The 57,671-nt window shown below is 66.0% G+C and carries 47 protein-coding genes and 1 pseudogene (2 of these 48 running past the window's edge); 10 read left to right on the top strand and 38 right to left on the bottom strand.

Going from position 1 to position 57,671, the window contains the following annotated elements; all coding sequences use genetic code 11:
• The 5 genes in view from B7P44_RS34310 to B7P44_RS34330 are tightly spaced (at most 38 nt apart) and all read right to left on the bottom strand, a layout consistent with a single transcriptional unit that may run on beyond the window.
• On the bottom strand, nt 1–943 hold the 5' portion of the coding sequence (locus B7P44_RS34310; protein ID WP_084910713.1) for an amidohydrolase family protein. 44 nt of this gene lie to the left of the window's left edge; only the first 943 of its 987 coding nucleotides appear in the window; its start codon is at nt 941–943; its stop codon lies beyond the left edge, outside the window.
• 38 nt (nt 944–981) lie between these two features.
• A complete protein-coding gene (locus B7P44_RS34315) occupies nt 982–2,007 on the bottom strand; it encodes an acyl-CoA desaturase (protein ID WP_084910461.1) in 1,026 nt (341 codons plus the stop codon).
• On the bottom strand, nt 2,004–2,939 hold the full coding sequence (locus tag B7P44_RS34320) for a class I SAM-dependent methyltransferase (protein WP_084910462.1): 936 nt from the start codon (nt 2,937–2,939) through the stop codon (nt 2,004–2,006). Before B7P44_RS34320 ends, B7P44_RS34315 begins: the two co-directional genes overlap by 4 nt.
• A gap of 12 nt (nt 2,940–2,951) precedes the next feature.
• A complete protein-coding gene (locus B7P44_RS34325; protein WP_084910463.1) occupies nt 2,952–3,236 on the bottom strand; it encodes an acyl carrier protein in 285 nt (94 codons plus the stop codon).
• Between the two features lie 25 nt (nt 3,237–3,261).
• Entirely contained in the window at nt 3,262–4,296 is a 1,035-nt protein-coding gene (locus tag B7P44_RS34330; RefSeq protein ID WP_084910464.1) for an acyl-CoA desaturase, read from the bottom strand.
• Between the two features lie 329 nt (nt 4,297–4,625).
• Between B7P44_RS34330 and B7P44_RS34335 the strand changes: the two genes are divergently transcribed.
• On the top strand, nt 4,626–6,029 hold the full coding sequence (locus B7P44_RS34335; RefSeq protein WP_084910465.1) for a GGDEF domain-containing protein: 1,404 nt from the start codon (nt 4,626–4,628) through the stop codon (nt 6,027–6,029).
• Nucleotides 6,030–6,048: 19 nt separating this feature from the next.
• On the opposite strand, the gene uvrA is transcribed toward B7P44_RS34335, so the two are convergent.
• The 4 genes from uvrA to B7P44_RS34355 form a co-directional block, all read right to left on the bottom strand.
• Nucleotides 6,049–11,934, bottom strand: coding sequence for an excinuclease ABC subunit UvrA (uvrA, locus tag B7P44_RS34340; RefSeq protein WP_084910466.1), 5,886 nt, complete (start codon nt 11,932–11,934; stop codon nt 6,049–6,051).
• A gap of 492 nt (nt 11,935–12,426) precedes the next feature.
• Nucleotides 12,427–13,224 (bottom strand): SDR family oxidoreductase, encoded by a 798-nt coding sequence (locus B7P44_RS34345; protein WP_084910467.1) that lies wholly within the window; start codon nt 13,222–13,224, stop codon nt 12,427–12,429.
• A gap of 64 nt (nt 13,225–13,288) precedes the next feature.
• Entirely contained in the window at nt 13,289–14,296 is a 1,008-nt protein-coding gene (locus tag B7P44_RS34350) for a Rieske 2Fe-2S domain-containing protein (RefSeq protein ID WP_084910468.1), read from the bottom strand.
• Nucleotides 14,293–17,697, bottom strand: a complete 3,405-nt coding sequence (locus tag B7P44_RS34355; protein WP_084910469.1) for an aminotransferase class I/II-fold pyridoxal phosphate-dependent enzyme — start codon at nt 17,695–17,697, stop codon at nt 14,293–14,295. The genes B7P44_RS34350 and B7P44_RS34355 overlap by 4 nt, the downstream gene beginning before the upstream one ends.
• 588 nt (nt 17,698–18,285) lie before the next feature.
• On the opposite strand from B7P44_RS34355, the pseudogene B7P44_RS36970 reads away from it, so the two are divergent.
• Nucleotides 18,286–18,414 (top strand): annotated as a pseudogene (locus tag B7P44_RS36970) (type II toxin-antitoxin system RelE/ParE family toxin); the annotation flags it as partial.
• Nucleotides 18,415–18,510: 96 nt separating this feature from the next.
• Here B7P44_RS36970 and lpdA read toward each other — a convergent pair.
• The 5 genes from lpdA to B7P44_RS34385 all read right to left on the bottom strand — a co-directional run bounded on the left by lpdA (nt 18,511) and on the right by B7P44_RS34385 (nt 25,018).
• The gene (lpdA, locus tag B7P44_RS34365; protein ID WP_084910471.1) at nt 18,511–19,902 is read right to left on the bottom strand and encodes a dihydrolipoyl dehydrogenase; all 1,392 of its coding nucleotides are present in this window, start codon (nt 19,900–19,902) and stop codon (nt 18,511–18,513) included.
• 5 nt (nt 19,903–19,907) lie between these two features.
• On the bottom strand, nt 19,908–21,212 hold the full coding sequence (locus tag B7P44_RS34370) for a dihydrolipoamide acetyltransferase family protein (RefSeq protein ID WP_084910472.1): 1,305 nt from the start codon (nt 21,210–21,212) through the stop codon (nt 19,908–19,910).
• A gap of 1 nt (nt 21,213) precedes the next feature.
• Nucleotides 21,214–22,257 carry an alpha-ketoacid dehydrogenase subunit beta gene (locus B7P44_RS34375; RefSeq protein ID WP_084910473.1) on the bottom strand — a complete coding sequence of 348 codons (1,044 nt, stop codon included), beginning with the start codon at nt 22,255–22,257 and terminating at the stop codon, nt 21,214–21,216.
• 2 nt (nt 22,258–22,259) lie between these two features.
• A complete protein-coding gene (locus tag B7P44_RS34380; RefSeq protein ID WP_084910474.1) occupies nt 22,260–23,492 on the bottom strand; it encodes a 3-methyl-2-oxobutanoate dehydrogenase (2-methylpropanoyl-transferring) subunit alpha in 1,233 nt (410 codons plus the stop codon).
• Between the two features lie 377 nt (nt 23,493–23,869).
• Entirely contained in the window at nt 23,870–25,018 is a 1,149-nt protein-coding gene (locus B7P44_RS34385) for a porin (RefSeq protein ID WP_084910475.1), read from the bottom strand.
• A gap of 284 nt (nt 25,019–25,302) precedes the next feature.
• Between B7P44_RS34385 and B7P44_RS34390 the strand changes: the two genes are divergently transcribed.
• Nucleotides 25,303–27,240 carry an SMP-30/gluconolactonase/LRE family protein gene (locus B7P44_RS34390; protein ID WP_084910476.1) on the top strand — a complete coding sequence of 646 codons (1,938 nt, stop codon included), beginning with the start codon at nt 25,303–25,305 and terminating at the stop codon, nt 27,238–27,240.
• A gap of 251 nt (nt 27,241–27,491) precedes the next feature.
• Here B7P44_RS34390 and B7P44_RS34395 read toward each other — a convergent pair whose 3' ends face one another.
• Nucleotides 27,492–28,178: a tectonin domain-containing protein gene (locus tag B7P44_RS34395; RefSeq protein WP_133118002.1), complete on the bottom strand. Its 687-nt coding sequence runs from the start codon at nt 28,176–28,178 to the stop codon at nt 27,492–27,494.
• A 288-nt stretch (nt 28,179–28,466) separates the two neighbouring features.
• Here B7P44_RS34395 and B7P44_RS34400 point away from each other — a divergent pair, with 288 nt between their 5' ends.
• On the top strand, nt 28,467–29,702 hold the full coding sequence (locus tag B7P44_RS34400) for a peptidoglycan DD-metalloendopeptidase family protein (protein WP_084910478.1): 1,236 nt from the start codon (nt 28,467–28,469) through the stop codon (nt 29,700–29,702).
• A gap of 70 nt (nt 29,703–29,772) precedes the next feature.
• On the opposite strand, the gene B7P44_RS34405 is transcribed toward B7P44_RS34400, so the two are convergent.
• The 8 genes from B7P44_RS34405 to hyfB all read right to left on the bottom strand — a co-directional run bounded on the left by B7P44_RS34405 (nt 29,773) and on the right by hyfB (nt 37,565).
• Entirely contained in the window at nt 29,773–29,985 is a 213-nt protein-coding gene (locus B7P44_RS34405; RefSeq protein ID WP_084910479.1) for a twin transmembrane helix small protein, read from the bottom strand.
• A gap of 2 nt (nt 29,986–29,987) precedes the next feature.
• The gene (locus tag B7P44_RS34410; protein WP_084910480.1) at nt 29,988–30,332 is read right to left on the bottom strand and encodes a hypothetical protein; all 345 of its coding nucleotides are present in this window, start codon (nt 30,330–30,332) and stop codon (nt 29,988–29,990) included.
• 88 nt (nt 30,333–30,420) lie between these two features.
• Nucleotides 30,421–30,936, bottom strand: coding sequence for an NADH-quinone oxidoreductase subunit B family protein (locus tag B7P44_RS34415; protein WP_084910481.1), 516 nt, complete (start codon nt 30,934–30,936; stop codon nt 30,421–30,423).
• Entirely contained in the window at nt 30,936–32,495 is a 1,560-nt protein-coding gene (locus tag B7P44_RS34420) for a hydrogenase large subunit (protein WP_084910482.1), read from the bottom strand. Before B7P44_RS34420 ends, B7P44_RS34415 begins: the two co-directional genes overlap by 1 nt.
• A gap of 3 nt (nt 32,496–32,498) precedes the next feature.
• Entirely contained in the window at nt 32,499–33,962 is a 1,464-nt protein-coding gene (locus B7P44_RS34425) for a hydrogenase 4 subunit F (protein WP_084910483.1), read from the bottom strand.
• Nucleotides 33,955–34,614, bottom strand: coding sequence for a formate hydrogenlyase (locus tag B7P44_RS34430; protein WP_084910484.1), 660 nt, complete (start codon nt 34,612–34,614; stop codon nt 33,955–33,957). Before B7P44_RS34430 ends, B7P44_RS34425 begins: the two co-directional genes overlap by 8 nt.
• Nucleotides 34,615–35,565, bottom strand: a complete 951-nt coding sequence (locus tag B7P44_RS34435; protein WP_084910485.1) for a respiratory chain complex I subunit 1 family protein — start codon at nt 35,563–35,565, stop codon at nt 34,615–34,617.
• Nucleotides 35,559–37,565: a hydrogenase 4 subunit B gene (gene hyfB / locus B7P44_RS34440; RefSeq protein WP_084910486.1), complete on the bottom strand. Its 2,007-nt coding sequence runs from the start codon at nt 37,563–37,565 to the stop codon at nt 35,559–35,561. Before hyfB ends, B7P44_RS34435 begins: the two co-directional genes overlap by 7 nt.
• Nucleotides 37,566–37,814: 249 nt before the next feature.
• On the opposite strand from hyfB, the gene B7P44_RS34445 reads away from it, so the two are divergent.
• Both B7P44_RS34445 and B7P44_RS34450 read left to right on the top strand, forming a co-directional pair.
• Nucleotides 37,815–38,582 carry a YoaK family protein gene (locus B7P44_RS34445; protein ID WP_084910487.1) on the top strand — a complete coding sequence of 256 codons (768 nt, stop codon included), beginning with the start codon at nt 37,815–37,817 and terminating at the stop codon, nt 38,580–38,582.
• Nucleotides 38,583–38,708: 126 nt separating this feature from the next.
• Nucleotides 38,709–38,894 carry a ribbon-helix-helix protein gene (locus tag B7P44_RS34450; protein WP_010097212.1) on the top strand — a complete coding sequence of 62 codons (186 nt, stop codon included), beginning with the start codon at nt 38,709–38,711 and terminating at the stop codon, nt 38,892–38,894.
• A gap of 25 nt (nt 38,895–38,919) precedes the next feature.
• On the opposite strand, the gene B7P44_RS34455 is transcribed toward B7P44_RS34450, so the two are convergent.
• Nucleotides 38,920–39,762: a spermine/spermidine synthase domain-containing protein gene (locus tag B7P44_RS34455; protein WP_084910488.1), complete on the bottom strand. Its 843-nt coding sequence runs from the start codon at nt 39,760–39,762 to the stop codon at nt 38,920–38,922.
• 57 nt (nt 39,763–39,819) lie between these two features.
• Complete coding sequence (locus B7P44_RS34460; RefSeq protein WP_084910489.1) at nt 39,820–40,164, bottom strand: zinc ribbon domain-containing protein YjdM; 345 nt, start codon at nt 40,162–40,164, stop codon at nt 39,820–39,822.
• 193 nt (nt 40,165–40,357) lie between these two features.
• Here B7P44_RS34460 and B7P44_RS34465 point away from each other — a divergent pair, with 193 nt between their 5' ends.
• From B7P44_RS34465 to B7P44_RS34480, 4 genes are read left to right on the top strand one after another with little or no spacing between them, the layout of a single operon-like run.
• Entirely contained in the window at nt 40,358–40,804 is a 447-nt protein-coding gene (locus tag B7P44_RS34465) for a hypothetical protein (RefSeq protein ID WP_084910490.1), read from the top strand.
• A gap of 32 nt (nt 40,805–40,836) precedes the next feature.
• Nucleotides 40,837–41,100 (top strand): HPr family phosphocarrier protein, encoded by a 264-nt coding sequence (locus tag B7P44_RS34470; RefSeq protein ID WP_084910491.1) that lies wholly within the window; start codon nt 40,837–40,839, stop codon nt 41,098–41,100.
• Between the two features lie 5 nt (nt 41,101–41,105).
• Nucleotides 41,106–41,921, top strand: a complete 816-nt coding sequence (locus B7P44_RS34475) for a fused MFS/spermidine synthase (RefSeq protein WP_084910492.1) — start codon at nt 41,106–41,108, stop codon at nt 41,919–41,921.
• Between the two features lie 54 nt (nt 41,922–41,975).
• Complete coding sequence (locus tag B7P44_RS34480; protein WP_084910494.1) at nt 41,976–42,197, top strand: hypothetical protein; 222 nt, start codon at nt 41,976–41,978, stop codon at nt 42,195–42,197.
• A 19-nt stretch (nt 42,198–42,216) separates the two neighbouring features.
• On the opposite strand, the gene B7P44_RS34485 is transcribed toward B7P44_RS34480, so the two are convergent.
• The 13 genes from B7P44_RS34485 to B7P44_RS34545 form a co-directional block, all read right to left on the bottom strand.
• Nucleotides 42,217–43,377 (bottom strand): VWA domain-containing protein, encoded by a 1,161-nt coding sequence (locus B7P44_RS34485; protein ID WP_084910496.1) that lies wholly within the window; start codon nt 43,375–43,377, stop codon nt 42,217–42,219.
• Between the two features lies 1 nt (nt 43,378).
• A complete protein-coding gene (locus tag B7P44_RS34490; RefSeq protein WP_084910498.1) occupies nt 43,379–45,649 on the bottom strand; it encodes a DUF5682 family protein in 2,271 nt (756 codons plus the stop codon).
• The gene (locus B7P44_RS34495; protein ID WP_084910500.1) at nt 45,649–46,740 is read right to left on the bottom strand and encodes an ATP-binding protein; all 1,092 of its coding nucleotides are present in this window, start codon (nt 46,738–46,740) and stop codon (nt 45,649–45,651) included. Before B7P44_RS34495 ends, B7P44_RS34490 begins: the two co-directional genes overlap by 1 nt.
• Nucleotides 46,737–48,308, bottom strand: coding sequence for a DUF5691 domain-containing protein (locus B7P44_RS34500; protein ID WP_084910502.1), 1,572 nt, complete (start codon nt 48,306–48,308; stop codon nt 46,737–46,739). Before B7P44_RS34500 ends, B7P44_RS34495 begins: the two co-directional genes overlap by 4 nt.
• On the bottom strand, nt 48,308–49,633 hold the full coding sequence (locus tag B7P44_RS34505; RefSeq protein ID WP_084910504.1) for an SWIM zinc finger family protein: 1,326 nt from the start codon (nt 49,631–49,633) through the stop codon (nt 48,308–48,310). The genes B7P44_RS34500 and B7P44_RS34505 overlap by 1 nt, the downstream gene beginning before the upstream one ends.
• A 186-nt stretch (nt 49,634–49,819) precedes the next feature.
• Nucleotides 49,820–50,305 carry a GNAT family N-acetyltransferase gene (locus B7P44_RS34510; protein ID WP_407924055.1) on the bottom strand — a complete coding sequence of 162 codons (486 nt, stop codon included), beginning with the start codon at nt 50,303–50,305 and terminating at the stop codon, nt 49,820–49,822.
• Nucleotides 50,306–50,346: 41 nt separating this feature from the next.
• Nucleotides 50,347–50,940, bottom strand: coding sequence for a helix-turn-helix domain-containing protein (locus B7P44_RS34515; protein WP_084910508.1), 594 nt, complete (start codon nt 50,938–50,940; stop codon nt 50,347–50,349).
• Between the two features lie 221 nt (nt 50,941–51,161).
• Nucleotides 51,162–52,472 (bottom strand): DUF6895 family protein, encoded by a 1,311-nt coding sequence (locus tag B7P44_RS34520; RefSeq protein WP_084910510.1) that lies wholly within the window; start codon nt 52,470–52,472, stop codon nt 51,162–51,164.
• Nucleotides 52,473–52,516: 44 nt separating this feature from the next.
• Entirely contained in the window at nt 52,517–52,750 is a 234-nt protein-coding gene (locus B7P44_RS34525) for a hypothetical protein (RefSeq protein WP_084910512.1), read from the bottom strand.
• 378 nt (nt 52,751–53,128) lie between these two features.
• Entirely contained in the window at nt 53,129–53,512 is a 384-nt protein-coding gene (locus B7P44_RS34530; protein ID WP_084910513.1) for a PAAR-like domain-containing protein, read from the bottom strand.
• Between the two features lie 12 nt (nt 53,513–53,524).
• Nucleotides 53,525–54,193 (bottom strand): DUF3540 domain-containing protein, encoded by a 669-nt coding sequence (locus tag B7P44_RS34535; protein WP_084910515.1) that lies wholly within the window; start codon nt 54,191–54,193, stop codon nt 53,525–53,527.
• A gap of 40 nt (nt 54,194–54,233) precedes the next feature.
• Nucleotides 54,234–55,316: a pentapeptide repeat-containing protein gene (locus tag B7P44_RS34540; protein WP_084910517.1), complete on the bottom strand. Its 1,083-nt coding sequence runs from the start codon at nt 55,314–55,316 to the stop codon at nt 54,234–54,236.
• Nucleotides 55,313–57,671 carry the 3' portion of a DUF2169 family type VI secretion system accessory protein gene (locus B7P44_RS34545; protein WP_084910519.1) on the bottom strand. Its footprint extends 104 nt past the window's final position, so 2,359 of the gene's 2,463 nt are visible here — the last part of the coding sequence; its start codon lies beyond the right edge, outside the window; its stop codon occupies nt 55,313–55,315. Before B7P44_RS34545 ends, B7P44_RS34540 begins: the two co-directional genes overlap by 4 nt.

The following is a 57,671-nucleotide window of genomic DNA, read 5'->3' on the forward strand; positions in this document are numbered from 1 at the left end:
CTGACGCACCGGCGGGCGCGTCGCCGTCGAACAGCGCACGAGCGTTTTCCCACAGCACCTTGTGAAGCACGCCCTCGGGCAGGTAACGCTTGAGCTGCTCGATTTCAAAATCCCATTCATACGGGATCAGCGGAAAGTCGCTGCCGTACAGAAAGCGGCCGGGACGATCGCATATCTGCGGCACCAGCTGTTCGAGCGCGGGCTTCCACGGCGCGGGCAGATGCGGATGCGCGCCGCGCGGATAGCGCGTCTCCCGCAACGGCCGCACATCGGGCACGACCTCGCCCGTCGCGACACGATGGCCGCCTATCGCCATCGCGGTATCGAAGTGCAGGTTCGGAAATTCGTCGAGCAGGTCGACGTATTCCTGAACTTCGTCATAGCCGATGTGCGGAACGATGACCTTCAGATGCGGCGTATGCCGCATCGCACGCCGGAAACGCTCGACATTGCAGAGGCGGCGGATTCCGTCCAGCTGCGTGTTGTTTTTCGCGACGGCGCCCGAATGCAGGTTCAGCACCTTGCCCCGATCGGCGACCACTTCGAAAATCGGCGCGAGCGCGTCGTCATCCGGCGCCATCTGCAGCAAATGGCAATGAATCTTGAGGCCGGCGAAGTTCAATTCGTCCAGGAGACGGACCGTTTCGCGCGCGCAATCGCGGTCGAGCGGATGCACGGTGCCGAACGGCACCAGGAACGCCGGATGGCGCGACGCCAGTTGCGCGACGAAGTCGTTGAGGAATGGCGCAATGCCCGGCTGCCCCGCATAGCAGATGCCGGCGGCGCGCGCGACGCCGCGCGCTTTCAGGAAGGCGATCGATTGCTCGGCGAGCAGTTCATGGCGAATCTTCCATGCATCGCGCTCGTAGCTCTTCCAGACGAGTTTCGACACGACGTCGGGCAGCACATGCACGCGCGCATCGAAGATCTTGGGCGTCGTCATCGCAAGGTCCGGTTGATTGCCGTCGCAGGGAATGCGCGTCATGCATCGCGATGATGCGCGTCCGCGAGCCGTTGGCGGATCGCGTCCCGATCGGGATGCTGAACGTCCCACACCAGCCCCAGCCGCTCGAGCAGCGCGATCAGCGAGCCGGTCACGTCGATCTGCCATCGCTGGAAGCGCGTGCTCGCGTACTGCGGAAAGGCGTGGTGGTTGTTGTGCCAGCCGGCCCCGAGCGTCAGGATCGCGAGCCACCACGCGTTGCGGCTCTGGTCGCGGCCGGGAAACGGCCGGCGGCCGCCGAGCGAATGGCCGACGGAATTGACCGCCCAGATCGCGTTCGTCGCGAGGAAGATCCGCACGCTGCCGCCCCACAGGAGGCCCAGCAGCGCGCCCTGCCACGACAGGGCGAGCAGCCCGCCGATCGCGGCCGGCAGCAGCAGGCCCAGCAGCAGCCAGACGTCGTAAGCGAGATGAATGCGCAACAGCGTCGGATCGCGGTACATGTCGCTCGCGTATCGATTCCAGCCCTTGGGGCGCGCGGACGACGGATCGAACAGCCAGCCGACATGGCCGTGCAGGATCCCTTTCGCGCGACCGGCGAAGCCGTGTCCGCCCGTCTGCGGCGTATGCGGATCGCCGGGGCCGTCGGCGTTCGCATGATGCAGCCGGTGAATCGCCACCCACCACATCAGCGGTCCCATGTAGGCGAGCGAGCCGAGAATCGCGAGCGCGACCTTCATCGACGGCGCGGCCTTGAACGTGCGATGCGCGAAGTAGCGATGCAGCGCAAGCTCCATGCCGAGGATGTTGAGCACGTAGAAGATCACGAGCATCGCGATGTCCTGCGCGCGCGGAGCCAGGCCGAATCCGCCCCACAGCGCGAGTGCGGCGACGGTGCCCACCGCCGGTATCGACGCGACGCCCAGATGGCGCGCCGACGATGCGCGGGACAGATGCCCGGCCGCGTGTTCGCCGGGCATGGCCGGGGTCGTCGAACCGGCCGGCGATGCCGCGTGGTCCGGCGTCTGCGCACGGTCGGCGCTGTCGGCGGCCGCGTCCTTCATACGGCGGCCGCCCGATACTGCGAACCTGCCTGGATCCGGTTCGGCTCGATCCGCCGGAACGTGATCCGATACAGCACGAACGCGCCGAGATCGAACGAATAGCTCATCGTCCGATACAACCGCTCGTAGCGCTCGACCACGTCGAGCGGCGCAAGTTCGAGCGCCTCGCGGCGATGCGCGCGCAGGTTCTCGAACCACGCGCGCATCGTCTTCACATAGTCGTGGCGATCGTTGCGGACGAGCTCCACTTCGAACAGCATTTCGGACGCGCGAACGATATCCGCGAGGTACGGCAGATCCGATTCCGGAAAGACTTCGCGCGCGATGAAGAGATCGGTGTGTCGTGCGTCGCGCGGAACGTCGCCGTACCCCATCGTCTGCAGCGACATCCTGCCGCCCGGCTTCAGGAACGCATGGCACTTCCTGAAGAAATGGCGATAGGCTTCGACCTTGTCTTCGTCGATCTTCGCGAAGTGCTCGAACGCGCCGAGCGAGATGATGCCGTCGAACGGCTGTTCGGGCTCATAGTCCTGCCAGTTCCGCAGCAGCACTTCGATGCCCGGGTGCCGGTATTGCTCGCCGACGTAGCCGAGCTGTTCGTTCGACAGCGTGAGCCCCACGGCCTCCTTCACGCCGGCGACCGTGACGAGCCGGTCGAGCAGCGCGCCCCAGCCGCAGCCGATGTCGAGCACGCGCGCCGCGTCGCGCGCCCGGATCTGCGCGATGTGATAGTCGAGCTTGCGGATCTGCGCCTGTTCGTGCGTATCGCCCGGCTCGTACATCGCACACGAGTAGTTGCGGCCGCGTTCCTGCGCGAGCGCGAGGAACGCGTTGCCGATGTCGTAGTGATACTGGATCGCGTCGGCGGATGCCCCGTACGGCACGCCGCGCGCCGGCGCGCCGGCATCCTGGATCTGGATCTGGACGGTCATCGTTCGGTCTCCCTATCGCCCGGCCCACAGATCGGCAAGCGCCTGCGCGAGTGCGTCGATCGTCGGATATTGATAGGGCAAGCTCGGGGACAGCTCGAAGCCGACATAATCCTCGAGATCGCCGACCATCTTCATCGCGTCGGCCGAATCGAGGCCGTAGTCGATGAACTGCTTGTTCGCGTCGACCGACCCGCTGTCGATGCGCAGCCTGGCCGCCAGATAGCCGGTCATCCAGTCGCGGATGTCCTCGCGGCTTTTTGCGTCGTGTTCCACTGCGTTCGAGGTGGCACTCTTCATTCGCTCGGCTCCCGTAGAGAGTTGGTCAAGGTGCGATGCGCTTCTTTTCGATCAGTTCCGCGGTGGGGCGATGCACGTCGTAGACGAGGTGCAGGCGTTCCAGCACGCGGACGAACAGCCCGCCCGGATCGATCTGCCACCAATGCAGCCCGGTGAAAGCAGACCCGGGAAACGCGTGATGGTTGTTGTGCCAGCCCTGCCCGAACGTCGGGATCGCGAGCAACAGGCTGTTGCGGCTCCGGTCGTGCGCGGTGGTGTGGAAATCGCGCCGGCCGATCACGTGACACAGCGAGTTCAGCGCCCAGATGCAATGGCTGACCGCGAAGATCCGCACCATGTCGCCCCACAGGAAGCCGAGCAGCACGCCCATCCACGAACGCGACGCGAGCCCGCAGATCAGCGGCGGCAGGACGAGCCCGATCCAGACCCAGCGGTAATACGCCATATGCTGCTTGAAGACGAGCGGGTCCTGGTAGAGGTCGGGCACGTATTTTTCCCATCCCGCCGGCCGCGTCGACTCGCCGACGAACAGCCATCCCATGTGACTGTGATACAGGCCCTTGAGCCGGCCGCCGACACCTTCGCCCGACAAGTGCGGCGAATGGGGATCGCCGTCGCCGTCGCTCGTCGAATGATGGCGCCGATGCGTCGACGCCCACCAGTTGACCGGGCCGTGCGCGCCCATCGAACCGAGCGCGATCAGCACGGCCCGCACCCACGGCTTCGCCTTGAACGCCTTGTGCGTCACGTGGCGATGAAAGCCGACTTCGAGCCCCAGTGCGGTGGCGAAATAGAAGACTGCGAACACGATCAGTTCGACGGCGCCCGGCACGTAGCCGCCGATCGATAACGCGATCGCGGCGACCGTGCCCAACGCGGGAAGCAGCGTGACGACGGCGGCAATACGGCGATCGAGCCGGACGGTTGACCGGGGCGAGATTCTTGTCGGGCGAGCCGAGCCATGCGAACCGGAAGAAAAAGAGTCGGGAATTGCGCTTCCGATCACACCCTCGGGCTGGCTCGCACCTTCGCTCGAAGACGGAGGCTGGCCGGAACGCATGAGGTGTCTCTCAGTAAAAGTAAATTGTCCGGCACATATTCCACGGACGGAATTCGAAACTCAAAATGAATTTTCCTATCGTCAACGCTGATGCATTTGGTATCCCGAAACAAATTTTCGATATAAATCCGCGATTTGAATACGAAAATGGATGGATGCCGATGGAAACCGATTCCAGGAAATTTTTCGTTTCCCGGTCGGCGTCATTTCATTTCGTTAAACGATCGAATTGATTTTCGGGTGACGTGAGTTATTCGGTCGGCATGAAGGTCAGCCAGGATGCGTCCCTTTGCCTATACTGGAACCACCTGACTGAACTGGGGCAAAACATGACCATCCGTGTTGCCGCCAATGAGACATCCGAGCCGGTCCAATTGATTACCAGGGGCTACGCCAGGCTTCTGCTGGTCGGCTTCGCGCTGGTGCCGCTGTATCTGATTGCCTACCTGTACTACTTCCAGGATCCTTCGCTGAAATTCGAGAATCACGCCTTTCACGAGCTGGCGATCGCCGCCGCTACGCTCGAAGGCGGATTCGTCACCTATGTATGCTGGCGTTGCTATCGCCTGTCGGGCGAGCCGCTGTTGCGTTGGCTCACGCTGGGCTTTCTGGGCTTTTCCCTCATCTATGCATTGCACGGCGCCTTTACCGGCATGGCGCATCACAATATCTGGCTGTTCCTGCTGTATGGGCCGGCCTCCCGCCTGGCGATGTCGATCCTGGTCCTTGTCGGGCAGCTCGCCTACAGCCGTACGGCCGACAGCGAAGCAACCCGCACCGATCGCCGCATCTGGACGGCGTGGATCGCGCTGTTCGTGCTGATCGACGTCGCGGTTGCCGGCGTCGCCTACTCGCCGGTGGCCGGCCGCCCGTGGGTGCGCCTTTCGATGGAAGGCGGAGCGCTCGTGTTCTTCGCCGTGAACGTCACCGCGCTGGTCCTGCGCCGCATCCATTCGCCGCTCATGACGATCTACGGCATTTCGGTGACGTCATTCGCGCTGTCCTCGCTCGCGTTCATCCTCGGGCGGCCGTGGAATCATATGTGGTGGCTGGCGCACGCGATTTTTGCAGCCGGGTTCTTCCTGCTCAGCTTCGGTGTCGTGCAGGCGTTTCACACGACGCGTTCATTCTCGAAAATCTATAGCCAGGAAGAGCTGTTTGCGCGCCTGAGAGAAGCGATGGCGCGGACGGAGAGAGCCCTGCAGGAGTTGCAGCGGACCAACGAGAAGCTCGAGCATATGGCTGCAACGGACCCGCTGACGGGCGCGGCCAACCGGCGGCATTTCCTCGACTGCGTGGAAACCGAAATCGCCCGGGCGAAACGCAATGGCGCACCGTTCTCGTTGCTGTCGCTCGATCTCGACCACTTCAAGACGATCAACGACAGCTACGGGCATCAGGCCGGCGACGAGGTGTTGCAGCGCTTCGTCAAGAAATGCCTCGATGCGATCCGGCCGTACGACGGCGTCGCGCGGGTTGGCGGAGAGGAGTTCATGGTGCTGCTGCCGCAGGCCGGGCTGGATACCGCCCGGTCGATCGGCGAGCGCATCCGCGAGGCGATCGCCGGCACGCCGTTCGAGGCGGGCATCGGCAAGCCGATCGAGGTCACCGTGAGCGTCGGCGTCTCCGAGTTCGGCCGCGACGGGGAGACGGTCGACGCGATTCTGCGCAAGGTCGACGAACGCCTGTACCGCGCAAAGGACCAAGGCCGCAACCGGGTGGTTGCGGCGTAGTCCGTGGCAGGCCCCCCGTTCACGCCACGCCGGCCCCTCCGCTTCGCACCGGTTCGCCCCGGTCGGCCCCGCTTCGCGCCAGCACGGGTTCGAGCGCGCGCCCCGTATGGCTCGCGCTCACCTGCACGAGCCCTTCCGGATGCGCCGCCGCCACGATCGCGCCGCCGCCCACGCCTCCCTCCGGGCCGAGGTCGATGATCCAGTCCGCTTCCGCGATCACATCGAGGTCGTGCTCGATCACGACGACGCTGTGCCCCGCATCCACGAGCCGGTGCAGCACATGGATCAGCTTCGCGACGTCCGCCATGTGCAAGCCCACGGTCGGCTCGTCGAGCACGTACAGCGTATGCGGCGCTTTCTGGCCGCGCCGTGTAACGTCGTCGCGCACCTTGCTGAGCTCGGTGACGAGCTTGATGCGCTGCGCCTCGCCGCCGGACAAGGTCGGCGACGGCTGGCCGAGCGTCAGGTAACCGAGGCCGACGTCCTTCATCAGCTGCAGCGGATGCGCGATGTTCGAGATCGCCGCGAAAAACTCCACCGCTTCGTCGATCTCCATCGTCAGCACGTCCCCGATGTTCCTGCCGCGCCACGTGACCGCGAGCGTCTCCGGATTGAAGCGCTGCCCGTGGCACACGTCGCACGGCACCTTCACGTCGGGCAGGAAGCTCATGCCGATCGTGCGCACGCCCTGCCCTTCGCAGGCCGGGCAACGCCCTTCGCCGGTGTTGAACGAGAAACGCGACGCCGTGTAGCCGCGGGCGCGCGCCTCCAGCGTGTCCGCGAACAGCTTGCGAATGGCGTCCCACACGCCGATATAGGTCGCCGGGCAGGAACGCGGCGTCTTGCCGATCGGTGTCTGATCGACTTCGAGCACGCGATCGATATGCTCCCAGCCGCTGATCGACTCGCAGCCCTGCCACGCATGCGTGACGTCGAGCGACGGCCTCGGCGCGCTGCGCGCCAGCACGCTCGCGCGGCGATTCGCCGCCTGCGGCGCCTCTTGCTGCGCGGCCTTGCGCGCGCGTCGCGTCGCCGGCGACGACAGCACCGAGCGGCCCACCGCATCGAGCAGGTTCGTCATCAGCACGTCGCGCGCGAGCGTCGACTTGCCCGAGCCGCTCACGCCCGTCACCGCGACGAGCCGCCCAAGCGGAATGCCGACCGTGACGTCGCGCAGGTTGTGCAGCTTGCCGCCATGCACCGTCAGCCAGGTCTGCGGCACCGCCGGCTCGTGCTTCGCGCCCGGCAGGTTCACGCTGCGGCGCGGCTGCAGCGGATGCACGATCGGTTGCGCGAGGAAGCGCCCCGTCAACGAGTCGGACTGCGCGGACAGGTCCGCGACCCCGCCCTGCGCGACCAGCGTGCCGCCGCGCTTGCCGGCGCCCGGGCCGACGTCGATGATGTGATCGGCGCGGCGAATCGTGTCTTCGTCATGCTCGACGACGACGAGCGTATTGCCCTTGTCGCCGAGTTTGCGCAGCGCGTTCAGCAGGATCTGGTTGTCGCGCGGATGCAGGCCGATCGTCGGCTCGTCGAGCACGTAGCACACGCCCTGCAGGTTGCTGCCCAGTTGCGCCGCGAGCCGGATGCGTTGGGCTTCGCCGCCAGACAGGCTCGGCGCCGCGCGATCGAGGCTCAGGTAGCCGAGCCCGACTTCCTCGAGAAACGCGAGACGGCTGCCGATTTCGCTGACGATGTCGCGCGCGATCTGCGCGTCCCGCCCGGCGAGCTGCAGGCCGTCGATCCAGCGCCGCGTATCCGACACCGTCCATTGCGCGACATCGACGATCGGATGGCCTTCAAAGGTCACCGCGCGCGCCGACGGGTTCAGACGCGTCCCACCGCAATCCGGACACGGCTCGTCGCTGACGCCCTCCGGTTCCTGCTCGTCGGAAGGCAGCGTCTGCTCGCGCCCTCGCCCGTCTTCGGCGAGCACCGTGTCGTCGTAGGCCGCGCGCTGCTCGCGCGTGAGCGTGACGCCGGTCCCCACGCAGGTCGTGCACCAGCCGTGCTTGCTGTTGTACGAGAACATCCGCGGGTCCAGCTCCGGGTAGCTCGTGCCGCACACCGGGCACGCACGCTTGACCGACAGCACCTTGACCTCGCCGATCCGCGCGGTCGAATGATCGTTGGTCATCGCGTGATGCAGGCCGTCGAGCGGCGCGAGCAGATGCATCACGCCCTTGCCGAGCTCGAGCGTCTCGTCGAGACGCTGCCGCAACTCGGCCTCGTTGTCCGGCGACACGACGAGATCGGCCACCGGCAGCTCGATCGTATGCTCGCGGAAGCGATCGAGCTTCGGCCACGGGTCCACCGTCACGAATTCGCCGTCGACGCGCAGATGCGTATTGCCGCGCGCCTTCGCCCACTTCGCGAGATCCGTGTACACGCCCTTGCGGTTGACGACGAGCGGTGCGAGCAGCCCGACGTGCTCGCCGCGGTGATCGCGCAGCAACTGCGCGGCGATCGATTCGACGGTTTGCGACGTCACCGGCGTGCCGTCGTGGATGCAATGCTGCAGGCCGAGCTTCACATACAGCAGCCGCAGGAAGTGCCAGACTTCGGACGTCGTCGCGACCGTGCTCTTGCGGCCGCCGCGCGACAGCCGCTGCTCGATCGCGACGGTCGGCGGAATGCCGTACACCGCGTCGACTTCCGGGCGCCCCGCCGGCTGCACGATCGAGCGCGCGTATGCGTTCAGCGATTCGAGGTAGCGGCGCTGGCCTTCGTGAAACAGGATGTCGAACGCGAGCGTCGACTTGCCGGAACCGGACACGCCGGTCACCACGTTGAACTTGCCGTGCGGAATGTCGACGTCGAGCGCCTTCAGGTTGTGCTCGCGCGCGTTGACGATCCGCACGACGTCCTCGCCTTCGACTTCCCGCCGCGCGCGCGCCGCATTCAGCGCGGCCTGCAACGGCACGCCTTCGTCTGCAGGCTCGGCTTCGACGCCCATTGCGCGGTCGTAGTGCAGCAGCGCCGCGCCGGTATGCGATTCGGCGCAGGCTTTCACATCGTCGGGCGTGCCCGCGCACAGCACGAGGCCGCCGCCGTCGCCGCCTTCCGGACCGAGATCGATCAGCCAGTCGGCCGCGCGGATCACGTCGAGATTGTGCTCGATCACGATCAGCGAATGGCCGCTTGCCAGCAGCTTGCCGAACGCCTGCATCAGCTTCGCGATGTCGTCGAAGTGCAGCCCCGTGGTCGGCTCGTCGAACATGAAAAGACGCGCGACGCGCGCCTCTCGCGTGACGACGCGGCGCCCGCTGGCGGCCTTCGCCGACTCCGCGAGAAAGCCCGCCAGCTTCAGGCGCTGTGCTTCGCCGCCCGACAGCGTCGGCACCGGCTGGCCGAGCTTCACGTATTCGAGCCCGACGTCGACGATCGGCTGCAGCACGCGCAGCACCTCGGCGTCGGCCGCGAAGAACGCCGCGGCTTCGCTGACGGTCAGGTCGAGCACGTCGGCCACGCTGAGCGCGCGGCCATCGCGCTCGATCCGCACTTCGAGCACCTCGCCCCGGTAGCGCTGGCCGTCGCAGTCCGGGCAGCGCAGATAGACGTCGCTCAGGAACTGCATCTCGATGTGCTCGAAGCCGGAGCCGCCGCACGTCGGGCAGCGGCCGTCGCCCGAGTTGAAGCTGAAGGTGCCCGCGCCGTAGCCGCGCTGCAGTGCGAGCGGCGCCTTTGCGAACAGCTTGCGGATCTCGTCGAACGCGCCGACATAGCTTGCCGGGTTCGAGCGCGTGGTCTTGCCGATCGGCGATTGATCGACGAACACGACGTCGGTCACCTGCTCCGCGCCCGTGAGACGGCGGTACGCGCCCGGCGACTCGGTCGCCTTGCCCAGGTGCCGCGCCATCGCCGGATAGAGCACGTCCTGCAGCAGCGTCGATTTGCCGGAACCGGATACGCCGGTCACGCAGACGAGGCGTTCCAGCGGAATCTCGACCGTGACGTCGCGCAGGTTGTGTTCGCTCGCGCCCTCGAGCACGATGCGCGGCGTGTGCGCGTCCACCGGGCGGCGCGACCAGTGCGACGCGTGCGCGACGTGCTTGCGGCCGCCGAGATACTCGCCCGTCAGCGTATCGGCCGAACGGATCGCGCCGGGCGTGCCGTCGTAGACGATCGTGCCGCCGCGCTCGCCCGGGCCGGGACCCATGTCGATCAGCCGGTCGGCCGCGAGCATCACCGACGGATCGTGCTCGACGACGACCAGCGTATTGCCCGCATCGCGCAGCCGCTGCATCGCCTCGACGATCCGGTTCAGGTCGCGCGGATGCAGCCCGATGCTCGGCTCGTCGAGCACGAACAGCGTCTTCGTGAGCGACGTGCCGAGCGCCGTCGTCAGGTTGATCCGCTGCACCTCGCCGCCCGACAGCGTGCGGCTCTGCCGGTCGAGCGTCAGGTAGCCCAATCCCACGTCGCACAGATACTTCAGCCGCGTGCGCACTTCCGCGAGCAGCAGCTTCAGCGCATCGTCGAGCAGCGCGCTCGGCAGGCTGATGTCGTCGAAGAAGCGGCGGATGCGCGCGATCGGCAGCAGCATCAGGTCGTGCACCGTCAGGCCCGGCAGCGCTTCGAGCTGCGCGCGGGTCCAGTCGACGCCGCGCGGCAGGAAGCGGCCGGCCGGCGCGAGCGCCGCGTCGGCGTTCGCCTTCGTGCCGAGCCGCCACAGCAGCGACTCCGTCTTCAGGCGCGCGCCGCCGCACACCTCGCATGGCGTGTAGCTGCGGTATTTCGACAGCAGCACGCGGATATGCATCTTGTACGCTTTCGATTCGAGGTAGCCGAAGAAGCGCTTCACGCCGTACCACTGGCGCTGCCACTTGCCGTCCCAGTCCGGCGAGCCGTTGATGACCCAGTCCCGCTCATCGGACGTCAGCTCGCTCCACGGCGTATCGCGCCGGATGTTCGCCTTCGCCGCATAGCGCATCAGGTCGTCCTGGCATTCCTTCCAGGCGGGCGTCTGCATCGGCTTGATCGCGCCGCCGCGCAGCGTCTTGCGCTCGTCGGGGATCACGAGGCCGAGATCGACGCCGATCACGCGGCCGAAGCCGCGGCAGGTTTCGCACGCGCCGTACGCCGAGTTGAACGAGAACAGCGCCGCCTGCGGATCCGCGTAGCGCAGGTCGCTTTCCGGGTGGTGGAGCCCGGTGGAGAAGCGCCATACCTGAGGCTCCGCTGCTGCGTCCTCTTGCGCGAGCACGTAGACGTTCACCCGCCCGCCGCCGCGCTTCAACGACGCTTCGATCGCCTCGACCGCGCGAACCTTGTCGACCTGATGCAGACGGAAGCGGTCGGCCACCACGTCGAGCACCTTGCGCGTACCGGTGGGCGACGCGACTTCGCGCCGCGCCTGCACCCGCGTATAGCCGCTCGCCGACAGCCACTGCTCGACTTCCTCATCCGTCACGGTTTCCGGCAGTTCGACCGGAAACGTGACCACGAGCCGCGGATCGTGATCCGCCGTGCGCGCGGAGAGGTCCGTGTAGATCGTCTCCGGCGTGTCGTGTCGCACCGGCTGCGCGGTCTTGCGGTCGAACAGTTCGGCCGCGCGTGCGTACAGGAGCTTCAGGTGGTCGTTGAGCTCGGTCATCGTGCCGACGGTCGAGCGCGAACTGCGGACCGGATTGGTCTGGTCGATCGCGATCGCGGGCGGCACGCCGTCGACGCGATCCACCTGCGGCCGGTCCATCCGGTCGAGAAACTGCCGCGCGTACGCGCTGAACGTCTCGACGTAGCGCCGCTGGCCTTCCGCGTACAGGGTGTCGAACACGAGACTCGATTTGCCGGAGCCCGACGGGCCGGTGACGACCGTCATTTCGCCGGTGCGCAGGTCGAGATCGATGTGCTTGAGATTGTGCTGACGTGCTCCGCGAATGCGGATCAGATTGCTGGATGACAATTTGTCTGCCCGTCTGAGTGGGTTGGCCAGGGGGCGCGGCAGCCGGAAGGCTGGGGGGGCGCTCGCGGGGGCGGCGCTCGTGCCGTGGTGCGGGCACGAGTGCGGGCCGGTTTCGGACGAGTACTATACTGTATATTCGTACAGCCCTCCATCCGTGGCTGTTACGGGGCCGTCTTGGGCGGTGCTGCGCATTCACCGCTATCTTGGGGGCATATTCGAGCCTTTCGGGCAAATCCTGGCGGTCAGTTGCCGCAACCCCTTATCCCGTAAGGCTCCGAAGCGCGGCGACAGCGTGTCGAAACTCGAACTTGCGAGCCTTTTATCAGGAGGACATTTCCGGACCCCGGCACGAGAATGTGCACGAGAGGCGCGACTACCCCGATCAGGCGGCCCTGGCAGACGCGCGCCTTGAGTTCATTGAAACCCTGAGCCGGAACCTGGCCCATCGGTCGGCTCGAATTCCTCCGGCATTCAGCCGTGCGCCACATGCGCTCAGGACGGCACGTGATTCCGCACGATCCTGAACAGCAGCCTCGGGAAAAAGCGCCTCAAAAGCACCGCATACTTTTCCTTGCCTTGGCTGACGACCAGCTCGGGCGATCGCTTCGCGATGCCTCTGACGATCCGGCGCGCGCATGCCTCGACCGGCATCCCGTGCGCCAGCATGTCATCGACCTTGCCGTAACGCTCGCCATTGCCGACGAACGCACGCCGGGTGATTTCCGTGTCGATATAGCCGGGACACACCATCGTCACGTCGATGCCGTCGCGAAACGCCTCGGCGCGCAGACAATCGAAGTAGCCATGCAATGCATGCTTCGATGCGGAATAGCTCGACCGCAGCGGCGAGCCGACTTTCCCGGCAATGCTGCTCAGGATCACGAGATGGCCCTTCCTGCGCGCCAGCATCCTCGGAAGCACGGCCCGCGTGAGCGCGACCGTGCCGAAATAATTGAGCTCCATGATGGCCCGATCGACCTCGTCCACGGTGTCGCGCGCCATCGCGCGTTGACTGACGCCCGCGCACTGGATCAGGATGCCGATCCCGTCGAACGCCTGCCATGCCGCCTGCGCGGCAGGCGCAATCGACTGGGGTTGCGTCAGGTCGATCGTGCAGACCTGCACGCGTGCGCCCAGGTCCCGGCAATCGGCTGCGACCCTGTGCAGTTTGTCTTCGCTTCGCGCGGAGAGCACCAGATTGGCGCCACGTTCGGCAAACGTCCGCGCCAACGCCGCACCGATTCCCGACGACGCGCCCGTAATCCAGATCGACTCGCCCTTGAAGTTCATGTTGACCCTCGATGTTAGACCTCGACGCATCGGTTTCCCGCTGTGCGTCGACGTGCGGCGGACCTCATAGCCGGTAGTCCGTCTCGGTCGCTCTGAACGGCGCCTGCGGCCCGGTGCCGTTGGCGGCATAGGCGCGCGCGGCGCGCGCCGTCCAGATCGCTGCCACATCCGCCTTGCATGCCGTTTTCCCGAACGCGGGATCAGCCCATTCCTGCCGCGCTTCGTGCTCGAGCATGAGCTTGTCCTGAACCAGCACGCGATCGACCATGAGCTTGAAAAACGGCAAGAAGAACCTTGCAAACGGGAAATCCAGCGTAATGCGGTAGAAAACGCGCGTCCTCTGCTCGCTCACCGGAACGCATACGAACTGGCTCGACGCGTGGGTTCCGCCCGGCTGGCTGAAGACCGTGCGAATCGTGTGAGGCACGATGAATTCCTCCGTGTGGAAGATATCGTGCTCCTTGCCGCCGAACACGCGATAAATCAGGCTTCGCCGGGCCTTCTCCCCCATTGTGTTCGCCAACACGCCCGTGGGCGTTTCGCTGACGTGCGACACCACGCGAGTCGTCGGCCGTCCGCGCAGCAACCCGCCGTGAATGTAGCCCGCGTGCGGGTTATCGACCAGGTTTTCCATCAGCCGGATATATTCGCAATCCATATCGAGTATCGTTCGAAACGATTGCTTCTCGGGGAAGTGCCAGTCCGGCGGATCGGCCTGATAGGGAGACGGGGAGAACGTAAACCAGACGGTCCCCTGTGACTCGCGCGCGACGTAGCTCCTGATTTTCCGGACAGGCGGCACGGTCGACCCCGCATGACTCGGCATGTGAACGCACGCGCCGGCGCCGTCGAATATCCAGCCATGGTACGGACACTCGATGCCCTTGTCGGTACATATGCCGCCCGAGAGTTTCACCCCCTTGTGAGGGCACCGGTCATCCATCACGCGTGCCGTCCCGCTCGCATCGCGAAACGCGACCACGTGCCTGCCCAGCACTTCGGCGGCAATCGGCTTACCCTTCAACGCGGACGACCACGCGATCGGATACCACGATCGTTCGAGCGGCATCATGCAACATCTCCGTTTGCGACCGTTTCGCCGCCGGCGGGGCGCAGCGCGCCAAGCGCATCCGCCAGCACGCGCACCGTCTGGCGCACCTGCTCGTCGGTATGCGTGGCATTGAACGAGAACCGCAACCGCGCGGCATTCGCGGCGACCGCCGGAAAGATGATCGGCTGCACATTGATGCCGTTCGCGAACAGGATCTGATAAAGGCGAATGCATTCGATCTGGTTGCCGATAATCACCGGAACGATCGGTCCGCCGTGGCAGTTGCCGGTATTCAGCCCGGCGCGCGCGGCCAGTTCCAGGAACTGGTCGACCCGCTCGCGCAATTGCCGGATCGGCGACGGATCGTCCTTCAGCAATTGCAGCGCGGCGAGCGCCGCCGCTGCGTTGGCGGGCGAGATGCCGGTCGTGTAGATGAAGCCCGGCGTGGTGAACTTCAAATAGCTGATCAATGACTTTCGTCCCGCGATATAGCCGCCGCAGCTTGCAAACGCCTTGCTGAGGCCGCCCATCCAGATGTCGACGTCATCACGGTCCACCGCATGGAATTCGCCAATCCCGCGACCGGTTGCGCCGATTACGCCGATCGAAAGGCACTCGTCCACCATCAACCACGTCTTGTGCTTTTTCTTGATCTCGATGAAACGGGGCAGGTCGGGAATGTCCCCGTCCATGCTGTAAAGACCTTCAATGAACACAAGCACGTGCTCGTATTGGCGCCGCCGATTCGACAGGATGCGGTCGAGGTCGTCGAAGTCGTTATGCCGGAACGGCTGCGAATCCGCATGAGAGAGCTTGATGCCTTGCAACAGGCTGTTGTGGCTCAACTCGTCATACAGGATCAGGTCCTTCGGCCCGAGCAGATGACCGACGGTCGACACGTTGGCGGTTGCCGCGCCGACGAATACCAGCGCGGACTCCACCCCGATCCAGTCGGCAATGGCCTGCTCGAGCTCGAGATGCAGCGGCCGCTCGCCGGAAACGAGCCGGCTGGCGGATACGCTCGTGCCGTATTGCCGGATCGCGTCGATCGAGCGCTCGGTCACGACGGGATGCCCGCTCAAGCTCAGGAAGTTGTTGCACGAGTAATTGATATAGTCCCGGCCGCCGATGACCGTGCGGTCGTTGTTCAGGCCGTCATGCACCGTAAAGAATGGAAGCTTTTCCTGATCCTTGAACAAGACCTGCTGACGCTGCGCGAATTCGACGTAAGCCGCCGACTCCTCGAAGCGGCTGCAGGCGGCCGGAATGTCCGCCCCGTCGAACAGGTCTCGCGGCGTGCGGCCGTTCGACAGCAGGTCGAGCATTTCGCGGCGTTCGTCCTCCGACAGCAGCGCGAGCGCGCTGCTGCAATGCCTCATCGCGCCAAGATACCGGCTGACCGACGTGATCGTGGCAGGCTCGCTGAAAACTTCCGCCCGCACCGGGCACCCGAGCCAGTCGGACAGCTCACCGGTCAGGGTGGCGATCTGCAGCGAGTCGAGACCGTGGTCCGCAAAGACCGCATTGACGTCGACATCCTCGCTTGCGACGTGGACGGCCGACGCAATCGCCTCCTTGAGCCACACCAGGATCGCGTCGGCCGCGCCGTCGTTCGTATCCGGTTTCGATAGCGGGCGCGGCGCCGCATCCCGCTGGACGGACGTCAGGTCGAGCGCCCACTCCGACACGCAGGGCAGCGTCCGGTCAACGAATGCGTCGCGGCACGCATGCCGCCTTATTTTTCCGCTCGTCGTCACCGGCAATCCCGCCGGCTTGACAAGCGCGACCGCGCAGACCTGGAGTTCGTGACGCTGGGTCACCGCCCGCCTGATCGCGTCGACGACATCGCTCAGGTCGGCCCGCAGATGTTCGCGCTTGACTTCATGCACGACGACCAGCCGCTCCTCGTCAAGGATCGACACGGAAAACGCGGCGCCCGCGCCCGGCCTCAGCGCCGAATGCGCGTCGCCCACCGTTGTTTCGATGTCCTGCGGATGGTAATTGCGTCCGCGGATGATGATCAGATCCTTGCGACGTCCCGCGATGAAGATCTGTCCGTCATCGCCGACAAAGCCGAGGTCCCCGGTGCGCAACCACTTCGGCGACGTCGTCTGCGCGATCGTCGACGCAAAGGTTTCCGCCGTGCGCTCGGGCTGCACCCAGTAGCCCCGCGCGACGCTGGGCCCCGACACCCAGATCTCCCCCACCTCGTTGCGCGGGAGTCGAGCGAGCGTTTCCGGGTGAACGATCTCGATCGCGTGGTCGTCGGTCGGCACGCCGCAGGCCACGAGGCGCTGGCTTGCGGCGCCGGGCTCGGCGGGCACGACGCGATGCGAAGCCAGCTGCCGCGCGTCCACCACCGTGCTGCTCGGCCCGCGCCCCTTGATGCCGCCCGTGACGATCAGGGTCGTTTCGGCCATGCCGTAACACGCGTAGAACGCCTCCTTCCGGAATCCGCAACGGGCGAACCGGTCCGCGAACCGGTCGATGACGTCGGCCGAAACAGGCTCCGCGCCGTTGAACGCAACCTCCCAGCTGCTCAGGTCCAGCCGATCGAGATCCGCATCCTGAATTTTCCGGACACACAGGTCATACGCGAAATTGGGGCCGCCGCTCGTCGTCGCGCGGCAATCCGAGATCGCCTGAAGCCAGCGCAACGGCTTCTGGACGAAGGACATCGGCGGCATCAGCGTCGTATGAAACCCGACAAACACGGGCTGCACGATTCCGCCGATCAGCCCCATGTCGTGGAACGGGGGAAGCCAGATCACCCCCTTGCTGGACTGATCGTGACCGAAACGGTCGCGGATGCTGCCGGAATTGTGCATCAGGTTCGCGTGCGTAATGACGACGCCCTTGGGCGTGCCGGTGGAACCGGACGTGTACTGGATCAGTGCAATATCGTCCGCGTCGAGCATGTCCGGCTCGAACGCGGGTTGCAGCGTCGTCGGGATCGCGTCGATGGACACCACGTTCAGATCCCCGTTCGCGCCCGCACTGTCGAGATGGCTTGCCAACGTCGAACGCATGCACTCAGTGGTCAGGATCACTGTGGGGCGGCAGTCCGCCATCATGCCAGCGATCGGCGCAAAGCTCCTGGCGTTTTTTCCCGGCGGGTAGGTCGGCACGGCGATCATGCCCGCCCGGAGGCACGCAAAGAAAGACGCAACGAACTCGAGCCCCGGCTGAAAAACCAGCAGCACCCGGCTGCCACGACTGGCGATCGCCGCCAGATGCGCGGCGATCGAGTCGACACGGGACGCCAGCCCGGCGCACGAAACCGTAGTTTCCTCGTTGTCGTTCACGAAACTGAACAACGGCCGATGGGGGGACTGGACGCGATGAAATTCGAGGCAGTCGATAATGGTCGATTGCAAGCCGGCCCGCTGGATTTTCTCGTCCACCAGATTCATGTTCGGCATTCCCCCTCTCGGTCAGTTAATCAATAATTTCTCGGCATGAGTTGATTTTGACGATCATTTTGCCGGGCATAGTCGACGCAAATCATCGACGCGCCGCGAACAGATGATCGCGACGGCAAGCGAAAGGAACGCGGAATGAATGTCGTGGCGGTCGACGCCCGTGACGGTAATCGCCGGCGGCGTGCGTGGACCATGAGGCGACGCTTGCCGCCAGGTTGAATGTCCAGTCGTGTCGGCGGCCCGGAATGGCGCCAACCCAATACCGGCATCGTGATAAAAAAATTGACGAACGGGGATTGTTAAATAATCGCCAACACTCCCACTCATAAATTCTCGCGACGCCAAAAATCAGCCAGCCAACCTTCTTTTCGCATTTCCACTGAGGCTAAACAAGGCGGCGCGACTTGTAAAGATAAATTAGCTTTCCAATTCAGGCGAAATTGATTTTGTAAATTTAAAACGCGATTTTTACGTTTAAAGCAATTGCACGACGTCAGTTTTTTCACGTTCCATCAGCGGCAAAAGGTGTACCGGAGCGTGCCCATGGATGCCTCGCCGGCATCACTCGACGTCATTGCCGAAGACAGCGAACTTCGCGAGTACGTGACGACGCACTACCTGCTGCTGTATGCGCAGATCAGGGGCGTGGTGTATCTGCTCTCCATTCGCCACCATCGGCAACTGTCGTTTGATTTGGCAGGTCACTGGCCGGCGTGAGCGGATACCAGGCAAGAGCATCAGGCGCCGCCGGCACCTGGGATCCCGCCCACGCTCGAACCCCGCGCAGGCATCACCCAGTGCCGACGTGCCTCCTCAAATATGCACCGCGTGCCCCAACGCCCGCAACGCAGCCTCCTGCATGGCCTCACCAAGCGTCGGATGCGCGTGAATCGTACCGCCGATATCCTCGAGCCTTGCGCCCATCTCGATCGACTGCGAAAACGCCGCAGCGAGCTCCGACACCCCTCGCCCGACCGCCTGCCACCCAACGATCAGATGCGTATCGCGCCGCGCGACAACCCGCACGAACCCATCGGTGGCCTGAAGCGTCATCGCCCGCCCATTCGCGGCAAACGGAAACGACGCGCTCAAGCAATCGACGCCGGCCGCCCGCGCATCGTCCGGCGACCAGCCCGACGTCACGATCTCCGGATCGGTAAAGCACACGGCAGGAATCGACGCGGGCACGAACTTGCGACGCTTGCCGGCAATCAGCTCCGCCACCATCTCGCCTTGCGCCATCGCGCGATGCGCGAGCATCGGCTCGCCGGCGACGTCGCCGATCGCCCACACGTTGCGCATCGTCGTCCTGCATTCGTCGTCGATGCGCAGCGCGCGGCCGTTGCGTTCGAGCGGCAGCGTCTCGAGGCCGAAGCCGTCGACGCGCGGCCGGCGGCCGACCGCGACCAGCACGCGATCGGCCGGCAGCGTCCGCTCGGCGCCGTCGGGCGCCTGCACGCGCACCGCGCCGTCGTCCGCGAGCCCCAGCACCTTGTGGCCGAGCCACAGCTTTACGCCGAGCCGCGCGAGCGAATCGGCGACCGGCTTCACGAGCTCCGCGTCATACGCGGGCAGCACGCGCTCCGCCGCCTCGACGACGCTGACGTCGACCCCGAGCTTGCGATAGACCATCCCGAGTTCGAGCCCGATGTAACCCGCGCCGACGACGACCAGCCGCTTCGGCAACGTCTTGGGCGACAGCGCCTCGGTCGACGAAACGACATGCCCGCCGAACGGCATCGACGGCAACGCGACCGGCTCGGAACCCGTCGCGAGCAGCAGGTGCTCGCAGCCGATCCGGATCGTCTCGCCGCCGGCGGCAACCTCGACGGTCTTGCCGTCGATCACGCGCGCGTCGCCGTGCAGCACGCGCACGCCGTTCTTCTTCAGCAGCGCGCCGACGCCGCGCGTCAGCTTGTCGACGACACCATCCTTCCACGCGACGCTGCGCGCGATGTCGATCTCCGGCGAGTGCACGCGGATGCCGAGTTCGCCTTCGCCAGCATGATCACGCGCCTGCTCGAATGCATCGGCGACGTGGATCAGCGCCTTCGACGGAATGCAGCCGATGTTCAGGCAGGTGCCGCCGAGCCGGTCGCGCTCGACGAGCAGCGTCGGTATGCCGAGCTGTCCGGCACGAATGGCGGCGACGTAGCCGCCCGGGCCGCCGCCGATCACGAGCAGCGTGGTGTGTTCGTTCTTCATTGGGATCACTCCACGAACAGCAGCGCCGGGCGTTCGAGCAACGCGCGCACCGCCTGGATGAATTCAGCCGCGTCCATGCCGTCGACGACGCGATGATCGAACGACGACGACAGGTTCATCAGCTTGCGCGCGACGACCGCGCCATCACGGAACATCGGGCGTTCGACGATGCGGTTCACACCGACGATGCCGACCTCCGGATGATTGATGACCGGCGTCGACACGATGCCGCCGAGCGGGCCGAGGCTCGAAATCGTGATCGTCGAACCGGTGAGTTCGTCGCGCTGCGCGCGGTTGGTGCGCACCGCCTCGGCAAGCCGCGCGATCTCGGCGGAAATCGACCACACGTCGCGCGCTTCCGCATGACGCAGCACGGGCACCGTGAGACCGGCGTCGGTCTGCGTCGCGACGCCCATGTGCACCGCGCCGGAACGTGTCACGACGCCGGCTTCATCGTCGAAGCGCGCGTTGATCTGCGGAAAATCGCGCAGCGCGATCACCATCGCGCGGATCAGCAGCGGCAACAGCGTAAGCCGGCCGCGCGCGTCGCCGTAACGGCGGTTCAGTTCCGCGCGCAGCGCCTCGAGTTCGGTCACGTCGATTTCCTCGACGTAGCTGAAGTGCGGAATGCGCCGCTTCGCTTCCTGCATCTTGCGCGCGATCGCGCGACGCAGGCCGATCACCGGCACTTCGGTCTCGTCGGTCCGTTCGTCATAGCCGCGCGCAGTCTGGCCGCCTGCCCGGCTGCCGGTGCGTGCGTACGCATCGAGGTCCGCGTGCAGGATCCGCCCGGCATCGCCCGTGCCGCGCACGTAGCGCAGCTCGATGCCCATGTCCCACGCGCGCTGGCGTACCGCCGGCGATGCGAGCGGCCGCTCGCCCGGCGTGAGCGCGGCGCGCGGCGGCACAGCGTGCTCCGCGCGGCGCGGCTCGGCAGGCGCGCGGCTCGCCGGGTGACCCGCCTCCACGGACGGAGCCACCGGTGCTGCAGCAACCGGCGCCGCGACAGCGGCTTCAGCGGCCACCGCAGCCTCGCGCACGTCGGCGCCCGGCTTCAGGTTGCCGTCGCCCTCGACCTCGAGGCGAATCAGCTCGCTGCCGACCGCCATCATCTCGCCGATCTTGCCGCCGAGCGCAAGCACCTTGCCCGTCACGGGCGACGGAATCTCGACCGCCGCCTTGTCGGTCATCACGTCGGCGAGCGGCTGGTCCTCCTTGATCGTCTGTCCGACTTCCACATGCCAGGCCACCAGCTCGACCTCGGCGATCCCTTCGCCGATATCCGGCATCTTGATGACGTGAATACCCATGTCAAGCCTCCATCACGCGTCGCAACGCTTCGCCGACCCGGCTCGGGCCGGGAAAATACGCCCATTCCTGCGCATGCGGATACGGCGTATCCCAGCCGGTCGTGCGCTCCACGGGTGCCTCGAGGTGGTAGAAGCAATGTTCCTGGACGAGCGACACCAGCTCCGCGCCATACCCGCAGGTGCGCGTGGCCTCGTGCACCACGACGCAGCGCCCGGTCTTGCGCACCGATGCGACGACCGTATCCAGATCGAGCGGCCACAGCGTGCGCAGGTCGATCACTTCGGCATCGATGCCCGTCTCCTCGGCCGCGGCAAGCGACACGTGGACGGTCGTGCCGTACGTCAGCACCGTCACGTCGCTGCCGGCGCGCACGACGGCGGCCGAGTCGAGCGGCACCGTGTAGTAGCCCTCCGGCACCGCGCTCGCGGGATGCTTCAGCCACGACGTGACGGGCCGTTCGTGATGGCCGTCGAACGGCCCGTTGTAAAGCCGCTTCGGCTCGAGAAAGATCACCGGGTCGTCGTTCTCGATCGCCGCGATCAGCAGCCCCTTCGCGTCGTACGGGTTCGACGGCATCACCGTGCGCAGCCCGCACACCTGCGTGAACATCGCCTCCGGGCTCTGGCTGTGGGTCTGGCCGCCGTAGATGCCGCCGCCGCACGGCATCCGGATCGTCATCGGCGCGGTGAACTGGCCCGCGGAGCGGTAGCGCAGCCGGGCGCCTTCCGACACGATCTGGTCGGAGGCCGGGTAGAAGTAGTCCGCGAACTGGATCTCGCACACGGGCCGCAACCCGTACGCGCCCATCCCGACCGCCGCGCCGACGATCCCGCCTTCCGAGATCGGCGCGTCGAACACGCGCGACTTGCCGTACTTGGTCTGCAGCCCTTCGGTGCAGCGGAACACGCCGCCGAAATAGCCGACGTCCTGGCCGAACACGACCACGTCGCCGTCGCGCTCGAGCATCACGTCCATCGCGGAGCGCAGCGCCTGGATCATCGTCATCGGCTGCGCCGCCGTCGTCGTTGCTTCTCGTTGCGCCATGATTACGCCCCCAGTTCCTGGCGCTGACGACGCAGATGCGCGGGCAGCTCCTTGTACACGTCGTCGAACATCGACGCCGGCGACGGAATCCGTTCGTCGGCCAGCGTCCCGAATTTCTCCGCTTCCTTCTGCGCGGCGATCACCTCGGCCTCGAGCTCGGCCGTGAGCGCGTCGTGCGCGCTGTCCGACCAGATGCCCTTGGCGATCAGGTGGCGCTTGAAGCGGGCGATCGGATCGCCGAGCGGAAAATGGGTCCAGTCGTCGCTCGGCCGGTATTTCGACGGATCGTCCGACGTCGAGTGCGCGCCCGCGCGGTACGTCACCCATTCGATGAGCGTCGGGCCGAGGTTGCGGCGTGCCCGTTCGGCCGCCCAGCTCGACGCTGCGTAGATCGCGAGGAAGTCGTTGCCGTCGACGCGCAGCGACGCGATCCCGCAGCCGACGCCGCGCCCCGCGAACGTCGTGCCCTCGCCGCCCGCGATCGCCTGGAACGTCGAGATCGCCCACTGGTTGTTAACGACGTTCAGCACGACGGGCGCGCGATACACGTGCGCGAACGTGAGCGCGGTATGGAAATCGGCCTCGGCCGTCGCGCCGTCGCCGATCCAGGCCGACGCGATCTTCGTGTCGCCCTTGATGGCCGACGCCATCGCCCAGCCGACCGCCTGGATGAACTGCGTCGCGAGATTGCCGGAGATCGAGAAGAAGCCAGCGTCGCGATCCGAATACATCACGGGAAGCTGGCGCCCCTTCAGCGGGTCGCCCTCGTTCGACATCAGCTGGCAGATCATCCGTTCGAGCGGCACCTCGCGCGCGATCAGGATGCTTTGCTGCCGGTAGGTCGGGAAGCACATGTCGCCGTGCCGCAGCGCCATCGCATGCGCGGCGCCGATGGCCTCTTCGCCGAGGCTCAGCATGTAGAACGAGATTTTCTTCTGGCGCTGCGCGATCAGCATGCGTGCGTCGAAAATGCGAGTCTTCAGCATCGCCCGCATCCCGGCGATCAGCCGCGCGTCGTCGAGATCCGGCGCCCACGGGCCGACGGCTTCACCGTGGTCGTCGAGCACGCGCACGAGGCCGCGGGCGAGATCCGCGGTGTCCGCCGCGGCAACGTCGATCGGCGGGCGGCGTACCGCGCCGGCCGGCGATAGATGCAAATAGGAAAAGTCGGTCTGGCAGCCCGGGCGCCCGGTGGGCTCCGGCACATGCAGACGCAATGGCTCTGACAGGCTCATCGTGTCGTCTCCACGCTCGATTTTGTCTCACGCTGATAGGGGCACGCGCGGCCGGTTGCCGGCTCGCGCGTGGCATGGCGCGCGGATAAGCGCACCAACCTTGGGAATCTATGCAATGCCGCTCTGGCAGTCGATGCCCAACCCGCTCGATCGTGGTGAGCAGATTTGCCATGCCGGATGCGCTTGGGGCGCACGGCTATGCGCGCTCGCCGCGCGCCGCCTTGGCGGCGCTTCGTCGTCGATCGCGACGTGGAGATCGGAATGTCGCCGCCGGGCGTGGCGCCAGGCGACCGCTCCGGAAAGTTTTACCGCTGCTGTAATCGAGGTGAAGAAGAAGAAGGACCGCGCGCGCTGCGCGCGGCCGCCCGAGCCTGCGCTCAGAACATCTGACGCAGGCCGATCGCCGCGCCGACGTTGTTGGTCCGGCCGATCTGGTCGACCCTGCCCGTGGCGGGGTTGGTCGCGCCCGGATAGTCGGCGGCGAATGCGCCGTTGCCGCGCGCGAAATCCACCGTGCCGTACACCTCGGTGTGCTTCGACAGCGCATACTCGGCCAGCACGGTCGCGGAGGTGTTGATGCCGGAGCCGAGCGTGCCGTCGAGCCGCTCCGCGTTGCGCGCATGGCCGTAATAGCCGGCCACCGTGATCAGCAGCGGTGCGGTGGCCTGCCAGTTGGCGCCGACGTAGAACGTATCGTCGATGCGGTTCGGGCTGCCCGCGCGCAACGTCGGCGCGCCGGCTTGCTGCATGTTGAAGTCCGTCGTGCCGGTCTTGTCCTGGCCGTGCAGCCAGCCGGCCAGCAGCCGCACGGCCGGGGTGACCTGATACGCGCCGCTCACGTGCAGGAAATTCACCTTCGCGCCGTTGACCGAGCTGCCGTTCAACGACGATACCGAGGTCTGGTGGTAGCCCGCGTTGATCGACGCCGGCCCGTGCGCATACGTCAGTTCCACGCCGTACGTGCTGTCGAGGCCCATTGCGCCGGCGTGATTGCCGAAGCCGTAGATCGCGTCGATGCTGAGGCCGTTGTACGAGAACTGGTACTTGACGGAGTTCGGCACCGTCAGGAAGCTGCCGATGCCGTTGTACATCCAGCTGTCCTGCCAGTAGTTGCCAACGGTCAGCGGGTCGAAGGTGTCGCCCATCGTGTCGTACAGCGGCGCGTACTGGTTGCCGAAGGTCAGCGTGCCGTAGCGGTTGCTCGACAGGCCGACATACGCCTGCCGGCTGAACAGCGTGTTGGGCACGTGCAGTTTCCCGTCGCCGAGTTCGAAGCCGTTCTCGAGGCGGAAGATCGCCGACAGGCCGCCGCCCAGGTCTTCGCTGCCGCGCAGGCCCCACCGGCTGTGCGTTTCCGGGCCGACGGTCATCCCGATCAGGTCCTTGCCGTCCGGGCCGGCATTCGTTTGATAGCGAATGGCCGTGTCGACGAGGCCATACAACGTGACGGAACTTTGCGCAAACGCGGACGACGCTGCAACGGCGAGCACCGCGCCAATACCACTGGAAATGACGACGCCTCTCATGACTAGGCCTCCCTGATCGGTTGATTTTGTAAGCAGTCCGATCGCTTGTCGGCTGGGGATCGGAACTGTGATCGGGAGAATAATCGGTCATTTTCACCGCACATATTGCCGGCAATGGAGTGGTCCTTTCCATTCTGGACAACAGTGCAACAGTCGCGGCGGCGGGCGGGCGCTTGTCAACGTGCAATGACCTGCCTATCTTCATACCTTGGTCACCCCTTTCAAGCAATCTGGCTGGACGCCCCGTCACGCGACGGGTCGCTACCTTCAGGAGAGGCTCCGTCATGATCGAAACAAAACGAATTCATGCAGTGCTCCTCGCCGCCGCGATCGCGACGATGGCGCCGGCCTGTCAGGCGGCGCCAAACACCACCGACTGGCTGGCGAACACCTATGGCACCCTCGCCGCCCACGTGGGCAACGCCGCGCGTTCCATGTGGGTCGCGCCCGAAGGCGTGATCTATACGGCTTCCAATTGGGACGAGGATGAAGGCGGCGTCGCCGTCTACCAGAACGGCACGAGCCTCGGCTCGATCGGCGCGCACGGCGAGTTTCAGGGCGGCGCGATCACGGGCAACGCGACGTCGATCTTCACGGCGCTGCAGGCCAACAGGTCATACGGCAGCGGCGCGGTGGGTCGATACAACCGCACCACCAAGGCCCGCGACCGGTTCATTCAGGTCAGCGCGGCGACCAACCAGACGCGGGTCGACGTCGTCACCGGGCTCGCCACGGCGGGCTCGCTTCTCTACGCGAGCGACTTCTACGGCAATCGCGTGCGGGTCTTCACCACCGACGGCGTCTGGCAGCGGGACATCAACGTGTCGGGCCCGGGCGCGCTCGCCGTTGATGGCGCAGGCAACGTCTGGGTCGCGCAGAAGAGCGCGGGCACGATCGTCGAGTTCGGGCCGACCGGCGCGCTGCTGAACACCATTCGGATGGCCGGCGAGTCGCGGCCGTCGGCGCTCTATTTCGATGCGTCGTCGAAGCAGCTGATGGTCGGCGACGAGGGCCCCGACATGAACATCAAGCGCTACAACGTCGCAGGCACGCCGACGCTGGCCGGCACCTTCGGCATCCAGGGCGGTTATCTCGACACGACGACGGGCATCAAAGGCCAGGTCGGCGCGCAGCGCTTCACCCGCGTCGCCGGCATCGGCAAGGACACCGCCGGCAACCTCTACGTGCTCAACAACCCGTGGGGCGGCAGCTGGGACCTCGGCCGCAACGGCGCCACCGACATTCATGCGTACGGCAGTGCCGGCAACCTGCGCTGGACGCTTCAGGCGCTCAACTTCGAGGGCATCGCTGCGCCGGACCCGGTCACGGACGGCGCGCTGTTCTATGGCGGCACCCACATCTACAGCGGCACGGCGGGCGGCACCTTCGTCGCGAACACCGTCGATCCGTTCACGTACCCGTCGGACCCGCGCATCAACATGAACGACGTGCAGCGCGACGAGCATTTCGGGCTGCTCGCGGCCGTCGGCGCGCACCGGATTCTCGTGGCGGCCGGCCAGAACCCGCCGGTCTTCTACTTTTTCCATTTCAACGCGGCGAACGGCTACATCGCGATTCCGGATGCGTCGATTCCGGGGCCCGCGTTCAATACGACCCTGCGCGTCTCGAGCGGATTCAGCATCGACAGCAAAGGGGACGTCTGGGCCGGCCTGGACAAGACCGGTGCCATCTACCACTACCCGCTGACCGGCTTCGACGCCGGCGGCAAGCCGTCATGGGGGCCCGGTGTACCGACCCGCGTTCCCGCGAGCATCCAGCCGCTGACGCGCATCGTCTATCTCGCGGACAGCGACACGATGATTCTCGGCCAAGGCATCGTCGGGGGGACGGACTGGACGGCGATCGGCACGCGGATCGAGGTGTATCACGGCTGGAGCGCGGGCAACACCACCCACCCCAATCCGGTGATCACCCTCCCCGATGCCGGCGCGAAATCGATGGACGCGGCCGGCAATCATCTGTTCGTCGGCTACTGGTTCGGCGGCAGCGGGCCCGCCAGGCCGAACGTCGACGCGTTCAACCTCACCACCGGCAATCTCGACGCCACGCTGGTCAATACGAGCAGCGCCACCGTGGACGCCAGCAGCGCCATCGATGCGATGTACGCCATCAGGGCATACCGTCGATCGACCGGCGAGTACGTTGTGACGAAGAACAACGTCAAGGGCAACAGCATCACCGTTTATCGGTGGACGCCATGATCGTTCGTTTTGTCGATGAGGGAGCAATAATGATGCTGGAACAGCGAGCCGGTGCCCGCATAAGCGACGGTGGAGGATTCAACGCGACGGGCCTCGTTTCGGCGGGGAAATCCATCGGCGAAATGAATCGTCACCGAAACCCTTGGTACCATCGAGCTTCACAATAAAGCACGCGAAGGCATTCAGGGTCGCGGTGGCGATTCAATGGTCACAGTGGCTTTCTCTGGGACAGAGTCGCCACAGATATATTCTTATGCGCGTCGATAAATGACGCCTTCCGAATTCACAACCCACGGAAGTCCATTGGGACTCACCGAAATATTCACGGCTCCCCCGCTCACGCTGTCCCAGCCCGTCCCGTTCCATCGATAAATGCCAAAGCCGCCTCCGACCTTGTTGGTGCCGGTCACCCAGACCGAGCCGTCGGCCGCCACGCCGATATCCGTAGCTGCGCCCGGCACTTGCCGCCAACCCGATACGCCGCGGACATAGATGTTGCCGGACGAGTTCACCACCCAGGGCGAACCGTCAAAACCCACCGCGATCCGCACGGCGCCGCCATCCACGCCGTCCCAGTTCGAACCGTTCCAGCGGTAGATGCCATAACCGCCTCCGACACTATTGGAGCCGATCACCCAGGCCGTGCCATCCCCGCCTACCCCGATATCGTGTGCGTTGCCTGGCAGTTGCCGCCAGTCCGCCGCGACGCGCTGGTAGATATTGCCCGAATCGTTCACCACCCACGGCGAGCCGTCGGGACCGACCGCGATGCGGACCGCGCCACCACTCACGCCGTCCCAGTTCATGCCGTTCCAGCGGTAGATGCCGAAACCACCGCCGACCTTGTTGGTGCCGATCACCCAGGTCGCACCGTCACTGCCGACGCCGATATCGTTTGCTGAACCAGGAAGCTCGACCCACGAAGTACCAGTAGACATTTTCAGCTCCTTATTACTTGGCAACAAAGATTTTGACCTTGCACTATTTTGCGAATAAATATCTTCAAAACACACCATAACGGTGCATCAAAAAATATAGAACATGACTCATGCCTTTCAAACCAATAATTCAAGCCAATCAATATCGCACCATTCGTCTCGATAATTTATAAAATCGAGCGTCATCAAACGATTTTGAATCAGATGTTTACATCTTTACGTTTTGATTACTATCATTCCCCCGGAGAAGAATATTCGTAACGCTCAACTCGCACCGGAGGAGGCACAATGGGATGGAATGAGGCAGCTGGTTCGTTCAGGCATTACGTTGTTCCGCTATGCGCCGCATGCTTGATCAATACCGTGTACGCCGCCCCCGGCGACGACGCGGACCTGCAGCGCGCCGCACAGCAAGCGTTCAGTGAAAGGCTCGACAAACAACGCCCGATGAAGCGCGCGTCGGGCAACGACCTGATGGAAACCATCAGGTCGACGGACGCCGGGGGATGGGTCCTGGGCGTCGCCACGCAAGTCCTCCCGGACGGGACACCTGCCGATCCCGTCAGCAAGCTGTTTCTCGCGCAGCGCACGCAAGGCACATGGCGCGTCGGCATGGAGGGGAGCGACGCGTTCGACAACCTGCTCGCCGCCGCGCCTGCGACGCTCGTCGCCCCTGCCGAGCGCGCGCATCTACATTCCCATCGTATTGCGCGGCCGTCGGCGCGCGCGAGCGCCGCGCCCGGACAAATCGGCCTGGCCTTGCCCTGGCAACTCGACACCGCGTGGTATTGGACAGGCGGGGCGCACGGCTGGAGCGGGGAAAGCCGCCCATACAATTCGCTCGACTTCTCGGGCGGGAACGGCCGAGTGCTGGCGGCACGCGACGGCTACCTCTACAAAAGTTGCGAACGCAACGGCAGCGCGATCGTGAAGCTGGTCCACGACAACGGGTACGCGACGACCTACTATCACATGGAGCAACTGGCGCCGCTTGCCAGCGGAGCGTATGTTCGCCAGGGCGACTACCTTGGACGCATCGGCAACGCGCTACCGTGTGGCGGACAGACGACAGGCGCGCACGTGCACTTGTCGTTGAGCCAGGGCGGCAACGACATTCCGGTCAACGGCAAGACGATCGGCGGCTGGCAGTTCTTCGAAGGCGACCGAGCCTATTCCGGTTATGCGGTCCGCAATCAGCGACGCGTTTCCGTGCAGGCGTCGCTGACCAACTATGGCGCGAACGACGATGGCGGCCCGCCCGAGCCTTCGCGACCGGTCAAGGCTTCGGTGCAATCGAGCGGCCCCGTCAACCTGCGCAGCGCCCCATCGCTGTCCGCGTCGATCCTCGGCACGGCCGCCAACGGCGATACCGTCGAACTGGCTTGCTCGGCCTTCGGCGATACGGTGCAGGGCAACTGGGGCGCGACGCGGCTTTGGTATCGGTTGAGCTCGCGACAGTGGATCTCGGACGGCTTCGTCTACACGGGAAGCAACGATCCAGTCGTCTCCGCCTGCGTCGAATGATCCCGACGTGCCGCGTCGGCACGAACGCAAAGGACGGGAGACCCGCACGGGTCGCCCGTGCGCCGATCGCTCAACGCCCGATCGGGAGGCCGGTCGGCTCGATCCAGCCAAGCCAGTACGCGATAAGGAGCGCAAGAAACAGCGTGATCGACAGCCCCACGCGCGCCGCGAGCGCCCACGCCATCCGTTTGGTCGTTCCGCGATCGCGATTCATGTAGTACAACGCGGAAATCAAGCTGCCGATAATCAGAATGAATGCGACAGCGACAACAAAACTCTTCATTTTCAGTGCCTTGCGAGATCAGAATCGGCTTGAATCAGTGAGGCCAGCCTTTGCCGCTCGGCGGCGACATCGCTCACGCCCGTCGCCGGCCAGTCCATTGCCACACCGCTGGCCAGCGAGTCGCGCACGAGCGTCTGATACTGCCAGTCGCTGATCTGGCCGTGCGCCATCGCATCCGCGATCTCGTGCCGGAATGTCGAAGGAAAGCTCTGGTACGCGCGCGACAGCGCCGCATACTGTCGCGCATCGATCTCCTTCGAGGACGGCACGGCAGCCCAGATGACGACCGCCACGATAGCGGTGAACGGGATGGCGGTATAGCGGAGAATGAATTTGATCGGGGTCATGAAGCGACAATAAGTGTCATTGCGAACGTGGGTTGGTTTGCAGGTTGAGCGTTGGCTTGAAGCACACGCTGGTTTGATTATCGGACAGTCATGCCCGGCGGGACCGGCACGCTGCCAGGATGCCGCGCAGCAAGTCGACCGGTGGCGGCGGGCACCCGGGTATCGTCACGTCGACCGGCAGGATCGACGAGACGGGGCCGCACACCGCATAACTGTCGGCAAAAATGCCGCCCGTACACGCGCATTCGCCGACGGCCACCACGAGTTTCGGGCCGGGTGTCGCGTCGTACGCGGCGAGCACGGCCGCACGCATGTTCAGCGTCACGGGCCCGGTCACGAGCAGCAGGTCGGCATGCCGGGGGCTGGCGACGAACTTGATCCCGAGTCCTTCGATGTTGTACACGGGACTGTTCAGCGCATGGATCTCCAACTCGCAGCCATTGCACGAACCCGCGTCGATCTGCCGGATGCACAGCGCGCGCCCGAGCAGATCGAGAATGTCCTGGCGAATCCGCCGCTCGTCGTGTCGCCACGCGTCTTCCGCCGCCGGTACGGGTTCGTCGGGAAAATCGGTGCGCGCGAATTGCCGGATGAGTTGCCACATCAGAGATCGTGCCCCGCATAGTTCAGGTTGAACGATTTGTTGATCAGCGGGAAATCGGGAACGATGTTGCCGATGATCGCATGCTCGAGCGCCGGCCAGTTCTGCCAGGATGGATCGTGGCAATGGCATCGTGCGATCACGTCGCCCGGCGCGAGGTCGAGCGCGACGAACACGTCGCCTCGCCAGCCTTCCACCCAGCCGACGCCCTGGGCGGGGGCCGCTGCGGGCATCATGTCGACGGCAAGCGGGCCGTCGGGAAGGTCGGCCAGCAGCGCGCGAATCACGCGCAGGGATTCATCGATCTCGGCGAAACGCACCGCAACGCGCGCGGCGACGTCACCGCGCGCATCACTTGCCGCAATGACCGCGAAGTCGTCGTACGGCGCCGGCCGCATGTTCGCGCGCACATCGAACGCGTGACCGCTGGCGCGGGCCGCCATGCCACGCACGCCGAAATGCTCGACGACGGCGGTGCTCAATCGTCCCGTGCCGAGAAATCGATCCTGCAGCCCGGACTGGTCGTCGTAGATCTTTCGCATGACGTGGACTTCGCGTTCGATGCGGTCACACTGCGTCGCCAGCACGGCCGCGTCCTCGGCGCGAACGTCGACCGCCACGCCGCCCGGCACGATCCGATCCATCAGATATCGATGCCCGAATGCGCGCGCGTTCTCCCGTATCCAGTCCTCCTTGAGTCGCGAGAACTGGGCGAGCCCGAACCCGAACCCCGCATCGTTTCCGAGCGCGCCGAGGTCGCCGAGGTGGTTGGCGATGCGCTCGCGTTCCAGCAGCAGCGCCCGCAAATGGAGCGCACGCTTCGACGGCGCCGCGCCACACGCTTGCTCGAGCGCCATGCAATAGGCCCACGAGAATGCGACAGTCGAGTCGCCCGCAATCCTGGCGGCCACCCGATGAGCGCACGACGCCGGGGTGCGCTCGAACAGCCGCTCGACGCCGCGATGGACGTAGCCGAGACGCTCTTCAAGGCGCAGCACCTTCTCGCCGACGACGGAGAACCGGAAATGCCCCGGCTCGATGATGCCGGCGTGGATCGGCCCGACGGCAATCTCGTGCACGCCGTCACCCGCCACCTGCACGAACGCGTAATCCGCCTCGCTCGACTCGAATGCTTCGACGCCCGTCGCCTGCTTTTGCAGCGGAAAATAATCGTCGGGCCAGTTGCCGTGATTGAGCCACGGCCGCGTATCGTCAGCGCCGCGGGCCCGCAAGCCGGTCAGGTCGAAGATCGCCCGTTGCATGCGCGCCGCGCACGGAAACATCGGAACGAGATCGGGATAGTCCCCATCGGCATCGTGCTTGCGCCCGATCGCGATGCGCGTCCACAGGATGCCGTCGTCGCATTCGTACGCGGCGTTCACCGAAAACACCCCTTCGACGGCTTCGCTGCCCCACATTGCAACGAGCCGGTTTCGCTCCGCTCGCGCCGTCCGCGCGATCTCGAGCCACCCCGCTTCATCGGCGTCCACCACACCCACCGGAATCTGGCCGGCACCGCGCGCGAGGCGGCTGGCGGCAATCTGCATCGTGTCGAGTCGCATGCGTCACCCTGCCAGCATCGTTGCAGCCTGGCGATACCACATCGCCAGGTACGGCGGAACATAAAGCCCAAGCATCAGCCCCAGGCCCAGATGAACGAATACCGGCAGCGGCGCGGGGCGATGCTCGAGCGGCCTGGCCGTCGTCGTTGCGCCGAACACCATGCGCTGCACGCGCGCGAAGATGGCCGCGAACGCGACGGCGAGCCCGAGCAGCAGCAACGGCGCCGTCCACGGCAGCGTGTTGATTGCGGTCGTCAGGATCAGGAATTCGCTCGCAAACACGCCGAACGGCGGCAGGCCGAGAATCGCGAGCGTGCCGAGCATCATGCCCCAGCCGACCGTCGGGCTGACCTGCAGCAACCCGCGAATGCCGTCGATCGCCTGCGTGCCGGCCTTCTGCGCCGCGTGGCCCACCGCGAAGAAGATCGCCGACTTGACGAGGGAATGCACCGTCATGTGCAGCAGCCCGGCGAACGTCGCGACCGGGCCGCCGAGCCCGAACGCGAACGTCATCAGCCCCATGTGCTCGATCGACGAATAAGAGAACAGCCGCTTGACATCCTTCTGCCGGAACAGCGAGAACGACGCAACCAGCACCGACACGAGGCCGAACCCGACCAGCAGCCGCCCCGGCAGGCCATTGCCCAGCGCGCCGTCGGCGAGCACCTTGCAACGCAGCACCGCATACAGCGCAACGTTCAGCAGCAGCCCGGACAGCACCGCCGAAATCGGCGTCGGGCCTTCGGCATGGGCGTCCGGCAACCAGCTGTGCATCGGCACGAGGCCGACTTTCGTGCCGTAGCCGACGAGCAGGAACACGAACGCGATCGACACGATGGTCGGGTCGAGGTGCGTCTTGACCGCGGCAAGGCTCGTCCACAGCAGCGCGTCGCCGTCCGCCAGTTGCCGGCTCGCGGCGAGGTACAGCAGGATCGTGCCGAACAACGCCTGCGCGATGCCGACGCCGCACAGGATGAAGTACTTCCACGCGGCCTCGAGGCTCGCGGCCGTCCGGTAGACGCTGACGAGCAGCACGGTCGCGAGCGTGGCGGCCTCCATCGCGACCCACAGCACGCCGAGGTTGTCGGTCAGCAGCGCGAGCAGCATCGCGAACATGAACAGCTGGTACATGCTGTGATAGAGCCGCATCCGGCCAGCCGTCATCCGGCCGCGGGCCTCCTCGACCTGCATGTACGGGCGCGAGAACAGCGACGTCGTCCAGCCGACGAACGCGGTGAGCGCGACGAGGTAGACGTTGAGCGGATCGACGAAAAAGGCCCGTCCGAACGCGAACGACGGGCCGTGCTCGACGGTGCGTGCGGCGAGCACGAGCGCCGCCGCGAACGTCGCGAAGCTGAAGCCGACGTTCAGCGTGCGCGCGACATGCGTGCGCCGCACGCCCGCCAGACATGCGGCGGCCACGAGCGGAATGCCGAGCACGGCGAGCACGACGTGGGCGTCACTCATCTTTGAGTTTCTCGAGGTGATGGATGTCCAGGCTGTCGAACTGCTCGCGGATCTGGAACATGAACACGCCCAGGATCAGGATCCCGACCAGCACGTCGAGCCCGATGCCGAGCTCGACGATCATCGGCATGCCGTTGGTGGCGGCCGTGGCCGCGAAGAACAGCCCGTTCTCCATCGACAGGAAGCCGATCACCTGGGGAATCGCCTTCGCGCGCGTGATCATCGCCATGAACGACAGCAGCACGCACGCGAGCGCGATGCCGAGCGTGCCGCGCGCGACCGACGTCGCGAGCTGGCTGATCGGCGCCGCGACGTTGAACGCGATGATCACCAGCACGATGCCGATCAGCAGCGTGGTCGGAATGTTGATGAGCGGCTCGACGTCGGCCTGGACGTTGAGCCTGCGCACGAGCCGATACAGGATCCACGGAATCACGCCCACCTTCAGCACCACCGTCAATCCGGCGGACACGTACAGGTGCCCGTCGCCCGTCACGACGCCGAGGATCAGGTTGGCCAGCACGAGCGCCACGCCCTGCAGCGTGTAGAGATGAATCAGCGACAGGATCCGGCGCTGGCTCAGCATCGCGAACGACAGCATGAGCAGCACCGCCGCGAGGAAATTGATCAGTTGCGTCGCGTAGCCGTGCATTCACGCCCCCAGCAGCAGATGGACGAGCATGCCGATCACCGCAAGCAGGAACGCCGTCGCAAGGAACTCCGGCACCCGGAAAATCCGCATCTTGGCGTTGGCCGTCTCGACCACGGCGAGCGCGGCGCCGCCCACCATCAGCTTGACGAAGAGCGCCGGCACCGCGAACACCAGCGCGAGCGGATTGCCCGCCGCGGCGATGCCCCACGGCATGAAGAGCGCGAGGCCGATGCACGAGTACGCGAACAGCTTGAGGCTGGCCGCCCACTCCATCAGCGCGAGGTGCCGCCCCGAATATTCGAGGATCAGCGCCTCGTGGATCATCGTCAGCTCGAGGTGGGTGGCCGGATTGTCGACGGGCAGCCGCGCGTTCTCGGCGAGCGACACCAGCGTGAACGCGATGCCCGCGAAGGCGAGGCTCGGATAGATCGTGAGCTCGCCCCGCCCGAGCGTCGCGACGATGCTCGTGAGCAGCGTCGACCGCGTGATCAGCGAGGCGGACAGCAGCACCATCAGCAAGGCCGGCTCCGCGAGGAAGCCGATCAGCATTTCGCGGCGGGCGCCGAGCGTGCCGAACGCCGTGCCGACGTCCATCGCGGCGAGCGACAGCGCGACGCGCGCGAGCGCGAACAGGCCGACGAGCGCGATCGCGTCCGCGGCGGGCGACAACGGCAATTCGGTCGACAGCGTCGGCACGATCGCGCAGGCGAGCGTCATCGCCGCCCACACGACATAGGGTGCGCCGCGGAACACCGGACTTGCGCCATAGGCGACGACCGACTCCTTGTTGAACAGCTTGTGGAGCATCCGGTACGGCTGCCAGATGCTGGGCGCGCGCCGGTTCTGCAGCCACGCGCGGCACTGGTTGACCCAGCCCGTGAGCAGCGGCGCGGCGGCGAGCGCCACGACGATCTCGAGGGTTTGCGACAGCACGCCGGATACGGTCACCATCGTCTCACCAGCAACAGGAGCAGGATCAGCACGGCGAAGCTGTAGGTCAGGTACACGGCGATCTTTCCCGTCTGCAGACGGCCCGCCCATTCGGCCATGCGTTGCGTCAGCGCCGCGATGCGCTCGTAGAGCGCGGGCCAGGTGCGGTCGGTGACCGAGACCCGGTAGGCCGGCTGCGCGTCGAACGGCGACGGCACGTGCCGCTCGATGCGCAGGAACGGCGCGAAGATTTCCCGGATCGGCTGCCCGAACCCTTCCGCCGTATCCTGCATGCGCGCGTTCGTGAACGGGAAGCCGCAACTCCACGGCGCGGCGCGACGCAGCCGGCCGTGGTAGAAGCGCCGCACCACCACCCACGCGAGCCCGCAGCACGCGATGAAAAACAGCATGAACACGGCGGGCATGTAGCTGGCCCGCGCGGTCGACACGGGCACGAACAGAAGCCAGCCGTGGTTGTCCGCGCCGATGCCGGCCCCGACCAGCGTGCGCGTGACCCGGTCCAGGATCTTGACGAACTGCGCGGGCATCAGGCCGAGCAGTACGCCGGCCGCCGCGAACCAGCAGAACGCGAGCCGCTCCCATCCATTCGCGTCGCGTGCGCGGCTCAGCTTCGTTTCTCTCGGCTGCCCGAGGAAGACGATGCCGAAGAACTTGACCATCGTGTAGCCGGCCAGCGCGGCCGTCATCGCGACCAACGCCGCCGCAATGGGCACCGTCATCGCGAGCACCGAATTCGGCAAGCCCGGGGTGAACAGGAAGCTCTGCAGCAGGAGCCACTCTGCAACGAACCCGCTCAGCGGCGGCAAGCCGGCGCTGGCGACGACGCCGGCGAGCACGGCCCACGCGGTCCACGGCATGAAGCGGATCAGGCCGCCGAGCTTGCCGAGATTGCGCTCCCCGGTGGCGTGCAGCACGGCCCCCGTGCCGAGGAACAGCAGGCTCTTGAAGGCCGCATGCGCGACGATCTGGTAGAGCATCGCAGTGAGCGCGAGCGCGGACAGGCTCGTCATGCCGTACGCGCGAAACAGCACCGCGACGCCGAGCGCGACGATCATCAGGCCGACGTTGTCGATCGACGAATACGCGAGCAGGCGCTTCATGTCGACCTGGATCGTGCTGAACACGACGCCGAGCAGCGCGGTGCCGACGCCGAGCACGAGCAGCAGCACGCCCCACCACGCGAACTGCACGTGCAGCAGGTCGAACAGCGTGCGCAGCAGGCCATACAAGCCGACTTTCAGCACGAAGCCGCTGAGCAGCGCCGATACGGGGGACGGCGCAGCGGGATGGGCATCCGGGAGCCAGACGTGCAGCGGGAACACGCCCGCCTTCGCGCCGAATCCGACCAGCGCGAACACGAACGCCAGCGACGCCCGGAGCGCATCGAGCGACTGCGTACGCATGTTGGCGAACGTGTAGTCGCCCGTGTGCGCCTGAAGAATGCCGAAGCACAGCAGCAACGCGAGCGCGCCGACGTGGGAGATCAGGAAATACAGGTAGCCCGCGCGGCGGATCTCGCCGATCCGGTGGTTGGTCATCACGAGGAAGGTTGCGGACAGCGTCAGCGTTTCCCACGCGACCATGAACACGTACGCATCGTCGGCGACGAGCACGAGCGCGATGCTCGCCAGGCAAACGTGGTATTCGAAGCAGATGAGCCCTGGCGCGGCCCCTTCCCCCTTGCGGAAATAGCCGGCGGAGAAGGCGCCGATCCCCGCGCTGACGACCCCGAGCACGAACAGGAAATAGCCGGATAGCCGGTCGACGCGCAGATGAAACGGCAACTCGGGCAGCCCGATCGGCAGTATCGCGGTGGACGGTTCGGCAAAGATGCCGGCGAGCCCCGCCGCCCCGAGCAGCAGCCCGCCCAGCGCACCGAGCGGAAACAGCCCGTGCGCAACGAACCGCGTGCGATGCAGCACCCCGAGACCGAGCGCGCCGAGCGCGAGCCACGCGGCCGCGACCAGCAGGACGAAATGGACGACCGGCACGGGTGTCATCCGGAATGTCTCCAGTACGCTCGGATTGGACGAGGAGCAGGGAACGCCCCCGAAGCCCCGGGCGCGATCCGTCCGTATTATGACATCGAAAGACCCATCCAGATAACAGGATATGATAATGACGTTATCATGCAAGGCACATGCTTGACGAAATCGGGCGACCCGGCGGGCGCCTCGCCGGCCTGCGGCGCCCGAAGGTTCCATCCGCGATGTCGTTGCCGCGGTTCAGAGTGATCGAGTAAAGAGCCTATGCCTGCGCAGTACTTTCGAAGCCTGACGGGAAAACACCGCAGCGCGGCCGCGAACCGCCAGCTCGGGGTGTCGCTCGCCTTCGTCGCCGGCGCAACCAATGCCGGCGGCTTCCTTGCGGTCAGGCAATACACGTCCCACATGAGCGGCATCGTGTCGGCGATCGCGGATCAGGCGGCGCTCGGGGATGTCCGGCTCGTGCTCGCCGGCATCGGTTCGCTGGCATCGTTTCTCGTCGGAGCGGGATGCTCGGCGGTGCTCGTCAACTGGGGGCGACGCCGCAGCCTGCAAAGCCAGTACGTCCTGCCGCTGCTGGTCGAGGCCACGCTGCTGCTCCTGTTCGGCCTGCTCGGCAGCCACCTCGCGCTGTGGGAGGCGTTTTTCGTCCCCGTGACCGTGATCCTGCTGTGCTTCATCATGGGGCTGCAGAATGCGATGATCACCAAGCTGTCGGGCGCGGAGATTCGCACGACGCACATGACCGGCATCGTGACGGACCTCGGCATCGAGTTGGGGAAGCTTTTTTACTGGAATCGGTCGGCGGTCGATGCGGACGCGCACGCGGTCATTGCCAACCGCGCGAAGCTGCGGATCCACGGCACGATGCTGACGTCGTTCTTCGTGGGCGGCCTGACCGGCGCTATCGGCTTCAAGCACGTCGGCTATGTGTCGACCGTCCCGCTGGCCGCGGCGCTCGTCACGCTCGCGATCGTGCCCGTGGTCGATGACGTGCTGACCTATGTCTATCGGCTCGACCGCAGGCAGTGACCTCGCAGGCGCCTGCGCCGGCGGCGACAGGGCGGCGCCCGATCGGCCGGGCGGCCTTTTCCCGCCTCGCCGTCGAGGGCAAATGCATTATAATTCGATTAACATATTTGCCGATTCGCCCCCGCAATGGAAACGAAAACCGCACGCCTGACCGTCCTGATCGATCCCGCCAAGAAGGAAGCATTCGAAATGCTCTGCTCGGCACAAGATCTGACGCCGTCACAAGTCGTACGGCAGCTGATCCGCGAGTATCTCGAGCATCACGGCGTGACCTACAAGACCAAGAGCCCGCTCGGCAAGCGGGTGAAGTGACGCGCTGAATGCGTCCGGGCGCCGATCAAGCGCCGATTGTCCAGTGCCCGTGCCCTTGTGCGTGCGCGTGCCAGGTCAGCCGCTCCGGATCGAGACGCTCGCCTTGTTTCAGGCGAGCGGCAGTGGCGGCCAGCTCGAGTTCGCCGGCAAAGTCAAACAAGCTCGCGCGCTCGAGCAAGATTCGCCTGGACGGCATACGATGGCCGCTCTTCCAGGCGAACGCGACGAAGTTGCTGTCGTCGCCGCACCGCACGATCGCATAGGATGCGCCGAACACGGCCTTCAGCCGCTCGAGGTGCAGCAGCAGCGCCGGATCATCGTCCGTGAAGTTGATCGCGAGAACACCCGTCTCGGTCAAGCGCTCGCGACATGCGTCGAAGAATGCGAGGTCCGCGCAGCGGCTCGCGATCCCTTCCGTGACGAAGGCGTCCAGCAGGATCACATCCGTGCGGACGTCTTCCAGCATCACGTAGTCCGCGCCATCGGCGCACACCACCTTGAAGCGCGCGTCGTCGGCCGGAATCCTGAACACGTCACGCAGCGCGATCACCTCGGGGCTGATCTCGACCGCATCGATCGCGGCCTCGGGCAGATTCCGATAGCAGAACTTCGCCAGTGATCCCCCGCCGAGCCCGATCATGCAGATGTGCTTCGGCGCGGGCTGCAGCAGCAGAAATCCCATCATCGCGCACGTATAGTCGAGCGTGAGCTTGTCAGGATGACTGAGCGACATGAAGCTCTGGGTGGCAAAGTGATCGAAGTGCAGCGATACCGCGTGCTGCGTCTCCAGCACGTAGGGCCGCTCATCGCTCATCGGCGTCGACAGGAATTCGACGTACGCATCGTAGGACGTTCGAGCCTCATCCATTCTCGGTCTGCCCGGGAAATCAAACAGTCGATTGAATCATCCGCGATGGGCCGCCGGTCAGACCTTCTTCAGGAAACATGCCTTGAGCATGAAGCTGCCGGCGTCCGTCTTGCAATCGATCTCGTGATCGCCGCCGACGATCCGGATGCTCTTCACCTTGGTGCCCATCTTCAACGTGATCGACGAGCCCTTGACGCGCAAGTCCTTGATCAGCACGACCGAATCCCCGTCCGACAGCACGTTGCCGTTCGCATCCTTGACGACGCTGCCCGCAGGTTCGTCGCCCGCGTCGGCGCCGGCGCTCGCCGACCATTCGTGACCGCAGTCCGGGCAGACGAACAGCGCGCCGTCCGGGTACGTGTTTTCCATCGCGCATTGCGGGCATGAGGGGACGGTATTCATTGCAGCTTCCATCAGGACAGGTTCGAGTCGATCGGCGAAATGGAACCGGCGCCAAGACCGCCTCGGCCGAGGCGGTCTTGGCGCCGGTACGCACAACATTATAATGCAATACACATATTCTTACCGCTCGATTATAATCTGTCGCTTGCCGCCTTTCACCGGACTTGCGGGCGGTTTCGCTGAGGATGTCGACATGTTCGAGCTGGATGGTGCGCTGCTGTTGCCCGATCGGCGTCCCGTGACGCTGCGTGAAATCGCGGGAAGCCGGGGCCTCGTCGCCGTGGGCGTCGGGCGCGGCGGCGAACGCGGATTCCAGATGGTTCACCGTTTCCACGACGCCGGAGAGCAGCTCGCGGCGGCCGGCATCCATCTGGTCTTCGTCTATCCGCGGGAATCGGCCCGGCATGTGATGGATCCGATCTCGGTCTCCAGTGCGCGGTTCCGGCGCCATCCGTGCCTGCTGCTGGATGTCGACGACCGTCTTTTCGCGCAGGGCGTACCGCCTCGATCGCTGCGCGCGATGCACCTGAACGGCGACATGGAACGACTCGACGGCATCGACATCGATTTGCAGAGCACGACGTGGGAGATCGCGTGCCGGGCATTCCTGACGCATTGCCAGATCGACACGGCGCACTGACCCCATCGACCCTAGAGACTTTCGCAAATAACGTGGCAACCGTAGTGCACTTACAAATCGGTCCCGGCTGGAACCGAAATCGCGCGTACGCCGCTCAAGACGCGCTCGTCGACATGGCGCGCCGCTTCGAAAGCGACATCCTGCTGATCGCCAACGGGCGCCACGGCAATGCGAAGGACGGCATGGCGATCGCCTCGTTGCAGGTGCGCGGCGGCACGTCCGCCCAAGTGCTGGCCGCCGGCCCGGATGAAGAAGCCGCGCTCCAGGCGCTTCTGCCGTTGCTGCAGGAGGGGTGACCTGCATGCCGCCCGTCGACCTGCCGTTCCCGGGGATGCGCGCCGCGCACGCAAACGCTGCCGCCGATGGTCCGGTGATCGTGGAATCCGAGCACCTCGTGTCGCTGTGCTTCGACGGCCGCGGCATGCAAAGCACCATGCTGCGCGCCGCCCCCGATGCGCTCGCACTGGGCTATACGCGCACGATGATGGGATTCCTGCTGCTGCTGCAGCCTGCGCCGAAGCACATCGGCATGATCGGGCTCGGCGGCGGCTCGCTGACGAAGTATTGCCGCCGGCACCTGCCGGGCGCGCACCTCACCGTCATCGAAATCAATCCGGACGTGATCGCGCTGCGCGACCGGTTCTGCATCCCGCCCGACGACGAACGGCTGTCGGTCGTCTGCGCGGACGCTGCGCAGTACATGTCGACGACCACGCAAACCTTCGACGCGCTGCTGGTGGACGGCTTCAATGCGGACGGCGTTCCCGTCGAGCTCGCCAGTGCGGCCTTCTACGAGGCCTGCCGCGCGCGGTTGAATGACGATGGCGTGCTGGTTGCCAACCTGCTGCACGGCGATCCGCAACTCGGCAACGCGCTCACTGCGCTGCGCGATACGTTCGGCCCGTCGGCCGCACTTGCCCCGGCCGAAGACAGTGCGGAAAACCTGATCGTTTTCGCGTGGAAGAGCGATGCCCCGTTGCCGTCGCTCGAGACGCTGATGACGCGCGCGGATCGACACGCCGGGCGGCACCGCGTCGATCTCGTCGAAGCGGCCGTGCGCATCGAGCTCGGCGCCAGTTACGACTGGACGCGCCTGGGCGCCTGCGCTGCCACCTGATCCCGCAACACCCGGTGCCCTTCCTTGGTCACCCTCAACTTTTCTGGAGAAGCGATGAGCGACAGCGATACGTCAAACGCCCAAACCATTTCGGCGTCCGCCATCTGGGCGCTGGAGCGCCTGGCCGAGATCCGCTATGGACGAGAGACGCCCGCGCTGGGCTGGTCCGTCACGCGGGAGCTCATCAGCGCGGGATTCGTCAACTACCCGATGAGCGGCCGGCCCAATATCTCCATCACGACGGCCGGCCGGACGTTCCTGAAGAACCGGAAATAGCCGCCTCCGCCGGGTCCCGTCACGTGGCCCGGTTGGTCACGAAGCCCTGCCTGGCCGCCCACAGGTTGACGTCCTGCTTCTGGATGGCGGCGGACATCAGCGCGGGAAACTGGTCCGGCGTACACGCAAAGGTGGGAATGTCGAGCGCGGCGAACTGGGCGGCGTTCTGGTGATCGTAGCCGGGCGCGCCGTTGTCGGCGAGCGCCAGCAGGCAGATCACGTTCACGCCGGCGTTCTTGAGCGCGGCCGCGCGTTGCAGCATCTCGTGGCGATTGCCGCCTTCGTACAGGTCGGTGATCAGGATCATGATCGTGCGCTCGGGCCGGTCGATGATCTGCTGGCAATAGCCGAGCGCGCGGTTGATGTCGGTGCCGCCGCCCAGTTGCACGCCGAACAGCAGCTCGACCGGATCGCCCGCTTCGTCGGTCAGGTCGACGACGTTGGTATCGAAGACGACCATGCGCGTGCGCACCGCGCGCAGCGAGGCCATCACGGCCGCGAAGATGCCCGCATAGACGACGGACGCCGCCATCGAGCCGCTCTGGTCCACGCACAGCACGACGTCGCGCAGCGCCGAGCGCTTGCGCGCGTAGCCGACCAGCTTCTCCGCGATCACGGTGCGCCGGTCGGGCGCATAGCGGCTCAGGTTCGCGCGGATGGTGCGATGCCAGTCGATCTCGTTCGGGCGCGGCCGATAGTTGCGCTCCGCGCGGTTCAGGCTGCCGGCGATCGCCTGGCGCATGGGCTCCTTGAGCCGGCGCTCCAGCTCGTCGACCACCTTGCGCACGACGCGCCTGGCCGTATCGCGCGTCTTGGCCGGCAACACGCGCGACAACGACATCAGGCTGGCCACGAGATGGACATCGGGCTCGATCGCCTCGAGCAGCTCGGGCTCCAGCAGCATCTGGCGCAGGTTCAGCCGCTCCAGCGCGTCCTGCTGCATCACCTGCACGACCGGTGCGGGAAAGAACTCGCGGATATCGCCCAGCCAACGCGCCACATTCGGCGTGCTGGCGTTCAGCCCGCCCTTGCGCTCGCCGCCGTACAGGTCGTCGAGCGCCTTGTCCGCGCGCGTCAGCGTGTCGCCGAGGGTGACGCCGCAACTGCTTTGCGCGTCGCTGCCCAGCACCAGCCGCCAGCGCGCCATGCGGTCCGTTTCGATCGGGGAGTCCTTGCTCATCTCAGTTGCCCAGAATGGCCGCCAGCACGGGCAGCACCCGCGCCGCCCGCTCGTGGTCGATGTCGACGGACACGCTCGCCGCCGGCGGCGCATCCGCATCCATGTGCTTCACCTTGCTGCCCATTTCGCGCCGCTCGGCCGGCTGGAAGTCGGCGAACGCACGGCGCAACAGCGGCAGGCGCTCCATGAACACCTGATCGTCGAGCCCGCTCAGCCAGCCGTCGATCACGCGCCACAGCGCATCCTGCTGCAACAGCAACAAACCGCTGCCGCGCAACAGGCCGGCGAGCCAGCCCGTCGATTCCGCCGGCGGCGTCGCGGCGGCCAGCGCGAGGCCGGCCTGTCGCGCCAGTTCCTCCGCGTCGACACGCTGGCGGTCGAACGCCTGGCGCAGCGCGAAGCCGCGCACGGCCGGCGCGACCGCGTCGTCCGCGGTCAGCGCCACGAGGCAGCTCAACCAGTCGCCCAGCAGTTCGGCGGCGTCGAGCGTATCGAGCGCGGCCTGTACCTCGTCCATATGGCCAAGCAGCGCCATCGCCATCGACTCGTCGACGTGGCGCGCCGCCGCGGCGAGGCCCACGACGATGCGCTCGACCAGGCCTTCGACGATCGGCCGCAACGCGCTGCCGTCCGTGCCGCGGACGTCGCCATAGCGCGCCACGCGGGCCAGCGGCGGCAGCGCGGCCATCAGGTGCGTCAGATCGGCGGCGACGGCGGCCTGGGTCTGCACGCACGCGAGCAGCACCGCCACCGCCTTCGGCAGCCGGGCCAGCACGGCCTGGTCGAGCATCGCGGTCAGTGCCGGCAGCTCGGCGCCCGCCTGCGCGCGTTCGCACAGCTTGTGGGTCGCGGCGTCCTCGATCGTGTTGCCGTAGCGGCTGGACCCGATCAGCGCCACCACCATTTCGGGATTCCAGCGCAGTTGCCAGGACTCCCGGAACGTCCCCGTGCGATTGGCGTCGCCCAGCAGCGTCCCCCAGCGCACGTCGATCAGCCCGAGCCGGTGCAGCAACAGGCTGCGCTCGCGGCCGCCGTCCTCGCGCAAATCGAGGTCGAGGTTCTTGATCTCGGTCGTGGGCTTCAGGCGCAGGCGCTTTTGCTGCGCCTCCAGGTCGCGCTGCAGCGGCGCGGCGGCGGCCGAGTCGGGCACCGCACCGAGCCGCTCGCCGACCTCGAGCTTGCGGCGAATGATGCTCAGCGGCTCCGGCTGGCCGTGGCACAGCACCGTGAGCATCGCTTCGCGCTGCTCGGCCAGGCCCGGCAGCGGCAGGTCGCGCATGGCCGCGAGCGCGTCGGCGAGGCGCACCGTTTCGATCACGCTCGCGGATGACGCGTCCAGCCCCTCGTCGCGCATCAGCCGCGCGCCTTCGGCGACCCAGCGCAGGCCGGCGCGGTCCGGGCTTTGCCACAGATGCCGATACCAGCCCGGCGATTCGACACCCGCTCCGTAGCCGCTGGCATAAGCCAGGCGGTCATCGCTCCAGGGCACCCAGGTCGCCTCCACCTTCGTCCTGGGCAGGCCCTTGAGCAGCGCCGCGTCGTCCTTGACGGTCGCGGGCTTGACCAGCGCCGGGACGTGCCACGCGCCGCACACGACGGCAATGTTCTCGTAGCCGCGCTTCTGCGCTTCGCGGATGCGCGTGCGCATATGGGCTTCGCGACGTGCGTCGCGCAGTTCGGGGGCGCTCGCGTGTTCGCGCAACGCCGTCATCGCTTCCTCGATCGCCGCGAACAGTTCGCTCGCGTCGCGCCGTTGCTCGATCTCGACTTCCCACCACAGCTCGTGGTCATCGAAGCCGGCCGCGCGCGACAGCTCGCCGATCGGGTCCATGCGCCATGAAACCAGCGCGTCCGCGTCGTTAGCCGAGTCGCCCTTCGTATCCGCGAGATCGAGCGCCCCGGCATCGTCGGGCGCCGCCTCGCGCGGCTCCGCCTCATTCTCGCGCGCCAGCGTTTCGGCGAAGCCGTGCATCGCGGGCAGGTCCATGAACCACAGCGGTATGCGCTGCGCGCACGCGTGGCGGATCGCCTGCCATTCGGGCGAGAACTCGGCGAACGGATAGAACACGCCGAGGCGCGGCGCGTCGTTCGGGTAGATCAGCAGCGCGACGGGCGGCACCATGCCCGCATCGGCCGCGAACGCGACGATCCCGTCCGCTTCCGGCGGGCCTTCGAGCAGCACGATATCGGGCTGCTGCGCCGCCAGGGCCGCCTGCAGCGCCCGCGCGCAGCCGGGGCCGTGGTGGCGGATGCCGTAGTAGCGCACGGCCATCAGGCGACGTCCATGCAGGCGCGGTAGAAGTCCTTCCAGTCGTCGCGCTCCTTGACGACCGTCTTCAGGTACTCCATCCACACGAGCTTGTCCTGTACCGGATCCTTGACGATCGCGCCGGTCAGGCCGGCGGCGAGATCGGCGGCGCGCAGCACGCCGTCGCTGTAGTAGCCGGCCACGGCCATCCCGTGCCCCAGCACCGAAATCGCCTCGGCGGTGGACAGCGTGCCGCTGGGCGACTTCAGCCTGGTCTTGCCGTCTTCGGTCAGGCCGTTGCGCAGCTCGCGGAACACGGCCACGACGCGCCGCACTTCTTCCAGCGCCGGCTTCTCGGCCGGCAGCTCCAGCGCGCGGCCCAGTTCGTCCACGCGGCGGCTGACGATGGCGACTTCCTCGTCGAAGCTGTCCGGCGTGGGGAGGATCACCGTGTTGAAGCGGCGCATCAGCGCCGACGACATCTCGTTCACGCCGCGGTCGCGGTTGTTCGCCGTCGCGATCACGTTGAAGCCGCGCTGCGCCTGCACCTCGATGCCCAGCTCGGGCACCGGCAGCGTCTTCTCGGACAGCAGCGTGATCAGCGTGTCCTGCACTTCGCTCGGCACGCGCGTCATTTCTTCCAGCCGCGCGATCTTGCCGTCGCGCATCGCGTTGAGCATCGGGCTCGGCACCAGCGCCTGTTCCGACGGGCCTTCCGCCAGCAGGCGCGCGTAGTTCCAGCCGTAGCGCAGGGCCGTCTCGTCGGTGCCGGCCGTCCCCTGGATCAGCAAGGTCGAATTGCCGCTGATCGCGGCGGCAAGGTGTTCCGACACCCAGCTCTTGGCCGTGCCCGGCACGCCGTACAGCAGCAGCGCACGGTCGGTGGCCAGCGTCGCCACGGCGATCTCGATCAACCGGCCGCTGCCGATGTACTTGGGCGTGACCTCGAAACCGTTGTCCAGCTTGCCGCCGATCAGGTAGGTCTTCACCGCCCACGGCGACAGCGTCCAGTTGGCCGGACGCTGGCGCTTGTCGTGCCGCGCCAGTTCGGCCAACTCCTCGGCATATTGCACTTCAGCGTGTTTGCGCAGCACGGTGTTGAGGTTGGCCGTCATAGCGGCATCTCCTTGGTGAGGGTTTGTCTGGCGTGCGCGAGGGCGACGATGCCCCTGGCGCGATCGAGATTGAACATCGTGTCGGCGGGCGCTGCCGAGAGGCTGCCGGCGTACACGTCGACGACGGGTTCGAGCACGGCGAGATCGGCGTCCTGTACGCGCAGGAGCGCCAGCTCGATCAGGCCGGTCACGTCGTCATGCTGTCTGGTTGCGCCCGCTTCACGCTGGGCGCGCCAAGCGCCGGGCGCCGCCGTGGCGATGGCGCTGGCCACCGCGTTCGGCCACGGCGCGGGCATCGCCTCCAGGCCGCGACGGGCCGCGTACAGATTGCCGAAGGTCAACTGGCGGCACACCTGCTCGACACGCGCCTGCGCGCTCACCACCTGCCACAGGCGTTCCTGGTACGGATGCAGCACGTTGGAATCGGCCAGCGAGCGCCGCAGCAGCGGTTCGGCCCAGTCGGCCTCGCCGTGACGGCAAGCGGCAGCGGCGCAACCCGCCAGCAGCGCGTCGGCCCATTCGTGCGCGGCCATCACGTTCAGTGCGTCGTCAGGTGTCGCCGCCGACGACGCGGACCAGCGCGCGGGCGCAAGCGCCGCAACCAGCTGGCGCAGCCAGAACGCACGCGGACCTTCGCCCGGCGGCGGGTTGGCGGCAATGCCGTCCCGCTCCCAGTCCTTGGGCAATTCAGCGGGGCCCTCAAGTTGCAGGACCGGCTCGGCGCGTTTGCCGAGCATCGCGACCAGCCGCGATACGGCGCCGCTTGCCGCCGCGGCCGGCTGCCAGCGCAGGCAAGCGTCGGCACGCGCCTCCATGCGCTTGACCAGCGCCGATTCGGGCAGCCGCAGCAGCAGTTCGGCGGCACTCTGGCGCACGGCCTGGCTACGGTCGTCCAGCAGGCTTTCCAGCATCGGCTCGTCGGCCGGCGACAAGCCGTGCTGCAACACGGCCACGAACGCCTGGCGCTGCTCGGCCTTTTCCTTGGGCAGCACGGCCTTCAACACGTCGCGCGCGTGGGCCGCATCGCGGCGACGCAGCGCCGTCAGCGCGCGCACGCGCGCCGCCGTGTCGCCCTCCTCCCACGCCTGCAGCAAGGTCGCCTCGTCGTCAGCCGGAACCTGTTTGGCGGCCACGAGCGCCTGCCAGTCGGGATGCTGCGCGGCCAGCCAATGCCCGCGCCGCCCGATGACGGGCCACCACACGTCGAACCGTGCCGGTCTCGCGAACACGGACGGCAGGAGCGCATGCGGAAGGCGGCGGTTGGCGCGCGTCATGCGCGCCACCAGCCATTCGGCCAGGCTGCCCAGTTCGCCCGCAATCGCCGACGTCAGGATGGGGCCTAACGTGACCGGCGTTTCCGGCACCGGGTCCGGCTCGGCCGCCGGTTGAGCCGTGGCCGAAGCCGGCACGCGGCCGGCAGCGCCATAGACGGCCATGCAGCCCGCCTGCCACAAAAGACGTCGTTCCGGGCCGGCGGCGGGCAGTTGCCCGTCGATCCCGGCAACCGTCGAAACTTCCGCACCCGCATTGGCGGTGCCGATCAGGGCGGTGCGAACAAGCGCCTGCATCACTGCACTCCCGTCAAGACTTGATACCGCCCGTCCGCATACAGGCCCAGCGGGCGCACCGCCTGCCCGTCCCATTCCACGGCGACCGCGTGCGGCGCGCCGCCGGCGATCGCGGTCCACAGCCACTGATCGCGCCCGGCCAGCGGCAGCGCATCGCCGTCGGCGCCGACCACCCGCCACTGCCCGTTCTCGAACGCGGGAACGCACGCATCGAGCACGGTCGCCATACGCTCATGCCACGGGTTGAGCGCCAGCAGCGAGGCGGCCGCATCGAGCAGTTGCCGATGCGTGCGGACCAACGGGAACGTGCCGGGCGCGGCCGCGGGCGTCGCGACGCCCTTGAGCATCGCGCGCAGCGAACCGGCGCCCGGCCAGAACGCCAGCTCGCCTTCGAACGCGGTGCCGGGCAACCACGATGCGGCAAAGGGCTGGTTGCCCGCAGCGAATTGCAGCAGCAGCGCATGACGCCCGCTGCGCGTGCCGATCAGCCAGCTGCGCTGCACGCGCACCCGCTCGTCGGCATCGATGTGCTGTCCGATCACCTGCCAGCAGTCGAGTTGCGTGTCGCCATGCGCCAGCACCTCGTCTTCCCTCAGCGAGTAGCCGATCAGCTGGCGCAGTTGCTGTTGCAACGGCGGGTCGAGCTGATCGATGCGTTCGTACGCGCGCACGGCCAACGACAGGCGGCCCAGTTCGGCCAGCAGGATGTCCGGCCAGTCGGGGCGACTGCCGGGCAGATCGGCCAGCGCCCGCACGCGCGCGGCCAGGCCGCTGGCCTGCGCATCGACGAGACGTGCCGCCGCTTGCTCCCAGAAACCAGGCCCTTCGGCGGGCAGGCGTGCGAGGCCGTTGCGGACCAGGTCTTCGAGCCACACCTGCAGCGCCGCCAGGCCGTCGCGCACGCGCTGGTCGCGCTTCTCCGCCCGCTTTTGCTGCGCCGCCTCGTCGACGGGCGCGTCCGCTTTGGCGGTCGCGCGCGCCTCTTTCTTCGCGGCATTGTCGGCGCGCTTGTCGAGCCAGCTGGTGACCCATTCCGGCTCGTCCGTCTCCGCCACGGCGGCCGGCTGATTGGCGGCGAGCACCAGCAGGCCGAGCGCATGTTTGCAGGGGAACTTGAAGCTGGGGCATGAGCACTTGCTGGCGAAGTCGGCCAGGTCCACGCGCACCTGATAGGGATTCTTGCCGCTGCCCTGGCATTCGCCCCAGATTGCGCGGGCGTTGCGCCCGAGGAGCGGCCATTGTTTCGGCTGAGCCAGTTTCTTGCCGTTCGAGGCCGACCCGCTGTCGGGCGCAAGCGCAAGAACCTGTTGTTCGGTTAGCTGCATAGGGGCCGCGAAGTGAGTGGCGTTGCAGTGGTGTGCGGGGCGTGAAGTCGCTGCGTTCGGCAGCGTTCGATGCGGCGTGCTTCCATTCAGGCCAAATCGAATTCGGTGACACCTTTGACCTGGCCCTAGTATATCCGAGGGGGTTTGCGCCGCTGGTCGCTCATGGCCCGCAGGCGGCCGACCAGTCTAAGCCAGTTGTTTATGAAAGAAGGTCGTCGCGCAGTACCGGCCATCCGGCATCAGCGCGTAATTGGGCACATCCCCGACCCGCTGCCACCCTGCCCGCTCATACAGCCTCGCGGCATCGCTGCCGGTCACGGTGTCGAGCACGAGGACGGCCTTGCCCGCCGCCCGGGCCGCGTCATCCGCCGCGGCCATCAGACGCGCGCCGACACCCTGACGTCTTGCATCGCGATGGACCAGCATCTTCGCGACGTCGGCGCGATGCGGCTGGTTTTCGGGCAACGCGGTGATCAGTTGCACGGTGCCGACGACACGGCCGTCAGCACGTTCGGCAACGAGCAGGATTCGCTCGCCGCGAATGACGCCGTCGGCGACCTGCCGCCAGAACCTGGCGGCCGTGCTCCGCGAAATCGGCAACATGAAGCTGACGGATGCGCCGCCCTCGACGCAGTCGATGAGGACGTCGGACAACGCGTCGATATAGGCCATCACGTCGTCGCCATCCACGCGACGGATCGTTATCGGTTCACTCAATTTCTGCTCCGGGGTTCGTCGACGGACAGGTTGCACAGCGCGACAAGATAGCGAGCCGGACGGGCCGACGTGTTGCGATAGCCGATCGGACGGTCCAGCTTCATCGTCACGCAGTCGCCCGTTTCAAGTCGCCATTGCCGATCGCCATAGGTGACCTCCATAGCGCCGTCGATGACCCAGATCTGCTGATGGATGTCCGCGTCGCGCATCGCCGTTTCGTATGCAACCTGCTTGCCCGGCGGAAACTCGACTTCCACCAGCTGGATCGGCGACCACGCGGGCGGCGACAGGTTGCGACGCACATAGCCCGACTCGGGATCAGTCCACTGCGACTGATCGCGCAACGACGAATGCGGCGACAGCCCGGCGGAGGTCGAATCCTCCGCCGACTCGAACAGCGAGGCCACCGATACGCCGAGCGCCGTCGCGAGCTTGTCGAGCACGACGGCGGTCGGACTGCTTTGCCCCCGCTCGATCAGCGAGATGTTCGAGCGGCTGACTGTGCTTCGCTCGGCCAGGGCGTCGAGCGACCAGCCCTGGGCGTCGCGGAGATCGCGAATGCGGCGCGCGATCCGGGTGTGGATGTCCATGTTATCCAGTTTTATGGATAAAACATCCAGTAAACTAGATTATGGAATCGGCGCTGTCAACGCGGAACGATGGTCGAACCGCCGGGCAGGCATCAATCATGGCTGTCGTCGAGATAAGGCCAACCCGCGACATTTCTCATTCAGGTTGGAACACTGGAGGGCATCTCACGATGCCTGTGAGCAAAAGAAGCGTGACGGCGCGGCGTTTTGAATTTCCGCTCTTATTCGACAGCAACATCCATAGCAGATCCTCGTTCGGTCGCGCGATCGGAGAAGGAATGAACCAGGAATTGCCCGCGACGGAGGAGCGCAGCCGCCTGCACGGCGGACGGCGAACAGCACAGGTCATATTTGACCGCGACAGCCAACGCATGTTGTACCAACCGCAAATCGCCGCCGTTCTTTGCTCGACGGAGGAGGGTGGCGAGCAGCAATGGCGAGACCCGATCCTGTTCATCCGGCGTGAGCGCGTCGAACTGCCGTCGCCACGAAAGCGTTTCGGCCGCGTCGTCGACGAGATCGATCAGGGCGGCCGCCGCACCCCGATAACGCTGATCCGCGGACACGGAATCGGTTGGCGTGCCGCCGCGCCGCAAAGCCAACGAGCACAGGAACCCCATCACATAGTTTGCGTGATATGACGTCACGAGCGCATATTGCCCCTGCTCGTCACCCGTCAACTTGTCGTATTCGGCCGCAACGAAGTTATAGCCGGGCAGAAACCCCCGTTCGTCCGCCACAGCGGTGAGCCGCCGAAACGCGAATACGGCGGCGGGGCTCCATGGCAGACCGAGCATAGGCCACGTCAGCAGCACCTCCGCCGCGAGATCCAGGTCATCAGTGTCGAGCGCGAACGCAAGCGCGGTCTCGGCATCGAGGACAATCGCGGACAACTTGCGAGGCAGCCTCGGACGGCGATCACCGAAATCCGTTGCGTACATCAGCGCATGCGTAAACGCATAAACGTCGAGCCGGCTCGAACCGAACGCGTCGAGCGCACGGCCCAGCATCGATTGAACGAGAAGCGATCGCTCGCCGCGATCGGGCCGATGCGCGACGCCCCACAAGCGAGCAAGCCACTGCTGTTCCAACTGCCGATGTGGCAGCCGTTCAGGGCCCACCACCGCACCGCCGGCGTGGCACAGCGAAAGCAGATGATCGAGCGTCGCGTCCGGGTAACCCAGCCGGCCGAGAATGATGTGTGCGACCGCATGTTCCAGCGCCCGCCCCGGATCGACGCATAGTGCGCTCGCCACATGCGCGCTCCTCGCGAAGCGATTGATCGGGCCGATGACGGCGTCGACGCATTCCGATATTCGCCGATCGTGATTTGCCGCCCCTTTCGCGCATAAAACGAGCATCGCGGATTCCGCGACGATCTTGTCGCGGTAGGTTGCCTGAAAACCGGGAGTACCCGGATCGTCTCCGTGCGAGGGGCGCGCCTCTTCGATCGACGCAAGCATCTGCGTCGCAATATGAAGGGCGTTGAGGACCCGCCCGACCAGGTCGGGCGAGTCCAGTCGATCCGTCATCCGTGTGGCGCTCCTCGGCGAGGGTGACCGTCCTCTCGCATCGTTCAAGCCTTCAATTCCCGCTCGGATACGCGCTCGATGAATTGCTGTTGATAAGGTTCGGGCGGGATGCAGAAATCGATCAGCCGCCAGTTGATCACCAGCCCGATCGCGTCGCCGGTGGCGGCCGCTCGAGGGCCAAACTTGGCAATGATGGTTCCCAGCGCGTCAAAGTCGACGGCATTGCTTTCGGTAAGCGCCCTGACCACTTCCGCCTGCAGCTCGGTTCGCTTCGTCATATCACCTCCAATGGTTGCTGATGGTCGATCTCGCGGCGGCAAAAATGCCGAATCAAATGTCGCGTAGATAGGAAGTACGAGCGGTTAAGACCGTCTGCAGAGGGTGCCTCTTTCTTCCGCGATGTCGCCACCATGCAATGCATGGAAATTTCCACGGAAATATTCACTCGACCTGTTCTTATCGTTCTGGCCGACGTTTTATCGACAGAGCAGACGGAATTAAAAATAGGCGATCCATCAACGAATGCAAGCCGATTCGAACACGGCGATCGGCCTGACCGCGATCAACCATTTGGAAACGATATTTCAGTAAACCCTTGGCTAAAACACTCCGGAAATTCGCATGCGGTTATCGAGCCGATTCATGAAACGCTCCAGTCACGAAAGAACGAGCACCTTCAGCTGGCTGGGCGACGTGCCCGCGCCACTGGCATTGCCGGTATTCTGCTGCGTCGGGTCGGTCATCCGGGTGACCGGCATCCCGGACAGGATCACCTTGCCCGAGCCCTGCGGATTGCGGGACGTCCCTCCCACGGTTCCCGACGAGACGCCGCCCATCGCCCCGCCTGCATCGCCGCTCGACGACGGAACGACCGTCGCGGCATTGTGAGCGGGGCCGCCGACCAGAATCACGTTCGGAACGTTCGGCACCGCGCCGGCCCGCTGCGCCACGTTCTGATAGGGAACCGGCGCGCCCGCCGGCGGCGTCAGGTTGACGCTCATCGCCATGTTCTTGCCGTCCGCGCTCGAATTCGCAAACATGAATACGTCCTCCTAACCGAGATGAATCTGTCCGGCATCGATCTTCGACAACTGCGCGGACGTGATCAACGTGGTGTTCGCATGCAGCCGCATGGTCCCGGTCGCCGCGTGATCGACATGCGACGCGCGCAGGTGCTCGACGGTTTCCACCGTGCGGAAGCTGCTGCGGCAGGACTGGACGACGCGGTCCATCACCATCTCCAGGATCTTGCCGATCAGCCGGACCGTCCCGACCCGACCGTGGAATTCCGCGCTCGTCATCGTCGCCCGCTCGGACGACAACGACGCCTCCTGCGCCGACATCGCGAGTTGCGCCGTCTTGATCGACACGTGCTCGCCGCTTCGCAGCAGGAGCGCGTCGCGGCTCTTCACGCAGACGTCCCGCGTCGACTCGAGCACGAGGTCGCCGTCGACGACGATGTGCACGCCGTCCGCGTCCGGACGTTCGAGGATCGCGGTCACGTACGTCACATGCGCGCCTCGCTCGTCCGCTCGCGAAATCGCGACGCGATCGCCGGGCCGGGGCTCGACAAGGCAACTGAATGCGCGCCGGCAATGCAGCTTCGCGCCGTCGCATGCCGCGACGAACCTTCCGTCGGGCAGCACGTCGACGATCGTGGCTACCGTTTCCGGCATCACGGGCGAAACGCCGGCGCGCCGTTCTTCGACTGTTGAATACATCTTCCCTCCTTCGATTCAAGACGGTTCGAACCCACGCTGCCTACCGGTCGTCGCGCTCGCGGCGTTCATCCCGGTGCCGCGACCATGCCTGCGCGTCGGCCAATTCGTGATCGCGTTCGATCGCGCCGGGATGCACGCGCCACGCGATATCGGGCGAAATCGCCCCATGAAAACCGGTCCGTTCAAAGCTCGCGTCGTCGAATTCGGCCCCGGTCAGGTTCGCGTAAGAGAAATCGGCCCCCTCGAGACTCGTCCGCGAAAAGCGCGTGCCGTTGCATTGCGCGTGCTGAAGCACGGCCCGGTCCAGTTTCGAGCCGCTGAAATCGACGTGACGGATATTCGCCTGAACCCAGATGCTGTCGCGAAACGCGGCGTCGCGACAGGCCGCGCCCTGCCCGTCGGCCTCGTAGAAAATGCTGTACGGCGCGTCGACGCCGTCGAGCCGCGCCCCCGACAGCTTCGCGCCGTGGAAATTGCAGTACGCCAGATTGGCGGCGGTGAAATCCGCATCGCGCAGATCCGCGCGGACGAACTGGCAGCGATGCATCCGCTGCCCGCGCATCTTCTGGCCGACCAGACTGGATTCGGCGAAGACGGTGTCGTGGAAGGTCGCATCGGTCAGGCGCAATTGCGTCAGGTCGAGCTGGTAGAAGACCACCTTGCGCACTTCGGCCCGCGTGAAATCGGCGCCCGCGAGCCGCGTCTCGCAGAACACGGCGGCCTCGATCCGCCCGTCGTGAAACCGGCAATCGCTCAGGTCGCTCCTGATGCAGCTGAAGCCGTCCGCGTGCGCGCCGCTGAAATCCGTGCCGGCGGCCTGCGTCGCATTCATCACACAGCCGTTCAGATTGCCTTGCGCGACGCTGACGTCGTCAAGGCTGCATTGCTCGAATACGCATTTCGACAGGTCCGCCTGCGTCAGGTCGACGCGTTGAAACCGGCATCCGTTGAACACGGCGTCGACGAACCGCGCGTGTGTCATGCCGGTATTGACGAAGCTGACGCGCTCGAACACGCCTCCAGAGAAATCCAGCGCGTCATAGTGCTCCGAATCGATCACGAGATCCCGGATGACCTGCCCCTGACGGATCGCTTCATGCAGCTGTGCTGCGCTCGTTCTCATTTGCGTGGCTCCGCCATTGGGTACCGCATGGCCTTGTTGAGGTAAGCATCTTCCCAGCGCGTGTCGTCGTCGGTCAGGATCTGCGCGAGGTTCGCGCGAAACAGGTTGGCCCGGCGCAGGTCGGCGCCGTCCAGCGTCGCCCGCCGCATGAATGCGCCGATGAGGTCGGCGTCGCGAAGGTCGGCTTGCGTGAAATCGGTTCGCACGAGATTGCCTCCTTCCACCTTCGCGCCGCGCAGTTGGGCGGCGCTCAGGCATGCGTCGGTGAAGTCGCAGTTGCTGATGTGCGCGCCGCTGAAATCCGCGCCGCCGAGATGCGTTTCGCGGAAATTGACTTCATTCAGCATCGCGCACGAGAAATCGGCGCCGCCGATATCGCAGCGCTGGATGAAGCAGGCCTTGACCACGCTCGCGCGATCGAAGCGAAGCTGGCCTTTCGCCTGCGTGTCGACGATCCCGAATCCTTCGATATCGGCGGACGTAAACCGAACGTCGACGATGGAACAATTCATCAGCAGCATCTTGCGAATCGTCGCACTCGAGAAATTCACATCGTCGAAAGACTGCTCGATGAAAATCAGGTTGCGCAGCGTCGCGTGACTGAAATCGACGGCGTGGAATCGGCATTCGCTGAATCGCGTGTTGTCCAGCACGCCGCCGCTCAATCTGCAATCGTGCAACTGAACGCGCTCGACGATGCAATCGCTCAGGTTGGCCCCGGCGAAATCCGTCTGGTCGCACGCTGCGAGCGACAGGTTTGCGCCTTTCAGGTCCGCATTGCAGAACGTCGCCCGGCTCAGGTCGGCGCGTACCAGCACGGCATGATTCAACGCCGCGCTCGTCAGATCGGTGTCGCTCAGATTGGCGTTCTCCAGCATCGCGCCGGAAAGCTTCGCGCCGCGCAGGTCCATCCCGGAAAGATCGACGCCGGTGAGATCGGCGCCTTCCAGCGATTGTCCTGTAGCGATAGCCGCGGCGACGCGTTCGCGATGTGATCGCGACGCGGCCGTGCTCAACCGCTCCGGCGCTTCCTGATGATGCGCGGATTGCAGGTATAGCTTGCGCAGGCTTTCATCCGCGTCGTGTTGCATTTGCTGCATGCGCGAACGGTTGGCCGATCCGGCTCCATCATCCGGCACGGCGATGCGCTCCGGCGGACCGCGCCGCGCCGCCTTTTCGATTGCTTCGTTCGCCGAATCTTCCTCTCGCATTTTTTCCAGATGGGCGCGCTGCGCTTCAGCCTCCGCCTCCTGACGCTCGACGAACTCGATCAGTTGGTCAGGACGCGGTTCCTCGATCTGGCGGGCCTCCGGGAAAGCACTCAACTTGTCCTTCAGGATCTGCTGCCTCACGCTTTGCGACGCCGCGCCGGACATCCCCGGGAATCCGGGCGACAGATAACGCTCGGGCAGCAGATCCTGATCGCGCAGCGCATAGAGCGCGGCCTTCTCATGCCGGGTTCGCCAGTCGATTACTTGGCGATACCAGTCGGCCGGCCTCGGCTGCCCGCTCGCATCCGCGCCGAACAGCAGTGCCTCCACGTCGCTCGCGTCGAATTCCCGGACCGTCGTGACGCCGTGGTAGATCATCAGCACGCGTTCGCGGTGAGGGATGAACCATGCGGTCGTCAGGCGCAGCGGGATTTCCTCGGGCGTGTCGCTGCCCGCGCGCACGATGAACGAGCGCGCGCGCAGCGCCGGCAGGCGGCCGGTCAGCAACGCATGGTCGGGATGCAGGTGCGCCAGTTCGTAGGCCGCGCCGTCGGGCCATTCGGCCTGCTCGATCCATTGCTGATCGACCGGCGCAATGTTGAAGTAGCGCGGATCGAGCGAGCGCGGAAAGCCCGGGAAATCCTCCTCCAGCCATTGCCGGTCGGGTTCGCCGTACAGGCTCGCGCGCTGCGGCCACGCGGCGTCGACCGGGCAGAAGCCCGCCGGCGCGGGGCGCTGGTCGCGGAAGCGCATCGGGTCGTGCGGAGATTCGATGTTCGGCAGGGGATGCACGTCTTCGCCGGTCGTCGCGATGCCCCGGCCGCGCGGATTGTCGGCGTAGCCCGCGCCGCCGTAGGCGAGATCCCAGTCGAGCTTCAGGCGCTCGAACGGTTGCGGCGCGGTGATGCGCGAGCCGTCCCATTGCCGGTCGCCGGATACCCGCAGCCGCTTCTCGACGCCGTTGAGATGGACACCGACCTCGCATGCCCCACTGCCGCGCGCGTAGGCGTATTTGCCGTATGCGTAGCCGGAGACGAGAAATTCCGGATGCGCTTTCGGCAACGCCATGTCGAGCGTGTAGTCGCCCAGCTCCTCGCCGGCCAGACTCCAGAGCTCCGTGTCCATCAGCAATTGCGGAGCGTCG

This window comes from Burkholderia ubonensis subsp. mesacidophila (assembly GCF_002097715.1).
Classification (GTDB): domain Bacteria; phylum Pseudomonadota; class Gammaproteobacteria; order Burkholderiales; family Burkholderiaceae; genus Burkholderia; species Burkholderia mesacidophila.

Bases quoted from the DNA above. Each gene is read 5' to 3' on its own strand.
- B7P44_RS34315 (WP_084910461.1), bottom strand. From the start codon at position 2,007: ATGAAGGACGCGGCCGCCGACAGCGCCGACCGTGCGCAGACGCCGGAC.
- B7P44_RS34320 (WP_084910462.1), bottom strand. From the start codon at position 2,939: ATGACCGTCCAGATCCAGATCCAGGATGCCGGCGCGCCGGCGCGCGGC.
- B7P44_RS34325 (WP_084910463.1), bottom strand. From the start codon at position 3,236: ATGAAGAGTGCCACCTCGAACGCAGTGGAACACGACGCAAAAAGCCGC.
- B7P44_RS34330 (WP_084910464.1), bottom strand. From the start codon at position 4,296: ATGCGTTCCGGCCAGCCTCCGTCTTCGAGCGAAGGTGCGAGCCAGCCC.
- B7P44_RS34335 (WP_084910465.1), top strand. From the start codon at position 4,626: ATGACCATCCGTGTTGCCGCCAATGAGACATCCGAGCCGGTCCAATTG.
- B7P44_RS34345 (WP_084910467.1), bottom strand. From the start codon at position 13,224: ATGAACTTCAAGGGCGAGTCGATCTGGATTACGGGCGCGTCGTCGGGA.
- B7P44_RS34350 (WP_084910468.1), bottom strand. From the start codon at position 14,296: ATGATGCCGCTCGAACGATCGTGGTATCCGATCGCGTGGTCGTCCGCG.
- B7P44_RS34355 (WP_084910469.1), bottom strand. From the start codon at position 17,697: ATGCCGAACATGAATCTGGTGGACGAGAAAATCCAGCGGGCCGGCTTG.
- lpdA (WP_084910471.1), bottom strand. From the start codon at position 19,902: ATGAAGAACGAACACACCACGCTGCTCGTGATCGGCGGCGGCCCGGGC.
- B7P44_RS34370 (WP_084910472.1), bottom strand. From the start codon at position 21,212: ATGGGTATTCACGTCATCAAGATGCCGGATATCGGCGAAGGGATCGCC.
- B7P44_RS34375 (WP_084910473.1), bottom strand. From the start codon at position 22,257: ATGGCGCAACGAGAAGCAACGACGACGGCGGCGCAGCCGATGACGATG.
- B7P44_RS34380 (WP_084910474.1), bottom strand. From the start codon at position 23,492: ATGAGCCTGTCAGAGCCATTGCGTCTGCATGTGCCGGAGCCCACCGGG.
- B7P44_RS34385 (WP_084910475.1), bottom strand. From the start codon at position 25,018: ATGAGAGGCGTCGTCATTTCCAGTGGTATTGGCGCGGTGCTCGCCGTT.
- B7P44_RS34390 (WP_084910476.1), top strand. From the start codon at position 25,303: ATGATCGAAACAAAACGAATTCATGCAGTGCTCCTCGCCGCCGCGATC.
- B7P44_RS34395 (WP_133118002.1), bottom strand. From the start codon at position 28,178: ATGTCTACTGGTACTTCGTGGGTCGAGCTTCCTGGTTCAGCAAACGAT.
- B7P44_RS34400 (WP_084910478.1), top strand. From the start codon at position 28,467: ATGGGATGGAATGAGGCAGCTGGTTCGTTCAGGCATTACGTTGTTCCG.
- B7P44_RS34405 (WP_084910479.1), bottom strand. From the start codon at position 29,985: ATGAAGAGTTTTGTTGTCGCTGTCGCATTCATTCTGATTATCGGCAGC.
- B7P44_RS34410 (WP_084910480.1), bottom strand. From the start codon at position 30,332: ATGACCCCGATCAAATTCATTCTCCGCTATACCGCCATCCCGTTCACC.
- B7P44_RS34415 (WP_084910481.1), bottom strand. From the start codon at position 30,936: ATGTGGCAACTCATCCGGCAATTCGCGCGCACCGATTTTCCCGACGAA.
- B7P44_RS34420 (WP_084910482.1), bottom strand. From the start codon at position 32,495: ATGCGACTCGACACGATGCAGATTGCCGCCAGCCGCCTCGCGCGCGGT.
- B7P44_RS34425 (WP_084910483.1), bottom strand. From the start codon at position 33,962: ATGAGTGACGCCCACGTCGTGCTCGCCGTGCTCGGCATTCCGCTCGTG.
- B7P44_RS34430 (WP_084910484.1), bottom strand. From the start codon at position 34,614: ATGCACGGCTACGCGACGCAACTGATCAATTTCCTCGCGGCGGTGCTG.
- B7P44_RS34435 (WP_084910485.1), bottom strand. From the start codon at position 35,565: ATGGTGACCGTATCCGGCGTGCTGTCGCAAACCCTCGAGATCGTCGTG.
- hyfB (WP_084910486.1), bottom strand. From the start codon at position 37,565: ATGACACCCGTGCCGGTCGTCCATTTCGTCCTGCTGGTCGCGGCCGCG.
- B7P44_RS34445 (WP_084910487.1), top strand. From the start codon at position 37,815: ATGCCTGCGCAGTACTTTCGAAGCCTGACGGGAAAACACCGCAGCGCG.
- B7P44_RS34450 (WP_010097212.1), top strand. From the start codon at position 38,709: ATGGAAACGAAAACCGCACGCCTGACCGTCCTGATCGATCCCGCCAAG.
- B7P44_RS34455 (WP_084910488.1), bottom strand. From the start codon at position 39,762: ATGGATGAGGCTCGAACGTCCTACGATGCGTACGTCGAATTCCTGTCG.
- B7P44_RS34460 (WP_084910489.1), bottom strand. From the start codon at position 40,164: ATGAATACCGTCCCCTCATGCCCGCAATGCGCGATGGAAAACACGTAC.
- B7P44_RS34465 (WP_084910490.1), top strand. From the start codon at position 40,358: ATGTTCGAGCTGGATGGTGCGCTGCTGTTGCCCGATCGGCGTCCCGTG.
- B7P44_RS34475 (WP_084910492.1), top strand. From the start codon at position 41,106: ATGCCGCCCGTCGACCTGCCGTTCCCGGGGATGCGCGCCGCGCACGCA.
- B7P44_RS34480 (WP_084910494.1), top strand. From the start codon at position 41,976: ATGAGCGACAGCGATACGTCAAACGCCCAAACCATTTCGGCGTCCGCC.
- B7P44_RS34485 (WP_084910496.1), bottom strand. From the start codon at position 43,377: ATGAGCAAGGACTCCCCGATCGAAACGGACCGCATGGCGCGCTGGCGG.
- B7P44_RS34490 (WP_084910498.1), bottom strand. From the start codon at position 45,649: ATGGCCGTGCGCTACTACGGCATCCGCCACCACGGCCCCGGCTGCGCG.
- B7P44_RS34495 (WP_084910500.1), bottom strand. From the start codon at position 46,740: ATGACGGCCAACCTCAACACCGTGCTGCGCAAACACGCTGAAGTGCAA.
- B7P44_RS34500 (WP_084910502.1), bottom strand. From the start codon at position 48,308: ATGCAGGCGCTTGTTCGCACCGCCCTGATCGGCACCGCCAATGCGGGT.
- B7P44_RS34505 (WP_084910504.1), bottom strand. From the start codon at position 49,633: ATGCAGCTAACCGAACAACAGGTTCTTGCGCTTGCGCCCGACAGCGGG.
- B7P44_RS34510 (WP_407924055.1), bottom strand. From the start codon at position 50,305: ATGGCCTATATCGACGCGTTGTCCGACGTCCTCATCGACTGCGTCGAG.
- B7P44_RS34515 (WP_084910508.1), bottom strand. From the start codon at position 50,940: ATGGACATCCACACCCGGATCGCGCGCCGCATTCGCGATCTCCGCGAC.
- B7P44_RS34520 (WP_084910510.1), bottom strand. From the start codon at position 52,472: ATGACGGATCGACTGGACTCGCCCGACCTGGTCGGGCGGGTCCTCAAC.
- B7P44_RS34525 (WP_084910512.1), bottom strand. From the start codon at position 52,750: ATGACGAAGCGAACCGAGCTGCAGGCGGAAGTGGTCAGGGCGCTTACC.
- B7P44_RS34530 (WP_084910513.1), bottom strand. From the start codon at position 53,512: ATGTTTGCGAATTCGAGCGCGGACGGCAAGAACATGGCGATGAGCGTC.
- B7P44_RS34535 (WP_084910515.1), bottom strand. From the start codon at position 54,193: ATGTATTCAACAGTCGAAGAACGGCGCGCCGGCGTTTCGCCCGTGATG.
- B7P44_RS34540 (WP_084910517.1), bottom strand. From the start codon at position 55,316: ATGAGAACGAGCGCAGCACAGCTGCATGAAGCGATCCGTCAGGGGCAG.